The sequence below is a fragment of the Streptosporangium sp. NPDC006930 genome, assembly GCF_040635605.1.
In the GTDB taxonomy this organism is placed as follows: Bacteria; Actinomycetota; Actinomycetes; order Streptosporangiales; family Streptosporangiaceae; genus Streptosporangium.
On record NZ_JBEYID010000032.1, the window covers coordinates 1 to 56,128 of the forward strand.

Annotated in this window: 53 protein-coding genes and 1 pseudogene (1 of these 54 cut by a window edge); 27 read left to right on the forward strand and 27 right to left on the reverse strand. The window is 71.2% G+C overall.

What is annotated here, in order from left to right; genetic code table 11:
• Positions 1-314 precede the first annotated feature (314 nt).
• The 7 genes from ABZ664_RS36275 to ABZ664_RS36305 form a co-directional block, all read right to left on the reverse strand.
• Complete coding sequence (locus ABZ664_RS36275; protein ID WP_362520904.1) at positions 315-461, reverse strand: hypothetical protein; 147 nt, start codon at positions 459-461, stop codon at positions 315-317.
• Positions 446-1,258, reverse strand: coding sequence for an aminoglycoside 3'-phosphotransferase (locus ABZ664_RS36280; RefSeq protein ID WP_362520907.1), 813 nt, complete (start codon positions 1,256-1,258; stop codon positions 446-448). The genes ABZ664_RS36275 and ABZ664_RS36280 overlap by 16 nt, the downstream gene beginning before the upstream one ends.
• Before the next feature lie 149 nt (positions 1,259-1,407).
• Positions 1,408-2,055 (reverse strand): SRPBCC family protein, encoded by a 648-nt coding sequence (locus tag ABZ664_RS36285; RefSeq protein ID WP_362520911.1) that lies wholly within the window; start codon positions 2,053-2,055, stop codon positions 1,408-1,410.
• Positions 2,052-2,435 carry a metalloregulator ArsR/SmtB family transcription factor gene (locus ABZ664_RS36290; RefSeq protein WP_362520914.1) on the reverse strand — a complete coding sequence of 128 codons (384 nt, stop codon included), beginning with the start codon at positions 2,433-2,435 and terminating at the stop codon, positions 2,052-2,054. Before ABZ664_RS36290 ends, ABZ664_RS36285 begins: the two co-directional genes overlap by 4 nt.
• 188 nt (positions 2,436-2,623) lie before the next feature.
• Entirely contained in the window at positions 2,624-3,022 is a 399-nt protein-coding gene (locus ABZ664_RS36295) for a hypothetical protein (RefSeq protein WP_362520918.1), read from the reverse strand.
• Between the two features lie 87 nt (positions 3,023-3,109).
• Complete coding sequence (locus tag ABZ664_RS36300) at positions 3,110-4,432, reverse strand: hypothetical protein (protein WP_362520922.1); 1,323 nt, start codon at positions 4,430-4,432, stop codon at positions 3,110-3,112.
• Between the two features lie 211 nt (positions 4,433-4,643).
• Positions 4,644-5,354, reverse strand: coding sequence for a TetR/AcrR family transcriptional regulator (locus ABZ664_RS36305; RefSeq protein WP_362520926.1), 711 nt, complete (start codon positions 5,352-5,354; stop codon positions 4,644-4,646).
• A 148-nt stretch (positions 5,355-5,502) separates the two neighbouring features.
• On the opposite strand from ABZ664_RS36305, the gene ABZ664_RS36310 reads away from it, so the two are divergent.
• From ABZ664_RS36310 to ABZ664_RS36325, 4 genes are all read left to right on the forward strand, one after another.
• On the forward strand, positions 5,503-7,149 hold the full coding sequence (locus tag ABZ664_RS36310; protein WP_362520929.1) for an ATP-binding cassette domain-containing protein: 1,647 nt from the start codon (positions 5,503-5,505) through the stop codon (positions 7,147-7,149).
• Positions 7,150-7,253: 104 nt separating this feature from the next.
• Positions 7,254-8,129 (forward strand): hypothetical protein, encoded by an 876-nt coding sequence (locus ABZ664_RS36315; RefSeq protein ID WP_362520933.1) that lies wholly within the window; start codon positions 7,254-7,256, stop codon positions 8,127-8,129.
• Positions 8,130-8,427: 298 nt separating this feature from the next.
• On the forward strand, positions 8,428-9,015 hold the full coding sequence (locus ABZ664_RS36320) for a DinB family protein (protein WP_362520936.1): 588 nt from the start codon (positions 8,428-8,430) through the stop codon (positions 9,013-9,015).
• Positions 9,016-9,024: 9 nt separating this feature from the next.
• Positions 9,025-10,023, forward strand: coding sequence for an NAD-dependent epimerase/dehydratase family protein (locus ABZ664_RS36325; RefSeq protein WP_362520939.1), 999 nt, complete (start codon positions 9,025-9,027; stop codon positions 10,021-10,023).
• Positions 10,024-10,129: 106 nt separating this feature from the next.
• On the opposite strand, the gene ABZ664_RS36330 is transcribed toward ABZ664_RS36325, so the two are convergent.
• The gene (locus tag ABZ664_RS36330; protein WP_362520942.1) at positions 10,130-11,518 is read right to left on the reverse strand and encodes a hypothetical protein; all 1,389 of its coding nucleotides are present in this window, start codon (positions 11,516-11,518) and stop codon (positions 10,130-10,132) included.
• Positions 11,519-11,610: 92 nt separating this feature from the next.
• Here ABZ664_RS36330 and ABZ664_RS36335 point away from each other — a divergent pair, with 92 nt between their 5' ends.
• Genes ABZ664_RS36335 through ABZ664_RS36345 form a run of 3 tightly spaced genes read left to right on the forward strand, consistent with a single transcriptional unit; the run spans position 11,611 to position 13,776 of the window.
• Positions 11,611-12,276, forward strand: coding sequence for a glycosyltransferase family 2 protein (locus ABZ664_RS36335; RefSeq protein ID WP_362520945.1), 666 nt, complete (start codon positions 11,611-11,613; stop codon positions 12,274-12,276).
• A complete protein-coding gene (locus tag ABZ664_RS36340) occupies positions 12,273-13,112 on the forward strand; it encodes a TIGR04282 family arsenosugar biosynthesis glycosyltransferase (protein ID WP_362520948.1) in 840 nt (279 codons plus the stop codon). The genes ABZ664_RS36335 and ABZ664_RS36340 overlap by 4 nt, the downstream gene beginning before the upstream one ends.
• 52 nt (positions 13,113-13,164) lie before the next feature.
• Complete coding sequence (locus ABZ664_RS36345) at positions 13,165-13,776, forward strand: class I SAM-dependent methyltransferase (RefSeq protein WP_362520953.1); 612 nt, start codon at positions 13,165-13,167, stop codon at positions 13,774-13,776.
• A 292-nt stretch (positions 13,777-14,068) separates the two neighbouring features.
• Here ABZ664_RS36345 and ABZ664_RS36350 read toward each other — a convergent pair whose 3' ends face one another.
• The gene (locus ABZ664_RS36350) at positions 14,069-14,785 is read right to left on the reverse strand and encodes a polyprenol monophosphomannose synthase (protein ID WP_362520956.1); all 717 of its coding nucleotides are present in this window, start codon (positions 14,783-14,785) and stop codon (positions 14,069-14,071) included.
• A gap of 286 nt (positions 14,786-15,071) precedes the next feature.
• Here ABZ664_RS36350 and ABZ664_RS36355 point away from each other — a divergent pair, with 286 nt between their 5' ends.
• Positions 15,072-15,356, forward strand: a complete 285-nt coding sequence (locus ABZ664_RS36355; protein WP_362520958.1) for a hypothetical protein — start codon at positions 15,072-15,074, stop codon at positions 15,354-15,356.
• Between the two features lie 206 nt (positions 15,357-15,562).
• Entirely contained in the window at positions 15,563-16,108 is a 546-nt protein-coding gene (locus tag ABZ664_RS36360) for a hypothetical protein (protein ID WP_362520962.1), read from the forward strand.
• A gap of 107 nt (positions 16,109-16,215) precedes the next feature.
• Here the strand turns inward: ABZ664_RS36360 and ABZ664_RS36365 are convergent, their stop codons facing one another.
• From ABZ664_RS36365 to ABZ664_RS36375, 3 genes are read right to left on the reverse strand one after another with little or no spacing between them, the layout of a single operon-like run.
• Positions 16,216-17,568, reverse strand: a complete 1,353-nt coding sequence (locus ABZ664_RS36365; protein WP_362520967.1) for an FtsX-like permease family protein — start codon at positions 17,566-17,568, stop codon at positions 16,216-16,218.
• Positions 17,565-18,227, reverse strand: a complete 663-nt coding sequence (locus ABZ664_RS36370) for an ABC transporter ATP-binding protein (RefSeq protein ID WP_362520970.1) — start codon at positions 18,225-18,227, stop codon at positions 17,565-17,567. Before ABZ664_RS36370 ends, ABZ664_RS36365 begins: the two co-directional genes overlap by 4 nt.
• A complete protein-coding gene (locus ABZ664_RS36375) occupies positions 18,220-18,744 on the reverse strand; it encodes a PadR family transcriptional regulator (RefSeq protein WP_362520973.1) in 525 nt (174 codons plus the stop codon). Before ABZ664_RS36375 ends, ABZ664_RS36370 begins: the two co-directional genes overlap by 8 nt.
• Positions 18,745-19,523: 779 nt before the next feature.
• Here ABZ664_RS36375 and ABZ664_RS36380 point away from each other — a divergent pair.
• Entirely contained in the window at positions 19,524-20,351 is an 828-nt protein-coding gene (locus ABZ664_RS36380) for a nitroreductase/quinone reductase family protein (RefSeq protein ID WP_362520976.1), read from the forward strand.
• A gap of 168 nt (positions 20,352-20,519) precedes the next feature.
• Positions 20,520-22,169 (forward strand): bifunctional NAD(P)/FAD-dependent oxidoreductase/class I SAM-dependent methyltransferase, encoded by a 1,650-nt coding sequence (locus ABZ664_RS36385; protein WP_362520979.1) that lies wholly within the window; start codon positions 20,520-20,522, stop codon positions 22,167-22,169.
• A gap of 51 nt (positions 22,170-22,220) precedes the next feature.
• Here the strand turns inward: ABZ664_RS36385 and crcB are convergent, their stop codons facing one another.
• The 4 genes from crcB to ABZ664_RS36405 form a co-directional block, all read right to left on the reverse strand.
• Positions 22,221-22,607: a fluoride efflux transporter CrcB gene (gene crcB, locus ABZ664_RS36390; RefSeq protein WP_362520982.1), complete on the reverse strand. Its 387-nt coding sequence runs from the start codon at positions 22,605-22,607 to the stop codon at positions 22,221-22,223.
• Complete coding sequence (locus ABZ664_RS36395) at positions 22,604-22,945, reverse strand: DUF190 domain-containing protein (protein WP_362520985.1); 342 nt, start codon at positions 22,943-22,945, stop codon at positions 22,604-22,606. Before ABZ664_RS36395 ends, crcB begins: the two co-directional genes overlap by 4 nt.
• Positions 22,942-23,463 (reverse strand): CrcB family protein, encoded by a 522-nt coding sequence (locus ABZ664_RS36400; protein WP_362520988.1) that lies wholly within the window; start codon positions 23,461-23,463, stop codon positions 22,942-22,944. The genes ABZ664_RS36395 and ABZ664_RS36400 overlap by 4 nt, the downstream gene beginning before the upstream one ends.
• A gap of 297 nt (positions 23,464-23,760) precedes the next feature.
• The gene (locus tag ABZ664_RS36405; RefSeq protein ID WP_362520991.1) at positions 23,761-25,407 is read right to left on the reverse strand and encodes an acetyl-CoA acetyltransferase; all 1,647 of its coding nucleotides are present in this window, start codon (positions 25,405-25,407) and stop codon (positions 23,761-23,763) included.
• Between the two features lie 410 nt (positions 25,408-25,817).
• Here ABZ664_RS36405 and ABZ664_RS36410 point away from each other — a divergent pair, with 410 nt between their 5' ends.
• Entirely contained in the window at positions 25,818-27,536 is a 1,719-nt protein-coding gene (locus tag ABZ664_RS36410) for an adenylyl cyclase (RefSeq protein WP_362520994.1), read from the forward strand.
• A 168-nt stretch (positions 27,537-27,704) separates the two neighbouring features.
• On the opposite strand, the gene ABZ664_RS36415 is transcribed toward ABZ664_RS36410, so the two are convergent.
• Positions 27,705-28,457: a helix-turn-helix domain-containing protein gene (locus ABZ664_RS36415; RefSeq protein ID WP_362520997.1), complete on the reverse strand. Its 753-nt coding sequence runs from the start codon at positions 28,455-28,457 to the stop codon at positions 27,705-27,707.
• Positions 28,458-28,719: 262 nt separating this feature from the next.
• On the opposite strand from ABZ664_RS36415, the gene ABZ664_RS36420 reads away from it, so the two are divergent.
• Positions 28,720-29,904, forward strand: a complete 1,185-nt coding sequence (locus ABZ664_RS36420; protein WP_362521000.1) for a globin domain-containing protein — start codon at positions 28,720-28,722, stop codon at positions 29,902-29,904.
• Between the two features lie 149 nt (positions 29,905-30,053).
• On the opposite strand, the gene ABZ664_RS36425 is transcribed toward ABZ664_RS36420, so the two are convergent.
• Positions 30,054-30,401: a PRC-barrel domain-containing protein gene (locus ABZ664_RS36425; protein ID WP_362521003.1), complete on the reverse strand. Its 348-nt coding sequence runs from the start codon at positions 30,399-30,401 to the stop codon at positions 30,054-30,056.
• A 157-nt stretch (positions 30,402-30,558) separates the two neighbouring features.
• A complete protein-coding gene (locus tag ABZ664_RS36430) occupies positions 30,559-31,047 on the reverse strand; it encodes an NUDIX domain-containing protein (protein WP_362521006.1) in 489 nt (162 codons plus the stop codon).
• 178 nt (positions 31,048-31,225) lie between these two features.
• On the opposite strand from ABZ664_RS36430, the gene cobF reads away from it, so the two are divergent.
• The 3 genes from cobF (at position 31,226) to ABZ664_RS36445 (ending at position 34,189) form a co-directional block, all read left to right on the forward strand.
• Positions 31,226-32,011: a precorrin-6A synthase (deacetylating) gene (gene cobF, locus ABZ664_RS36435; RefSeq protein WP_362521009.1), complete on the forward strand. Its 786-nt coding sequence runs from the start codon at positions 31,226-31,228 to the stop codon at positions 32,009-32,011.
• A 303-nt stretch (positions 32,012-32,314) separates the two neighbouring features.
• Complete coding sequence (locus ABZ664_RS36440; RefSeq protein ID WP_362521012.1) at positions 32,315-33,262, forward strand: putative protein N(5)-glutamine methyltransferase; 948 nt, start codon at positions 32,315-32,317, stop codon at positions 33,260-33,262.
• Between the two features lie 84 nt (positions 33,263-33,346).
• Positions 33,347-34,189, forward strand: a complete 843-nt coding sequence (locus ABZ664_RS36445; RefSeq protein WP_362521015.1) for a pentapeptide repeat-containing protein — start codon at positions 33,347-33,349, stop codon at positions 34,187-34,189.
• A gap of 98 nt (positions 34,190-34,287) precedes the next feature.
• On the opposite strand, the gene ABZ664_RS36450 is transcribed toward ABZ664_RS36445, so the two are convergent.
• Positions 34,288-35,478 (reverse strand): MFS transporter, encoded by a 1,191-nt coding sequence (locus tag ABZ664_RS36450; RefSeq protein ID WP_362521018.1) that lies wholly within the window; start codon positions 35,476-35,478, stop codon positions 34,288-34,290.
• A gap of 60 nt (positions 35,479-35,538) precedes the next feature.
• Here ABZ664_RS36450 and ABZ664_RS36455 point away from each other — a divergent pair, with 60 nt between their 5' ends.
• A complete protein-coding gene (locus ABZ664_RS36455) occupies positions 35,539-36,501 on the forward strand; it encodes a winged helix-turn-helix domain-containing protein (protein WP_362521021.1) in 963 nt (320 codons plus the stop codon).
• A gap of 67 nt (positions 36,502-36,568) precedes the next feature.
• Here ABZ664_RS36455 and ABZ664_RS36460 read toward each other — a convergent pair whose 3' ends face one another.
• Positions 36,569-37,858, reverse strand: a complete 1,290-nt coding sequence (locus tag ABZ664_RS36460) for a Gfo/Idh/MocA family oxidoreductase (RefSeq protein WP_362521024.1) — start codon at positions 37,856-37,858, stop codon at positions 36,569-36,571.
• Between the two features lie 106 nt (positions 37,859-37,964).
• Between ABZ664_RS36460 and ABZ664_RS36465 the strand changes: the two genes are divergently transcribed.
• A complete protein-coding gene (locus tag ABZ664_RS36465) occupies positions 37,965-38,558 on the forward strand; it encodes a TetR/AcrR family transcriptional regulator (RefSeq protein WP_362521027.1) in 594 nt (197 codons plus the stop codon).
• 26 nt (positions 38,559-38,584) lie between these two features.
• On the opposite strand, the gene ABZ664_RS36470 is transcribed toward ABZ664_RS36465, so the two are convergent.
• Together ABZ664_RS36470 and ABZ664_RS36475 are read right to left on the reverse strand one after the other, a co-directional pair.
• Positions 38,585-39,010: a nucleoside deaminase gene (locus ABZ664_RS36470; RefSeq protein ID WP_362521030.1), complete on the reverse strand. Its 426-nt coding sequence runs from the start codon at positions 39,008-39,010 to the stop codon at positions 38,585-38,587.
• Positions 39,007-39,876, reverse strand: coding sequence for an LLM class flavin-dependent oxidoreductase (locus tag ABZ664_RS36475; RefSeq protein WP_362521033.1), 870 nt, complete (start codon positions 39,874-39,876; stop codon positions 39,007-39,009). Before ABZ664_RS36475 ends, ABZ664_RS36470 begins: the two co-directional genes overlap by 4 nt.
• A gap of 165 nt (positions 39,877-40,041) precedes the next feature.
• On the opposite strand from ABZ664_RS36475, the gene pyrF reads away from it, so the two are divergent.
• The 3 genes from pyrF to ABZ664_RS36490 are packed head-to-tail and all read left to right on the forward strand — an operon-like array spanning position 40,042 to position 42,730.
• On the forward strand, positions 40,042-40,869 hold the full coding sequence (pyrF, locus tag ABZ664_RS36480; protein WP_362521036.1) for an orotidine-5'-phosphate decarboxylase: 828 nt from the start codon (positions 40,042-40,044) through the stop codon (positions 40,867-40,869).
• Positions 40,863-41,870, forward strand: coding sequence for a 3-deoxy-7-phosphoheptulonate synthase (locus ABZ664_RS36485; RefSeq protein WP_362521039.1), 1,008 nt, complete (start codon positions 40,863-40,865; stop codon positions 41,868-41,870). The genes pyrF and ABZ664_RS36485 overlap by 7 nt, the downstream gene beginning before the upstream one ends.
• Before the next feature lie 44 nt (positions 41,871-41,914).
• Positions 41,915-42,730 (forward strand): alpha/beta fold hydrolase, encoded by an 816-nt coding sequence (locus tag ABZ664_RS36490; protein WP_362521042.1) that lies wholly within the window; start codon positions 41,915-41,917, stop codon positions 42,728-42,730.
• Positions 42,731-42,803: 73 nt separating this feature from the next.
• On the opposite strand, the gene ABZ664_RS36495 is transcribed toward ABZ664_RS36490, so the two are convergent.
• Together ABZ664_RS36495 and ABZ664_RS36500 are read right to left on the reverse strand one after the other, a co-directional pair.
• Positions 42,804-43,961, reverse strand: coding sequence for a winged helix DNA-binding domain-containing protein (locus ABZ664_RS36495; RefSeq protein ID WP_362521044.1), 1,158 nt, complete (start codon positions 43,959-43,961; stop codon positions 42,804-42,806).
• A gap of 11 nt (positions 43,962-43,972) precedes the next feature.
• Positions 43,973-45,184 (reverse strand): cytochrome P450, encoded by a 1,212-nt coding sequence (locus ABZ664_RS36500; protein ID WP_362521047.1) that lies wholly within the window; start codon positions 45,182-45,184, stop codon positions 43,973-43,975.
• A 211-nt stretch (positions 45,185-45,395) separates the two neighbouring features.
• Between ABZ664_RS36500 and ABZ664_RS36505 the strand changes: the two genes are divergently transcribed.
• The 5 genes from ABZ664_RS36505 to ABZ664_RS36525 all read left to right on the forward strand — a co-directional run bounded on the left by ABZ664_RS36505 (position 45,396) and on the right by ABZ664_RS36525 (position 54,270).
• Positions 45,396-47,942: a prolyl oligopeptidase family serine peptidase gene (locus ABZ664_RS36505; RefSeq protein WP_362521050.1), complete on the forward strand. Its 2,547-nt coding sequence runs from the start codon at positions 45,396-45,398 to the stop codon at positions 47,940-47,942.
• Positions 47,939-51,454, forward strand: a complete 3,516-nt coding sequence (locus tag ABZ664_RS36510; RefSeq protein ID WP_362521053.1) for an amino acid adenylation domain-containing protein — start codon at positions 47,939-47,941, stop codon at positions 51,452-51,454. Before ABZ664_RS36505 ends, ABZ664_RS36510 begins: the two co-directional genes overlap by 4 nt.
• A 1,505-nt stretch (positions 51,455-52,959) precedes the next feature.
• Complete coding sequence (locus ABZ664_RS36515; protein WP_362521056.1) at positions 52,960-53,112, forward strand: hypothetical protein; 153 nt, start codon at positions 52,960-52,962, stop codon at positions 53,110-53,112.
• 154 nt (positions 53,113-53,266) lie between these two features.
• Positions 53,267-53,764, forward strand: coding sequence for an SRPBCC family protein (locus tag ABZ664_RS36520; protein WP_362521059.1), 498 nt, complete (start codon positions 53,267-53,269; stop codon positions 53,762-53,764).
• Positions 53,761-54,270 carry a DinB family protein gene (locus tag ABZ664_RS36525; RefSeq protein WP_362521062.1) on the forward strand — a complete coding sequence of 170 codons (510 nt, stop codon included), beginning with the start codon at positions 53,761-53,763 and terminating at the stop codon, positions 54,268-54,270. The genes ABZ664_RS36520 and ABZ664_RS36525 overlap by 4 nt, the downstream gene beginning before the upstream one ends.
• A gap of 31 nt (positions 54,271-54,301) precedes the next feature.
• Here the strand turns inward: ABZ664_RS36525 and ABZ664_RS36530 are convergent.
• Positions 54,302-54,493 (reverse strand): annotated as a pseudogene (locus tag ABZ664_RS36530) (IS630 family transposase); the annotation flags it as partial.
• Positions 54,494-54,578: 85 nt separating this feature from the next.
• Positions 54,579-55,238 carry a TetR/AcrR family transcriptional regulator gene (locus ABZ664_RS36535; RefSeq protein WP_362521065.1) on the reverse strand — a complete coding sequence of 220 codons (660 nt, stop codon included), beginning with the start codon at positions 55,236-55,238 and terminating at the stop codon, positions 54,579-54,581.
• 143 nt (positions 55,239-55,381) lie between these two features.
• On the opposite strand from ABZ664_RS36535, the gene ABZ664_RS36540 reads away from it, so the two are divergent.
• Positions 55,382-56,128, forward strand: the 5' portion of a protein-coding gene (locus ABZ664_RS36540; RefSeq protein ID WP_362521067.1) for a DHA2 family efflux MFS transporter permease subunit. Its footprint extends 669 nt past the window's final position; 747 of the gene's 1,416 nt are visible here — the first part of the coding sequence; the start codon lies at positions 55,382-55,384; its stop codon lies beyond the right edge, outside the window.

Consider the following 56,128-nt stretch of genomic DNA (forward strand, 5'->3'; position numbering starts at 1 on the left):
CGGTGAGGTCTCCACGCGCCATGACCATGGCCTACCAGGGCGGCAAACCACCGCGCAGGCGAATCCCACTGATCTCAACCCCGTACAGGCCCTAGACCCGTTCGTCGCGGGCCGGCGGTTCCGTGGGCCGATCCGGTACGACGGGTGATCACCCCAGGGCGATCGGATCACACGCGGAACACATGGCCGGCATACGGTGGCGGCGCCCGGCCGATCGAGGGCGCCGCGCCTTCCGGGTCATCCGGCGACACGGCCTGACGCCGAAGCCGCCACGCGGGGGTGCCCTGCGTGGCTACTTCGGCGACGGGCCGGCGCTATTCGGCGGCCGGACGGTAGCCCAGGACGATGGCACCGGAGCTGAAGGGCGCCGTGCCGGCCGGCTTCCAGGAGGAGGTGGCGACACCGCCGGGGAACAGGCGCTTGCCGGACAGGCGGCCGCGGCCGGTCAGGCCAGGTCCCACAGCAGGCGGTAGTAGGCGATGCGCTCGGAATCGGGGACGATTCCGTACGCCTCGTACACGACACCGTCGTAGCCGGGGCCGTAGTTCCAGTCCATGCTCCACGCCGCGACCGCGAGGTCCGCCCACCGGTCGGCCACGCCGAGCGAGCCCAGGTCGACGTGCGCGGCGAACGTGCCGTCCTCGTGCAGCAGGGTGTTGGGGACACACGCGTCCCCGTGGCAGACGACGAGGCGATCGACGGCGGGCGGATTCCCGATGCGGGCCCGCGCCTCCGCGAGCCCCAGGTGCCGGTGCTCGGGGAACCAGTCGGCGGGTCCCTCACCGTCGGCGACGCGTTCGTCGGCACGCGCGAGCCGCCGCTCGACACCCCATTCGTACGGGCACCGGTCCGCGGGCAGGGTGTCGTGAAGCAGGCGCAGCCCTCGGCCGATCGCGGCCGCCGCGGTCGCCGGGGCGACGCTCCAACGGGGATCCACCGCAGAAAAGCCCGGGACCGCCGCCGTGAGCAGCCACGCGCCGTCGGCGTCCGTGCCGTGCTCGAGGACCCGCGGGACGGTCACCCATCTCCGCGCCCAGATCAGGCGCTCCGCCTCCCCCTGAAGATCGATCTCCGGGGTGCCGGCGGCGACCCACTTGGCGTATCTGATGCCACCGCGTCCGTCTTCGAGGCGGAACGTCAGCCCGCCGAGCTCGTTGCGCCACACCGGGGTGACGGTGTCACCGGCGGCGAGCGCCGTGACGACGTCGGGAACGGTGACGGGGCCGGTCGGGATCTCGGAGATGACGGGACGGCTCATGAGACCCCCATCCTTCATAGGCGCGGCGCCGACGGCAAACGGTTTTCCCGCCGGAGAGTGCCCGGCCCGTGCTCCGGTGCCCGCGGCCGGCATCGCCTGATCCACCGCGGGCACCCGTCGCGGTGCGCGTGCGGCCGGCCGCCGTTCGATCAGGCGTTCCCCTTCTCCTCCGAGAGGGATCCGGCGTCCGGGGCGAACTGCGCCAGCGAGACCTCGGTGGCGGCGGCGATCTCGGCGGAGTCGGCGGTGCCCGAGGCCTCGACCGCCGCGACCCACGCGTGGACCGACTGCCGGCAGAACTCCTGACCCTCCGGCGAGTTCGCCGCCGCGACCGGGTCGTCACTCACCTCCCCGGCGACGAACAGGCCCAGCGCCATGAGGGCGCCGTCCCATCCTGGCCCGACATAGAGCGCGCCCGCGCCGCTGCCGGCCATCTCCAGGGGGACGGTGTGCTCAAGTTCGAGGGTGGTCGCCTCCTCCCCGTCGGGGGACAGGCGCAACTCGACCAGGCTGCTCTCGCCTCCGAACGTCACCTTCAGCAGGCTGGGAGGCTCGCAGCGCAGGATCCGGCCCCCCGCGTTGCCCTCCAGCTGGAAGTCGCCGCCGACCCGCAGCTCGCCGCTGATCGGCAGGAACCAGCGCTTCATGCGGTCGGGGTCGGTCAGCGCCTCCCACACGTCATGGATCGGCGCCTCGTAGCGGCGGCGCAGCAGGACGCCGACGGCCTCGCCGACGGCGGTCGGCCGGTTGCCGACCTCACGGTTGATGGCATTGATCTGGGCGATGATGTCGATCATGGATTTTTCTTCTCCTTGGCAGGGGGGCGACCGTCGGCCACCGCGCCCGGATCGTCGGTCGGGTGGCGTTCGCCGCGGGTGAGTTCGGTGGCCAGCACGTCCAGATGCCGGCTCCAGAACCGGCGGAAGCGTTCCAGCCACAGGTCGATCTCCCGAAGGGGGGCGGAGTCCATGGCGTACAGGCGGCGGACGCCTTCGGCCCGGACCGTCGCGAACCCGTTCTCCCTCAGCACCCGCAGATGCTGCGAAACCGCCGAGTGGGAGAGCTTGAACTCCTCCCGGATGACCGCGGTGATCGCACCGGAGCTCCGCTCGCCGTCGGCGAGCAGCTCCAGGATCCGGCGCCGGACCGGATCACCGAGAACATCGAAGGCGTGCACAGGACACATTATTTCAGCATTCACTTATATAAGTCAATGCTGTTATATGGGCGACGGGACTCACCCGCCTTCGGCCACAACACCACCGCCCTCAGGGCCCGAACCCCTGCCGGAGGTCGACACCTCCAGGATCACCGAAGGTCCCGCCGCCCATGCCGGGCGCGACAGGACCTCTCGGCGGCCCGGGGTCAGGCGCGGCGCAACCCGACGTACTGGAGTTCGGCGAAGGCGCCGACCAGCAGAGCCTGGGCGACGACGAAGGCGACACCCAGCGGGTTCGGGTCCACCCAGCCCGTGAACAGCAACAGGACACTGTCCACGGCCCACAGCGCGTTGACGACGATCAGCGTCCAGACGCCCGCCCTGGGCGGAACCGGACGGGTGGCTAGATAGGCGACGAACGCCGTGAACGGCAGCAGCCCGATCCCGGCCCAGCGGATCAACGGCTCAGGGAGGGCGAGCAGACCGGCGAGCGGGGTCGCCGCGACGGCCAGCAGGAGCGCGAACCCTCCGGTGAGGACGGCGTCCGTCCTTAGCGCGCGGGTCAGCAGGGAGGTGCGGCGAGCGGTGGGGGCGGTCGTGGTCATCGATGTCTCCTTCGCTGAGGGTGTCGGGTTTCGACACGCCCAGCACACCGCCCCACCCGCTGCCATCTGCAGACATGGCACTGCCATTCACTGCCGATTCTCACGACGAAGATCATCGGCGACGAGTTTGGCCGCCACGTTCTGCCAGTTGTAGAGCGTACGTTCGGGAACCTCGCGGACAAACCAGTCGAACGCCTGCCGCTCGGCGGCGGCGAGCCCACCTCGGTCGGCCCCGCGCCGGTAGGGACGCAACCCTCGAACGTACGGGAAGTACAGCACGTTGTAGAAGCGCCACTCCTCACTGGTGCCGAACTCGCCGTCGCGGGGCTTGAGCCGCTGGATGCTCTCCAGCAGCAGGTGCTTCAACTCGGCCGCCCGCTCCAGGGGGATGTCACCGGTGATCCGCGCGTCGATCACCGGCAGGTTCGCGAGCGGGCTGCTGGCGAGCTTGCCCAGGTCGCCGTAGTTGGCCAGGGCGCGCCGCGTCAGCCGGACGAACTCGGCCTCGTCCGGCGGCGGCGGACCCTGCTCGCGGCGCGGTAGCGCCTCGGACGTCTCGCGCAGCTCGGCCCGCTCGCGGCGGATCCCCGAGTCGCCGGGAAAGGCGATCCGGTCCAGCGCCCGATGCACAGGGCCGGCCAGCGTCTGCGCGGCGACGGCCACCGCGATCACGCCGAACAACAGCGCCGAGAGGGCGGGCGTGGACTCGCCGAGCGCGACGGCCAGGGCGACCTGGCCGCCGGAGGCGACGGCCACGGCCGTCGCCCCCAGCAGGGACCGCAGCATGTCGCGCCAGAGTGCCTCCCCCGCCTGGAACGCGCTGGACATCGCGATGGCCACGCCCAGCAGGACCATGTCCACGTCGATGGCGACGATGGAGAGCAGACCGGGCGGGCCGAACAGCGGGAACACGAGCAGCGCCGCCCCCAGCCAGAAGAACAGCGTGGCGACCACCACCAGCCACCCGGCCCGCGGCGGCCTGGCCCGCACGAGCAGCACCAGCACCCCGGCCAGCGGTCCCAGCAGCAGTACCCCGGCCACCACCCGCGCCGCGAGGCTCACCCCCTCCCCCAGGCCGGCCACCAGCAGCCACGCGAACACCACGAGCGTGAGCGGGACGAGCCCTCTGGACCAGACCCGGTCCAGCCGCTCACCACCGGGAACGAGGGTCAGTACGGCGCCCGTCCAGAGCAGCGCCGGCAGGCAGACCAGCGTGATCTCGACCGCGCCCAGCACCTTCACCGCGTTATCCGGTACGGCGGTGAGCACCTGGGCGATCGCCAGCGCGACGGCGTAGGCCAGCAGCCCCAGTCCGGCCCGCCTCGGCCCGCGCTCGCGAGGGTCCCGGGCGATCACGTAACACCCGAGCCACCAGGTGAGCCCGAACACGGTCGCGACGGCGAAAAGCATCGGCCTCCCTTCCCGCTCCCTTATGGTCCTTTCCGGGCGCGAGCGTATCGGCCGCGCGCCGCGGGTCGATCGTCAGGTGGACCGAGATCGCTAGGGAAGGAAGGTGATCTTGATTTTCGTCTGTTCATGGCCCCGCGCGGGCGCCTTTACATTGTAGATCAACAACCGCCGGCCCTCGCGACGGAGAGTTTCTCGCGTCGAGCCCGCCGACTCACCGGATCCGCGACTCGATGCCGTCCAGCAGGTAGTCCAGCCCGGTGCCGAACACCTGGTCCCAGTCGTTGCCGATCGGGGCCCCGTGCGCGGCGAGAGTCGGATACAGCTCGCCGTCGGCCCGCAACCGCAGCTCGGCGGCCCGCCTCCACCCGACCTCGCCGTACGCGGCCCCGGCGACCTGCATCGTCGCGGAACCGATGACGTAGTTGGCCAGGGCATAGGCGGCGGCGGTGAGGCCGGGACCGGTGAAACCCGCCCCCGCGAGCGCGGCGTGCAGGTATTCGGTGCGGGCCAGGACGTTGGGACCCAGCAGGGGACGGTCGAGCACCGCCACCGACCACGGGTGGCGCAGCATGGTGGCGCGCCACTCGGTGATCAGAGCGGTGACGTCGTCGCGCCACGCGCCTCGCGACGCCGGCGGGACGGGCACCTCGCCGAACACGGCGTCGAGTGCGAGATCCAGCACGTCGTCCTTGGTCTCCACATGCAGGTAGAGCGTGGTGGCGGCGGTCCCCAGCCGCTCGGCGAGGCGGCGCATGGTCAGCCGATCGGCCCCCTCCTCGTCCAGGAGCTCCACGGCCGCCCCCACGATCCGCCCGAGGGTGACGACCGGCTCGGCCCTGCCCGCGCGCGGGGGGCGCAGCCACACCCCAGGCGCCGCCTCACCGCTCCGGCGCCGCGTTCTTCTGCCCGGCGTAGCGCTCACGCCCCTCCGATCTCCGACTCTCCCACCCTGGGGATCCTAATGGGTTGAGAAGCGGCCCGATCAATGTTCATAGTGTATGACCAATGTTCTAACTGCGGTTTCTCCCGCGTGACACGCTGAGGACCGCCACCTTCAAGGAGACTCCACCGTGGGACATGTCGAGGCCGACGAGCTCACCTACGTACTGCCGGACGGACGGCTGCTGCTCAACGAGGTGTCCTTTCGCGTGGGCGACGGCGTCACCGCGGCGCTGGTCGGCCCCAACGGAGCGGGAAAGACCACCCTGATACGACTGATCGCCGGCGACCTCCGTCCCTCTTCCGGGCGGATCATCGCGTCCGGCGGGCTCGGTGTGATGCGCCAGTTCATCGGGGGCATCCGCGGAGGTCAGACGGTACGCGAGCTGCTGCTGTCGGTGGCCCCGCAGCGCGTGCGCGCCGCGACCGCCGAGTTGGAGCGGGCCGAGCGCGCGATGGGCGAGCGCGACCTGGAGGAGACCCAGCTCGCCTACGCCCGCGCCCTCGGCGACTACGCCGACGCCGGTGGCTACGACATCGAGGTCACCTGGAGTGCCTGCACCACCTCGGCGATGGGTGCCGGCTACGAGCACGTGGCAGACCGCGACGTCGGCACGCTGTCGGGCGGGGAGCAGAAAAGGCTCGCGCTGGAGGCTCTCCTGCGCGGCCCCGACCAGGTCCTGCTGCTCGACGAACCGGACAACTACCTGGACGTCTCCGGCAAGCAGTGGCTGGAGGAACAGCTGGGGGCCACCAGGAAGACCGTCCTGCTCGTCTTCCACGACCGCAGGCTGATCGCCAACACGGCGACCCGCGTCATCACCGTGGAGTCACGCGGGGTGTGGACCCACGGCGGAGACTTCGCCACCTACGCCCAGGCCCGTCTCGACCGCAACGAGCGCCTGCACGAGCGCCGCCGCCGCTGGGACGAGGAGCACGCCCGCCTCAGGAAACTGGTCCACACCCTGCGCCAGAAGGCGACCAACAACGACGCCGTCGCCTCCGCCTACCGGGCCGCCCAGACCCGGCTGGGCAGGTTCGAGGAGGCGGGCCCGCCCGAGAGCGCGCCCAAGGAGCAGAACGTCCGGATGCGCCTGAGCGGAGGCCGTACCGGCAAGCGCGCGCTCACCTGCACCCGCCTGGAGCTCACCGGCCTGACGGAGCCGTTCGACGTCGAGATCCACTACGGAGAGCGGGTCGCGATCCTCGGCCCGAACGGCTCCGGCAAGTCCCACTTCCTGCGACTGCTGGCCGAATCGGGGGGCGGCACCCCCTCCCCCGCGTCCATGCCGCCGGACCCGGTACGCCACCGGGGCACCGTGGAACTCGGGGCCAGGGTCGTACCCGGCTACTTCGTCCAGACGCACGCCCGGCCCGACCTGGCCGGAAGGACTCCCGCCGACATCGTCACGGCCGCCGGATCGCTCACGCTCAACGACGCCATGGCCTCCCTCGCCCGCTACGAGCTCGCCCCCGCAGGCCGGCAGCTCTTCGAGACCCTTTCGGGCGGGCAGCAGGCGCGCCTGCAGATCCTGCTGCTCGAACTGTCGGGAGCCACCCTGCTGCTGCTCGACGAGCCGACCGACAACCTCGACCTGGCCAGCGCACAGGCACTCCAGGACGGCCTCGCCTCCTTCTCCGGCACCGTGCTCGCCGTCACCCACGACCGATGGTTCGCCGACGACTTCGACCGCTTCCTGATCTTCGGCGCAGACGGGGAGGTCCGGGAGTCCGGCGAACCCCTCTGGCAGCCGGACCGGGACCGCCGCGCACGATGACGGGCCGGGAAACGACGGTGAACATGTCACCGGCCTCGACCCGGCGGAGCCGCGTCCGATTCGTACAAGACAGCCCCGGCGAGTACCCGCCATCATCGGATGGCATGAGTGACAGCATCCTTGACGCCGCTTCGGCCTTCATCCTCCGCGAGGGACGCCTGCTCGAGCGCCGCCTGTTCGCCACGCTTTTCCAGGCGGCGCCCGTCACCGGAGTGGTGGACGCCCTGCGCGGCTATCGCAACGAGGACGGCGGCTTCGGTCACGGCCTCGAACCCGACAAGCGCTGCCCCGAGAGCCTGCCCATCGACGTGGAGGTCGCGTTCCAGACGTTGTCGACGGCCGGCGCACCCGGGACCGACCCGATGGTGTCGCACGCGTGCGACTGGCTCGCGACGGTCGCCGCACCCGATGGAGCAGTCCCCCTCTCCCTGCCGGTCATGGAGTCCTACCCCAGGGCCGCGCACTGGTCGGACTGGACCTACGCGCCGGGGCTGAACCCCACCGCCGGGCTGGCCGGGCTGCTGCACGGGATGGGCGTGGAGCACCCCTGGCTCACCCGGGCCACCGACTGGTGCTGGTCGGCGCTGGAGAAGGGATTTCCCGACGACGCGCACGCCATGTCCGAGACGCTCGTGTTCCTCGAACACGTCCCGGACCGCGACCGGGCCGAACGCCTCGCCGAACGGGTGGGCGAGTGGCTCCCCAAGCTGAAGTGGTACCGGAGCGACCCCGCTGACCCGGAGTACGGGGTCACCCCCCTGCATCTGGCTCCCCACCCCGACAGCCGCTGGCGCCGGTTGTTCTCCGACGACGTGATCGAAGGCCACCTCGACCGGCTCGCCGCCGACCAGCGGCCCGACGGAGGGTGGGCCATCACCTGGGAGCCTCCCGGCGCGGCCGCCACCCTGGAGTACCGGGGGGTGGAGACCCTGCGTGCCCTCCGAGTGCTCGGCGCCTACGGGAGGGTGCCGTCGAACTGAGGCTCGCCACCGAAATCCGGACCGCCGCGGCGGCACGCGCGGGGTGAGCGGTGCCGCGTCGTCGCCGAAGCGGGCCAGGACCGCGCCCCGGACCCCGTGTAATGACCTGCTCGGCGCCCGCCTCCGCGCAGCCTACCGGCAATCGCCCGGCGGGCAGGGCCCGGTCAGAGGGCGCGACGACCAGTTGGTGACCGCCACAGGGTTCGGCCTCACCGTCCCCGGGAGGGACGGGCGGGCCCTTCCTCGGGCCGGTGAAAACCTGTGGCGGGGCGGCGGGGAGCGATGCCAGGGTTCCCGGATGACCGTACCTCGCGTTGATCTGCTCGTCCGGCAACTCGACATCGCATGGGCGCTGTTCGAGTATCACCTGAAGGACCTCGACGACCCGGCCTGCCTCTGGGAACCCGCGCCCGGCTGCTGGACCGTCCGGCCCGACGGCCGGGGCCGCTGGGTGGCCGACTGGGAGGTGCCCGAGCCCGATCCCGCGCCGGTCGTCTCGATCGGGTGGCTGACCTGGCACATCGGCTTCTGGTGGACGACCACCCTCGGGCACTGTTTCGGATCCGGGGCGCCCGAGCGCGAGGAGATCACCTGGCCGGGCACCGCCACGGCCGCGGCCGACTGGCTGCGCGGGCTGAAGGACGACTGGCGGGCGGCGCTGCTGCCGCTCACCGACGCCGACCTCGACTCGTCCGACAGGACCGCCGGGCTGCCGTGGGGGCAGGATCAGCGGCTGGTCGACATAGCGGGCTGGGTCACCGTCGAGCTGACCAAGAACGTCTCCGAGATCGGCCTCGTCCGCCACCTCCACGGCGCGCTGGGCCCGTCCTTACGAGATGCGAACGTCGTCGTGCCGTCCCCCTTCCACGAGCCGGGGCGGGGATAGCGTCGCCGCATGAGGACACTTGTCACCGGTTCTGCCGGGTTCATCGGAAGTCACGTGGTCGAAACCCTAAAGGAGGCCGGGCACGAGGTCGTCGGTCTCGACTCACGGGCCGGTGGCGGGGATGTGCGCGACGGCGCGGCACTGGACCGCGTGCTGGGCGGTGTCGACGCCGTGGTGCACCAGGCGGCGAAGGTGGGGCTCGGAGTGGATGTGTCCGACCTGCCGGACTACGCCTCGGTGAACGTGCTGGGCACCGCCACGCTGCTGGCCGCGATGGCGCGGCACGGCGTCGAGCGGCTGGTGCTGGCCTCGTCGATGGTGGTGTACGGCGAGGGCGCCTACGACTGCGCGGCCCACGGCCGGGTACGGCCTGGCCCCAGAACCCGCGACGACCTCGCCCGGGGAGAGTTCGAGCCCCGGTGTCCGCACTGCGGACTTTCCGTGACGTCCGCCGTCATCGGTGAGGACGCCCCGGCCGACCCGCGCAACGCCTACGCCACGACCAAGCTCGCCCAGGAGCATCTGGTGGCGAACTGGGCGCGCGAGACGCGCGGTGCCGCCTTCGCGTTGCGCTACCACAACGTGTACGGGCCCCGGATGCCGCGCGACACCCCGTACGCGGGGGTGGCGGCGATCTTCCGGTCGGCGCTGGAGGCGGGCCGGGCCCCTCGCGTGTTCGAGGACGGCCGCCAGCACCGGGACTTCGTGCACGTGCGTGACGTGGCGGCGGCCAACCTCGCGGCGCTCGGCGCGCTCGACACGTCGGCCCGGGGAACGCTCACCGCCTACAACATCGCGAGCGGGGAACCCCACACGGTCGGAGAGATGGCCGCGGCGCTCGCGGACGAGCGCGGCGGCCCGGCGCCCGTGACCACCGGCGAGTACCGGCTGGGCGACGTGCGGCACATCGTCGCCAGCCCGGAACGCGCGCGGGCCGAGCTGGGCTTTCTCGCCACGATTCCGTTCGCGGACGGGATGAAGGAGTTCGCCGGCGCCCCGCTCGGCTGACGGGAGTCACCGGGTCGGCTGATCGGGCGGACTCGACGCCTGGTAGCCGCCGGTGAGTGAGCGCTTTCTTCGGCTGGACCGATGTCGAGCCCCGAAGTCGGACCGGTCACCAGGGGGAGATGACGAGTCCCTGCAGCAGGAGCCCCGTCAGGGCCTGGGCGGCGAGCCAGCGGCGGCTCGGGGACCAGGCCGCCGCCAGGACGATCCAGGTGGCGTAGGGCACCCAGATGCGCTCGACCTCTCCCCTGGTCACCCCGCTGACGTCGAGGGCGAGCACGGCCACGATCGCCGCCGCGACCAGGACACGCGCGTCACCGGACACCGCCCGCAGCAGAGCGGGCACGCCGCGGGGCACCGTCCCCAGCGGGGCACGCGCACCGCCTGGCGCCATCCGCGCCAGGCCCGCGGCGGTCGCCGGGCCGGTCAGCAGGGCGAGCACGGCCAGGTTGGCGATGAGGAAGTAGAGGTAGGGTCGCGCCGCGCCGGGGTCGGCGGTCCACTCCGCGTGGGTGGCGAGCACTCCGGCCGGCCAGAGGAAGCCTCCCGCGGCGAAGGCGGCCGTAACCGCCGCCACCCCCGCCAGGCAGGCGACCGCGCTCGCGCGGGAGATCCGGGCGACGACAGCGGCGACCACCGGGATCAGCAGGTAGGGCACGAGACCGTAGCTGAGGTACGGCAACGCCCCCAGCAGTACTCCGGCCGCCACCCCGGAAAGGACACGCGCCCTGCCCGCGCCCCCGGACACCAGCAGTGCCACCCCCCAGGCGCCCACCCCCGCGAAGAAGGCGTCCATGCTCGTGGCGATCCAGACCGCGGCGGGGCTCAGGGCGAGGTACGGCAGCGCGCGCCTGGCCGCCACCTCCCCCGCGACGCTCCGGACGGTGACCGCGACCGCCACGACCGTCGAGCAGCCGACCAGCACGACCAGTACCGCCGCCCAGAACGGACCGGGCAGTCCCACCCTCGCCAGGACCCAGAGCACCAGCACGGGCAACGGCGGATGTCCCCGCACGTGGGTGGGGTAACCGGGAAGCCGCTCGGTGAAGGAGCCCAGCCAGCCCAGCGGGTCGTCCCCCACGGCGGGCAGCACGGCCGGATACTCGTGGGGACCGGTGAACGGCCTGGCCAGTCCCTCGCCTGAGACCGCGAGCAGCACCGTCCAGGCCAGAGCCGTGCCGTACGCGACGAGCAGGGCCGCGTCGAAGCGCAGCCGCGCGGTCAGGGCGGGCAGCACGGCGACCGCGAGGGCGCCGAGGAGCAGGGGCGGCAGAAGCGAGACCGACGGCGTGCGGAAGTGCCCGTGCAGTGGCGGCAGGTGATCGATGGGCAGCATGCCCAGCGCGTGCAGAACGGCTCCGGCGGCGAACGCCGCGACGACGAGCGAGACCCAGACGGCGAGCGCCCGCCCGCTCCGGCGGCCGCCGGGGTCATCGGGAGCGGAGGGAGCAACGGCCGCACGCGGACCCTCGACCTGCCGACGGGAGAGTTTGATCACCCTCCCACACTAGGTACGGGCCGCTTTCTTTCCCTGACACGTCACTACTCCGTAAGAGTTGACAGGCCTTGTCGACCTTAGCGTTCTCAAACATGAAGATCGATGTTGTGCTCCCGTGCCTGGACGAGGAGACGGCTCTGCCGTGGGTGCTGGAGCGCATGCCCGACGGTTACCGGCCGATCGTGGTGGACAACGGTTCCACGGACGGATCGGCGCGGGTCGCGGCCGAGCTGGGAGCGCTGGTGGTGAGTGAGCCCAGACGCGGGTTCGGTGCCGCCTGTCACGCGGGACTGCTCGCCTCGACCGGCGAGGTGGTGTGCTTCATGGACGCCGACGCGTCGCTGGACCCGGGCCAGCTCCCTCGGGTGACCGAGCCGGTCGTCTCAGGTCGCGCCGACCTGATGCTCGGCAGGCGGGTTCCCGTGCTGGGAGCGGCCTGGCCGCTGCACGCGCGGCTGGGCAACGCCTTTCTCGGCCGGCGGCTGGCCGGGCGTACCGGCACCAGGCTCCGCGACATCGGACCGATGCGCGCCTGCCGCCGCGCGGACCTCCTCGCCCTGAACCTGGCCGACCGGCGTTTCGGCTACCCGTTGGAGATGGTGCTGCGCGCGGCCGACCAGGGCTGGCGGATCGCCGAGACCGGGGTGGACTACCTGCCTCGCGCCGGACGGTCCAAGGTCACCGGCACCGTACGCGGCACGCTGCGCGCGATCGGTGACATGCGCAAGGTCATGAGCGAACCGGGCGGCGCGCGATGACCGGCGACCGGAACGCGCCGCGGCGGGACCCGCACACCCGCGACGCCCGGAACACGACGCGACAAAGCGCGCCCTTCAAGGACGGCGGCCCGAACACGACACGGCGAACCGCGCGCCCCCGGGACGGCGAGCGGCGTGACGTGGTCGGCGCCGGGCAGGGCGGCCGGGCAGGCGGAGGTCAGGCCGTCCAGGCGGGCGACGGCCAGATCGTCGTCATCGCCAAGGAGCCGGTGGCGGGCGAGGTCAAGACCAGGCTCACCCCGCCGTTCAGCCCCGAGGAGGCCGCGACCCTGGCCACCGCCGCACTGGCCGACACCCTGGGCGCGGTGGCCGACGCTCCGGCACGCCACCGGGTGCTGGCGCTGCGCGGCGACATCGGCCCCTGGCTGCCGCCGGGTTTCACCGTCCTGCCGCAGCGGGGTGCCGGGCTGGACGAGCGGCTCGCCGCCGCCTTCGAGGACGCGTACCACTCCCGCCCCCTGCCCGTGGTTCTGATCGGCATGGACACCCCGCAGGTCACCCCGGCGCTCCTGACCGACGCGATGGCCGGGCTCGCCACCCGCGACGCCGTGTTCGGCCCCGCCGCCGACGGCGGCTTCTGGCTGCTCGGCCTGCGTCGGCCCGACCCCGCGCTCCTGCTCGGGGTGCCGATGTCGCGGCCCACGACCGGCGCCGCCCAGCTGCTGCGGCTGCGTGCGGCGGGCCTGTCGGTGGGCATGCTGCCCCTCCTGCGGGACGTGGACACCGCCGACGACGCCGCGGCGGTCGCGGCCCAGGCGCCCTCGTCCTGCTTCGCGACCGTCCTCGCCGCGCTCGGGACGAGGGCGATCCGGTGACCGGGCGACCGTACGACGCGCCGCCCGCCGCCCGGAGGGCACAGGTGATCCGGTGATCGGGCAGCTCTACGAGAAGTCCCTGGCGGGCGCCACCGTCGAGATGGAGTACGCCGACGGCAGGACCGCGCCCCTCGACGCGGCCCGCTGGCTCGCCCCGATCGACGGGGACGAGGCCATGCTGTCGCGGTGCGCGGCCCCCACCCTGGACGTCGGGTCCGGTCCCGGCCGCCTCACCGTCGCACTCGCGCGGCGAGGCGTTCCCGCCCTGGGCGTCGACATCGCCCCCTACGCCGTCCGGCTCACCCGGCGCGCGGGAGGCCGGGCGATCTGCCGCGACGTCTTCGACCACCTGCCCGGTCACGGCCGCTGGGCCACCGTGCTGCTCGCCGACGGCAACATCGGGATCGGCGGCGCCCCGGACGCCCTGCTGCGCAGGGTCCGCGAGCTGGTACGGCCCGGGGGCGAGGTCATCGCCGAGGTTCAGCCACCGAGCGTGTCGGGCCGCGTCGAGCATCTGCGGCTGCGCGGCCGCGAGCTAGCCGGCCCGTGGTTCGGCTGGGCCACCGTGTCCGTCTCCGACCTGGGAACCCTCGCCGGGCGTAATGGTTTCTCCCGGGTGGACTCGTGGAAGGAGGCCGGAAGGTGGTTCGCGAGCCTGCGCTGACGGGGAAGGTCCACCGGAACGCCACGCTCGGAGGGCGTCGTTCTTTTCCTCGGCGTTGTGCCGCTCGAACGCGTCGGGAGGTGACGCACCGCGCCTTCCGGCATCACAGGTCGGCGACGACGCTCGCCATATGACATGCCGATGGACAGCGGTGGATCGAATTCGTCGATTATCGACAAAGGCTCACCGGAGGTGAGCCGACGGCGAACGGGGCATCCCGTCTCCCGGAGCGCTGCCCTGCGGAGGAGAATCGATCCCCTTGTCCGGGGAACTCTCGTGTCGTGCGGATCCCTTAGCGCCTGAAGACAAGCCGCCACGGCATCAGGGCCGATTCCCACTGCACCCGGAGGCTCATCTTCGAGTCACCCGCCCGGCGGTCGGAGAAATGGATGGGGATCTCGACGATCGTCATTCCGGCCCTGATCGCCCGATAGTGCATCTCCACCTGGAAGCTGTAACCCCCCGAGGAGATCGTGCCGAGGTCCAGGGCGGTGAGGCTTTCCGCCCGCCAGATCTTGAACCCGGCGGTCACGTCCCGCAGCCCGAGGCGCAGGATGGTGCGGACGTAGAAGTTCGCCCACCTCGACAGGGCCCGCCGCCACAGGCTCCACTCGGCGGCCAGCGTCCCGCCCGGCACGTACCGGCTGCCGATCACGCACGCCGCCCCCGTCGCCCGCACGGTCTCCAGCAGACGCGGAACGGCGTCGACGGGGTGCGAGAAGTCGGAGTCCATCTGCACCACGAACTCCGCCCCCGCCGAGAGCGCGGTCTCCATGCCGTCGACGTAGGCGCGCCCGAGCCCCTCCCTGACCTGCCGGTGCACCACGTCGACCCGGCCGGGGTGCGCGGCGGCCAGTCGGTCGGCCACCTGGCCCGTACCGTCCGGGGAGTCGTCGTCGACCACCAGGATTCGCAGGCCGTCGAGCGGCAACGCGAGCAGGGCCTCCGCGATCGACGGAAGGTTGTCCGCCTCGTTGAACGTCGGGATCACGACGGTGACGGTGGCCATGGTCGGGGTCAGGGCCTTCCGGGATCGATGGTCGGATGTTCTTCGTCGCGAACGACGTGGCGCCGCCTTCCGGTGATGTCCGACACCGGAAGGGACGAAGATCAACCCAATGCTAGCGGCCGGCGGCCCGGCCGCGCCGTTCCCCTCCCGACCGAAGGTCACCGCACGTCGTGTCGCCATGAGTATGAGCAGTAAAAACCCATTGCGCTCACATCAGGTCGACGTATTCTAAAGGATCATCCATTCATAATGGAACCGGGCGGCGACCGATTATCGCGGGGACATTATGCGGGCCGAATCCATGTCGGCCGGCCAACCCCTGGAAATCGCCTGTGACGAGTCCGGTTCGGAGGGTGAGAATCTCATCGGGGGGAACGCCGATGTCTTCACGCACGCCGGCCTGTGCCTGGACGTCGAGTCGGCGGCCGGCCGCATTCGGGAGATACAAAAAATGGCGCCCTCTCCAGCGGTGGAATACAAGGCCGATCTTCTGCTCCGCGAGAAGAACAGGCCGGCGAGGTACCGGAACGGCGCGGAAGACAGCGTCGGACGAGCTCAACGGCCGGGGTGACGCGGAGCTCACCGTCCTGCTGCGACCGTACGTGGATCCGTTCTCGGCCTGAGGAGACGACCGGAGCCGGCCCCTGCTGGAGCCCGCCCCCGGCACCCGTTCGCAAGGCCCGGGCGACTCCCCCCGGCGTGCGACCAGGTTGCATTACTGGATAGCGATAGTATCTAATACTGGATAGTTCAACTATCCGAGTAAGAGGTGCGTCGATGTCCGCATTCGTGGTTGAAATCGTTCTCGTGGCCGCCACCCTGGGCTTCCGAGCGCTGGGCGCGCTCGGCGCCCGCCGCTTCGCCACCTGGCCGGTGAGCGCGGCACACGGGATGGCCGCCATGCTCGTCGTCACCGCCACCGCGCACTTCGTCCCGGCCGAGGTGACCTTCATGCCCAACCACGCCGACCTGGTGCGCATGGTGCCGCCCGTCGTGCCGTTCCCCGGCGCCGTGGTCTACGCGACCGGCGTGCTGGAACTCCTCGGCGCCGCGGGACTCGTGGTCGCCGCGACACGCCGGGCCGCCGGGATCGGCCTGGCCGCTCTCTACGTGCTGCTGCTTCCCGCCAACGTCTATGCGGCCGTCGCCGACGTCCCCTTCAACGGCGACGAGGCGACGCCCCTGTGGCTCAGGGTCCCGCAGCAGATCCTGTACATCGCCATCGCGCTCTGGGCGGCCAGGTCGGCCGACACCACCCTGACCCGCCCCGGCTGGACCACGCGATCTCTCCGCGCCGAGAGCTCGGAGTCCGCGGCCCGCTGAGCAGCGGACGTCTCGCGGGACGGACCGCCGTCCGGCGCCAAGACCGTGCCGCGAGAAAGAAAGAGAGCGGCCCGGCCTTGGCGACGAGTCCGGGACGGCGGCCCTTCTCATTCCTCCCGCAGCCCCTCCGGCCGCAGCGTCCGGCGCAGGATCGGCCGGGCGGCCCGCGCCACCAGCACCGCGGCCAGCACGCCGATCCCCACCATGAGCATCGCCCGGGCGGCGGCGACGGAGAGCGCCGCCGGCAGGTAGATGTCCGCCAGCGGCAGGACGACCACTCCCACCCCCGCGACGGCGGCCACGACGCACACCGGCAGCGCCGCGATGAGCGCCTGCCGGGTGAGGACCCGGCCCAGCGCGACGCCGGGCACGCCCGAGGCGGCCAGGGCCGCGAACGAGCGCCGGTGATCCAGCAGGTCCTCCGCCTGGTGCACCACGAGGGCGGCGGCCGAGGTGACCAGCGCGATCAGCAGGGCGAGGTCGACGAGCAGATAGGCCACACCCCAGGAGTGATCGATGCCGCCCCGGAGAAGGATCTGCCCCTGCTGAGCACCGACCGCGGAGCCGAAGAACACGGTCAGCCCCACCACCGCCAGCGCGCGGGCCCACCCCCGGGGGTCGGCCCCGACCATCCGGGCGGCCAGCAGGGTCTCCGCCGCCCCGGTGCGGTCGCCGATCCGCCGGGCGGCGGCCCTGATCAACCACGAGGCGGCGAGGACCAGACCGAACAGCAGGAGCACCATGCCGGCGGCCATGGACAGCGCCGCCCCGTACGGCACGACGGGGATTTTGTTCTTGAGTCCGGCGACGAACATCACGGCACCCGCCGCGGCCAGCGCCAGGTCGGACGCCCTGGGACCGGCCGGGGGTGTCCGCCGGACCACGCCCAGCGGTGAGGTCACCACGTGCCGTCCCGCCCTCAGCCCGGATATCGTCCCGACGAGCAGCACCACCGCGAGGATCGCCAGGATCTGCGCCGGCGGGACACGGGGTACCGCGCCTTCCAGTGACCACGCCGGCACCAGGTGCGCCACCAGGTACAGCGCGACGCCGGACACCCCGCCCAGCAGGGTCCGCCACCCGCTCTCGTACGCCCCGAGCAGGCGCACCTCGCGCGGCGTGGCCCCGGCCAGCCGGAGCGCGGCGAGCCTGCGCTCCCTCGTCGCGGCGGCCAGACGGCTCACCTGATGGACGAAGGCCATGGTGGGCACGACCAGCAGGGCCAGCGCCAGCGCGGTGACGAGCCGTGCGTCCCTGCCGGAGAAGAAGCCGAGATACTCGATCCGCCTCTCGACGAGAAAACCCTCGGGGTGGCGCGAGACGCCGAGTCCGAACGCCAGCAGGTTCGCCGCCACGCACAGCAGGAAGGTCGCGAGCGCCGCCCCCACGGCCATGAGACGCCCCCGTACCCGCTCGCGCCGCGACCCACCCCTGGCGAGCATCCGCATCACGGTGATCACACGGTCACCCCGGCCATCCTGCCGTCGCGCAGCACGATCTCCCGGTCGGCGTAGGCGGCCACCCGGTTGTCATGGGTGACGATCACCAGGGTGGTGCCGTCCGCGCGCGCCGTGCCGACGAGCTCGTCCATCACCCGCTCACCGGCCAGCGAGTCGAGCGCGCCGGTCGGCTCGTCGGCGAAGACCACCCGCGGACCGGTGACCAGGGCGCGGGCCACGGCGACCCGCTGCAGCTGTCCGCCGGACAGCTCGCCGGGGCGCCGGGCCGCGCAGTCGGCCACCTCCAGCCGCTCCAGCCGGGACCGGGCGGCCAGCAGCGACTCCTGGCGTCCGTGCCGGTTGAACAGCTGCGGCAGCGCCACGTTCTCCTCGGCGGTCAGTTCGGGGACGAGCCCGCCGGACTGGAAGACGACACCGAAGCTCTCCCTGCGCAGCTTCGTCCGGTCGGCGTCGTCGAGGGTGTCGACGCGCCGCCCGTCGAAGTGGACCTCCCCCGACTCGGGACGGATGATCCCGGCCAGGCAGTGCAGCAGGGTCGACTTGCCGGAGCCACTCGGGCCGGTGATCGCGACGATCTCCCCGTCACCGATCTCCAGGGACACGCCGTCCAGTGCGACGGTTCTGCCGAAGGTCTTGCGTAACGCACGTGCCTCAAGCATCGATCTCCTCCTTGAGATCCGCGAGTCGTTCCATGGCCGTCTCGATCCAGCGCAGGTCGGCGTCGAGGTGCTGGAGGGCGTAGTCGGCGGCGAGCGCCTGCGCGGGGGACCCCGAGGCCCGCTCCGCGGTGAGCTCGCGCATCCGCGCCAGGTGGGCCGCGCGCTGCCTGACCAGGTAGCCGTCGGCGGCACCTCCGGCCACGATCGCCACCACCACGCGCGAGACGAGCGTGCTGGAAACGTGCGGCGCGGGTGTCTCCACCTGTTCCAGCCACCGGGTCAGCTCGGCCAGACCTTCCTCGGTGAGCGCGTACACCGTGCGCTCGGGGCCGCTCTCCTGCACGGTCTCCGCCACCTCGGCGAAGCCGTCCCTCTGCAGGCGCTGCAATGTCGCGTAGACCTGCCCGTACGCGAGCGGCCTGGCGCCCGGGAGGCGCTGGTCGTGCTCGCGTTTGAGTTCGTACCCGTGCTTGGGCCGCTCCGCGAGCAGCCCGAGCATCACGTGTCCTGTCGACATGATCGGAACTATACATTCAATACATACACTGAGCGAATAGAGGGATGCCGATCACCTTGCGCCAGGGGAGGCGAGCGCCGGTGTCGTCAGAAGAGGCCCCGGCAAAAGGTGCACCCGTGAGGCCGGTCGTCACATCGGCGGGCCCGGCTGCGTCACGCGGAAGGCCTGCACGTGCTCGGCCACCCAGTCGCGGAAGGTGCACCCGGTCGCGGAAGGTGCGCGCCGCGTTCCCGGTGACCTTCCGTACCCGCACGGAGTCCTCGCACGGAGTTCTCGCACGCGGCGACCGGAAAACGTGGCGTTGCTCCGATGCGTTTGTGGCACTACGGTTAACTTTGTGACTGCCGGGTCGGCCTTGGGCCAACAGCGAGTAGGGCACCCGGCCGAGGCGTGAGCCCCGGGCGGGCCAGAGGCCCTCCCCTCTTTTTCCTTTCGCGCTTTCAGCGCGATGCTTCCCCGTGGACGCGACCCGGATCTCTCCTCCGTGCTCTCCACGTCTCATGTGGCCACGCGCGCGGTTCCCGTCGGCTTTCCACGTTCCGCATGACGCCACATGCTCTCGCGGTGCCGGTCGTCGCCGGTCACCGCGGGTTTCGCGCCCTTCGTGAACCGGCCCCGGCGGTGAATCGCCGGCCGGGCCGGTCGCCCGGCGCGCCTTCCTGATTTCCCGCACCACGGTCGCGGTCGCCTCGTGGTGATTTCGTCCTGCCCATCGGACGTTCCTTCGTCATGCCCGCGAACAATCGCGGGACCATCGATCCCGGAGAAGAAAACAGAGAATGCCCAACGAATTCAACCAGCAGATCATCGAGGAGTTCCGCGCCAACGGCGGGCGGGTCGGCGGCCCCTTCGAAGGGGCCCGGCTGCTCCTGCTCACCACCGTCGGGGCACGGTCCGGCGCCCGGCACACGACCCCGCTCGGCTATCTTCCCGACGGTGGTGACCGGGTTCTGGTCATCGCCTCGGCAGGGGGTTCGCCGAACCACCCCGCCTGGTTCCACAACCTGGTTGCCAACCCTCTCGTCACGGTCGAGGACGGCATTTTCACCTACGAGGCGCGGGCCGCCGTCCTGGAGGGCGCCGAACGCGACCGCGTCTTCGCCCGCGCGGCCGAGGCCGACCCCGGGTGGGCCGAGTACCAGGCCAAGACGGCGCGTGTCATCCCGGTGGTCGCCCTCCAGCAGGTCGGCGGCGGGCCGCCGAACGCGTCGTCGGCGGGCGCGGCCCTCAGAATGGTCCACGAGGCGTTCCGGCGAGAGCTCGCCCTGATCCGCAAGGAGGTCACCGATTCGGGTCCCGGACTGGGCGCCCAGCTGCGGGTGAACTGCCTCACCCTCTGTCAGGGGCTGCACAACCATCACACCGGTGAGGACATCGCGCTGTTCCCCTTCCTCACCGGGCGCTATCCCGAACTCGCCCCGACCCTGGAGCGGCTGAGCCGGGAACACGAGAAGATCGCGGCTCTCATCGAGGAGTTGCGGGAGGTCATCTCCACCGAGGGTGCGGATCGGCTGCTGGTACTCCCCGAGGTCGAGCGGCTCACGGACGAGCTGGAAAGGCACCTGAGCTACGAGGAGGAGCAGTTGCTCCCGATCCTCGACGCGTAGAACCCCGCCGCCCGCGTACCGGTGACGTTCGCCGTCGGCCGGTACGCGGGTCACGCGCCCCGCGTCCGCTCCTCAGGCCCGCCACTCCCCTGTTTGCCGATTCGGCAACTAAGTTTGCCGGACTCGGAGGAGTGGGCGCAGTATTCACGGCGAACGGAGGTTTCACACATGACCGTACAAGCGGAACAGACCGTGACCGCCACCCCTGCGGGTGAGGAGCGGCGCTACGACGTCGTGGTCGTCGGCGGTGGCGCGGCCGGGCTGAGCGGGGCGCTGACCCTGGCCCGTGCGCGGCGCTCGGTGCTGGTGATCGACGCGGGCCGGCCGCGCAACGCTCCGGCGTCACACGTGCACTCCTACCTGACGCGCGACGGCACGCCCCCCTCGGAGCTGGTGGCCGCGGGGCGCGCGGAGGTGACCCGCTACGGCGGCGAGATCATGCGGGGTGACGTCGTGGCGGCCGAGCGCCTGGACACCGGAGGTTTCCGCGTCGCCGTCGACGGCGGGATCTCGGTCGTGGCGGACCGGCTGCTCGTGACCACCGGTCTGGTCGACGAGCTGCCCGAGGTGCCGGGCCTGAGGGAACGCTGGGGGCGCGAGGTCCTGCACTGCCCGTACTGCCACGGCTGGGAGGTGCGTGATCAGGCGATCGGCGTCCTCGCCACCGGGCCGCTCGCGGTTCACCAGGCCCTGCTGTGGCGGCAGTGGAGCAGGGACGTGACCTTCTTCTCGCACACCGCGCCCGAGTTCGGCGCCGAGGAGTACGAGCAGCTCGCCGCCCGCGACATCGCCGTGGTCGACGGGCCGGTGACGGCGCTGGAGGTGGCGGACGACCGGCTCAGCGGCCTGCGTCTGGCCGACGGCCGGGTGATCCCCCTTCAGGCTCTCGTGGTGACCCCGCGCTTCACCGCCCGCTCCGGCCTCCTCACCGGCCTGGGCCTGGAGACGACCGACCAGGAGATGGGCGGGCACGTGGTCGGCAGCTACGTCGCCGCCGACCCGTCCGGGGCGACGGCGCTGCCCGGGGTGTGGGTGGCAGGGAACGTCACCGCACTGACCGATCAGGTGATCGGTGCCGCCGCGGCGGGCGGGCGTGCGGGCGCCGCGATCAACGCCGACCTGGTCGCCGAGGAGACCCGCCGGGCCGTCACCGCCCGCCGCGACTCCGACCGGCACGAGCACGCGCGGGAGGGTGTCGTCCCCGAGGAGGAGTTCTGGGACCTCCGCTACGGTGAGAGCGACCGGATCTGGAGCGGGAACCCCAACGTCGTCCTGGTCCGCGAGATCACCGGTGTGGAGCCGGGCAGTGCCCTGGACCTGGGATGCGGCGAGGGCGCCGACGCGATCTGGCTCGCGCGGCAGGGGTGGCGCGTCACCGCCACGGACATCTCCGGTGTCGCGCTGGAACGCGCCGCCCGGCACGCCGCGTCGGCGGACGTCACCGACCTTGTCGACTGGCAGCGGCACGACCTGGGAGTCTCCTTCCCCGAGGGCGTCTTCGATCTCGTCTCCGCCCACTTCCTGCACTCCCCCGGCGACATGCCACGAGAGAAGATCCTGCGGACCGCCGCCTCGGCGGTCGCGCCCGGCGGGACGCTCCTCATCGTCGGGCACGCGGGATTCCCCGCCTGGGAGCACAACCCCCATCCCGACGTGCACCTCCCCACGCCGCAGGAGGTGCTGGAAAGCCTGGAGCTCACAGAAGGGGAGTGGGAGGTGCTGCTCTGCGAGGAACACGAGCGGATCCAGAACGACCCCGAAGGACAGCCCACCACCCGCACCGACAACGTCCTCAAGGTCCGGCGCCTGAAGGGCTGAACGGCGGCCCCTTCCCGGGGCCGGGTGTCTCCCGTGTCTCGTGGAACGAGGTCACGCGACGATCGCCTGGGCGAGGGCGAGGCCGAGGAACACCGCGCCGAGACCGGCAACGACCGAGGCGACGACGTTGACCACGACGAAGAGGACCGCGCCGGTCTCGGCGAGCCGCAGCGTCTCGTAGGAGAACGTCGAGTACGTGGTCAGCGCCCCGCAGAAACCGGTGCCGAGCAGCAGTTGCACGCCGGGGCCCACCGCGCCGGACAGCGCCGTCCCGGTCAGGGCTCCCAGGATCAGCGAGCCGACCACGTTGACGGTGAAGGTGCCCCAGGGGAAGAGCGTGTCGTGGCGGGCCTGCACGGCCCGGTCCGTCAGATAGCGCAGCGGCGCCCCGACGGCACCGCCGAGCAGCACCGCGAGCCAGTTCTGCGGCCCGCTCACGTCGCCGCCCCGGTCCCGGGGCGGACGACCTCGACCTCGTCCAGGGTGGCCAGCCCTTCGGTGAGGAGGTCGTCCAGCCTCGGCAGGAAGGCACGGATCCGTTCCTCGGTGTCGATGATCGTGACGATCACCGGCAGGTGGTCGGCCATCGACAGCAGTCGGGTGGTGTGCACCATCGAGGTGGCGCCGAAGCCTTCGATGCCGCGGAAGACGGACGCCCCTGCCAGCCCGGCGGCGTGGGCTCGGTGCACGATCTCGGTGTACAGGGGCCGGTGGCGCCAGGTGTCCGTGTCGTCGACGAAGATCGTCAACCTCAGTGCCCGTCCGGCTGGAATCATCGTGTTCCCCTCTCCACCCTCGCTGCCCCCGCCAGGAGCCTGCGGGTGGTCCATGCGCCGGCCGTCACCGCGACCAGGGCCGCGGTGACCGTCACCGCCAGGTAGCCGAGTGCCGGGCCGATCCGGCCGGCGGAGACCAGGCGCTCGATGTCCAGGCAGTAGGTGGAGAAGGTGGTGAAGCCGCCCAGCACCCCGGTGGCCAGGAACGGCCGCGCCCAGGTGGGCGCCGTCCACGCCTCGGTGAGCACGACCATGAGAACACCGACCAGCAGGCAACCGGCCGCGTTCACCGTCAGCGTCGTCCATGGGAAGGAATCGGCCGCGGTCGGCCACAGCAGGGCGGCTCCGTAGCGGGCACCCGCGCCGATCGCGCCACCGGTGGCGATCACCGCCAGGACGGCGCGATGGGAGCGACGCGACTCGCCGCCCCCGCGCGCACCGGGTGGATCGAGGTCGGGGTCGATGTCGGGGTCGACGGGCTCGGTCGCCACCGTGAACCTCACCTGGTCCGGACGCATGCCTCTCCCTACACGCGGGGAATGCCCGGCACGACCGCGCGGGCACCACCTGTCACGGTAGGGACCGTTGGCGGCGGGTGCCGCGGTTGGGAGCGGCGGGCCCCACCGCCGCGAGGCCCGACGGATATCGGCGGACTCCTCGTTCCCAGCCTAGCGCGACCGCTTCACGATCATCCGTACGGCCACTCCCCGAGGCCCGTGTCGCGGAAAATCACGGAAAGGGAGCCGCGGACCGCCATTCGGGTGAGACAGGATCTCGTCGCTCGGAGAGCCCTCTGTCCTACGGTGCCGCGCTCCTCACGTCCGTTCTGCGGTCGCGCCACCGAGGCCGGCGCGCGGAGCCGTGACGCCCCCGGCGGAGTCCCCACCGGTCATGAGCCGGTCCAGCACGGTGGCATCCGTGCTCACCCGGTTACCGGCGTCGAAGGAGCGGACGTGGACACGCCTCCCGACGGGCTCGCCGTCGCCGAGCAGGGCGAGCGTCTCCTCGTCGCCGTCGGCGGTCTTCGCCAGGAAGCGGCGGCCATCGGCCTCGAGCCTCCCGATCACGATGCCGACGCGGGTGCCGTCACGCCGGTGCCTCACGGTGTAGGTCTCGATCGTGCTCCGCCCGTCGGCCCGGACGGCCTGCGGAACGGCGGGCCAGGCGTCGATCTCGGCCTGAAGCTCGGCGCTGCGATCCTGGCGCCACCCGGCGGGGGCGGTCGAGTAGACGCCGACCGAGTACTTGCTCAGCATGCCGCCGTTCGCCCCCACCATGCCGTACGAGCCGGGCCTGGCGCGGAGCCTCTGAACGATCTCGGCTATCGCGTGCGTCGAGTAGTTGTTGCCCGCTCCGCCGAAGAAGGGAAGTCCTCCGGTGACCGTCAGCCCGCGCGGGTCGTCGGCGGCCAGGCCGAGGCCGTCGCAGATGTTGGAGACGGCGATGGGAAAACAGCTGTACAGATCGATGGCGTGCAGGTCGTCCACCCCGATGCCCGCCAGGTCCAGGGCGTGCCGGGCGGCCATCACGGAGGCCGGTCCCGCAGCGAGGTCGGCCCGGTCCAGCAGGTCGCGCTCGCGCAGGTCGGCATGGCCGTGCAGGAAGACCCACCTCTGCGCGGGGACGCCGAGACGCCCGGCGTCGGCCACGGACATCAGCAGGACGGCCGCCCCCTGGTTGACCTTCTCGCGCGCGACGAGGTAGCGGGTGTAGGGATCGGCGATGAGCCGGTTGCCCTCGGTCGGGGTGACCAGTTCCCCAGCATCGCGTTCGACGGGCACGGCGGCGTGCGGGTTGGCGGCGGCGACCCTGGTGAACGGGGCGAACAGCGCCCCCATCCCGGCCGCGTACTCCCGCCTCGTCTGCCCGAGTCGGGCCCGGCGCGCGTTGTCGAACAGCGCGTACTGGCTCGGCGCGCCCGCCAGCCCGTGCGCGGCCAGGAACCGGGAGACGAGCCCCTTGAGCCCATAGCCGCGATCCTCTAGATCACCTTCGACGGTCTCGCTGAAATCGGGTCTGTCCTCGGCCCCTGCCAGGTGCAGGGCCGTCGAGATCGCCTCGGATCCGAAGATGAGGGCCACCCGCGAGGAGCCCGCCGCGATCGTCGCGGCGAGCTCGTTGACCAGGTGCTGGGGCGCCTGCCCGCCGGCCACCTCCAGGATCGCCCTGCCGGGGTTCGCACCCACTCGGTTCGCGACGGAGCGAGGGTAGTTGGTGGACCTGCCCAGCGGTGCGAGGGCGCCGGGCGCGGAGATCTCGAACTGGCGCACCCCCGCCACGGTGTCGACGGCGGCGGCGACGTCCGCGGGGTCCGCGCCGGTGTCGGCGAGGGCCTCGTGGACGGCGGCCGCCGCGAGCTCGACGGGTGACAGGCGCCGGTAGTCGCGCTCGCCGATCCGCTCGGACGACTGCCCGACGCCCACGAGCACCGGCGTGCGGGGGTCGAGGTCCTCGAAGGTCATCTTCACGCTCCAGCGGATCCGGCGCCGGGGGGCGTCGCCACCCCGACGTGATGGTCACCCTGGTCACCCGTGATTTACAGCTAAATACCGCCCTTAAAGGATGGAGCGTATCTCCTTCCCCACGCGATCGCCGAGAGGTCGGACCGGCGGAGGTTCCGGGGTCGAAGAGCCGCGCTCAGATCCTCACCGCAGCGTCCATGCAACTACTATTTGGAAACTTTCCTATTGACAAGCTTTCTGATCACATGTTTGATCCGAGGTAATTTTAAGGGGTGAAGTTACCAGGGCGTTCCTTCCAGCCGATGGGAGGGGGTTTCGGGGCCGTTCACCCCACCGGAAGCACCCCGTGGTCCGTGGCTTCAGGAGCGCGTGCCGCGGCCCGCGAAGACCTCCCAGAGAGAAGAGCCACCGTGACTCCGCAGCACCCCCCACCGCCACTCCCGGGCGCGGTCGCCCAGTCCTTCAGCCTGGGCACCCCTCCACCGAGCGGGAACAACCCCGACCTCGGCCCGAACGTGAGCATCTTCGACCCGTCGACGCCCACCGCGACCATCCAGGCCAGGCTCAACGCGGTCTTCAGCCAGCAGCAGACCAACCAGTTCGGTGGCAACCGCTTCGCCCTGCTGTTCAAGCCCGGCTCATACTCGGTGGACGCCAACATCGGCTTCTACACGCAGATCGCCGGTCTCGGCCTGTCACCCGACAACGTCACCATCAACGGCGCCGTGCACGCCGAGGCCGACTGGTTCCAGGGCAACGCGACCCACAACTTCTGGCGCGGAGCCGAGAACCTGTCGGTCACCCCGCCCTCCGGCACCGACCGCTGGGCGGTCTCGCAGGCCGCCTCGTACCGGCGGATGCACCTGCGCGGCAACCTGCAACTCGACGACGGCGGCTGGTCGAGCGGCGGCTTCATCGCCGACTCGAAGATCGACGGCCAGGTCAGGTCGGGGACGCAGCAGCAGTGGCTGTCGCGCAACGCCGAGTGGGGCGGCTGGACCGGTTCCAACTGGAACATGGTGTTCGTGGGCGTGAACAACCCGCCCGCGGGCAACTTCCCGAACCCGCCCTACACCAGGGTCACGACCACGCCAGTCGTGCGCGAGAAGCCGTTCCTGTACGTCGACCAGGCCGGCGCCTACCAGGTGTTCGTGCCGGCGCTGCGGACGAACTCCTCCGGCACGACGTGGACCGGCGGCAACCCTGCGGGCACCTCGATCCCGATCGGCCAGTTCTTCGTCGTCAAGCCCGGCCACACCGCGGCGGACATCAACGCGGCGCTCGCACAAGGCCTGAACCTGCTGTTCACCCCCGCCGTCTACCACCTCAACGACACGATCAGGGTGACCCGGGCCAACACCGTCGTGCTCGGCCTGGGCCTGGCCACGCTGATTCCCGACAACGGTGTGACCGCGATGACCGTCGCCGACGTGGACGGCGTCAAGGTCGCCGGGCTGCTGATCGACGCGGGTACCACCAACTCGGCCATGCTGATGCAGGTCGGTCCCACGGGATCGTCGGCGAGCCACGCCGCCAACCCGACGTCGCTACACGACGTGTACTTCCGAGTCGGTGGCGCGGCCGTCGGCAAGGCCACCCAGAGCCTCGTCGTCAACAGCGACAACGTGATCGGAGACCACCTGTGGATCTGGCGTGGTGACCACGGCAGCGGCATCGGGTGGAGCACCAACACCGCCGCCAACGGACTCACCGTCAACGGCGACGACGTCACGATGTACGGCCTGTTCGTCGAGCACTACCAGCAACACCAGACCGTCTGGAACGGCAACGGCGGCCGGACGTACTTCTACCAGAACGAGATGCCCTATGACCCACCCAACCAGGCCGCCTGGATGAACGGGAGCACGCAGGGCTACGCCGCGTACAAGGTGGCCGACTCGGTCACCACGCACGAGGCCTGGGGTCTGGGCAGCTACTGCTACTTCAATGTCAACCCGGGGGTCGTGGCGGCCCGCGCGTTCGAGGTGCCGAACAAGCCGGGAGTCCGCCTCCACAACATGGTGACGGTCTCACTCGGTGGCGTCGGCACGATCCGCAACATCGTCAACACGACGGGCGGCCCGTCCAACTCCATTACCAACGTGGCCAACCTGGTCAATTACCCCTGATCGAATCTCCACCGCGGTCCGGAACCGCCCCAAGGCTCTGGCGAGGTCTCGGGGAGGTCCCGGAACGCGGCGTTCGCCCCCGCGACCGGAGGTCCGCCGCGGGGCCCGGTGGGAGGTCACGCGGTGGCGGACGGTCAGCAGGCCGGGGCGATCACAGTTGAGATCCGGTCACGGAGCGTCACGGGCCGTCGCGAGGTGCGCGAGGCACAGGTCGGGCTCGGCGAACGGTTCGAGCCGGTCCACGGTCACCGGGGAGCCGATTGCCGTCATCGCCCCCTGCATGAGCCCGAGGTGCAGCGGGCAGATCACCTTGGCTTGGGTCTTGACGAGTTCGAGGAACGGGCAGTGCCGCAGCCCGATCCGCCCGCCGTCGACCGCGGCTCGTTCCTCTGACCGCTCCTCCGCTTGTTCCTCGGGGGCGAACCCGAGGTCGTCGAGGAGGTGTACCAGCTCGCCCACCGCCTGCTCCCGCGTGGGGACGGCCGGCGAAGCCGACCGCCCGGCCAGGATGCCTCCCCACGTCCGCCCGGCCTCAGTCGCCCTGGCCGCGGGTTCCGGGCCGGCGGCCAGGTTGCCGGCCAGGATCTCGGCCAGCAGGCGATAGTTGCGCGGGCCGGCGTGATCCATCCCCGGCCGTGCACGGAACACCAACGGCGGCCGGCCGGGACCGGCAGGTGCGGCATGAACCCGCTCGATCTGACCGCTGTCGACCAAGGCGTCGAGATGGAAGCGCACCGTGTTGGGATGGACGTCGAGCCGCTCGGCGATCTCGACCACGCCGAGCGGCGCCCCGGACTCGCGAAGCATCGTCAGGATGAGCCGTCGGCGACCGGTCGGCGGCGCGAGCTGTCCGGCGGCCCGTACGGACGTCACGCCACCCATGGCGTCATCGGTCCCGTGCGGTCTCCTCGGCTCGGCCATGACCGGCTCACCTCCCTCTCCCCCGCGGCGGTGCCGCGACACGCTCGTCCGGCCGGACGCGAAGTCTCCGGCCGCCATCGTAGACGCGGCGGGCCGGACGCCCCTCCGCGAACGCCCGTTCCCGTCCGGCCCGGTGGGCCACGACTTGAGTTTATACAAAAAATACTTGTATAAATAGGGCCGACGGAAGGAAGCCACGTCTGAACAGGCTCGACGTGTGTCTCCACCTGAGCATGAAGATCATTTATTGGTTGGAGGACCTGTGCTTTCCCCAGATTCGGCCGCGATCGTCCGTGCCACCCTGCCGGTGGTCGGTGGCTCCATCCAGGACATCTCGGCGCGCTTCTACGAGATGATGTTCGCCGACCACCCCGACCTGCTGCGCGAACTTTTCAATCGCGGCAACCAGGCCAACGGCGAACAGCGCAGCGCGCTCGCCGGGTCGATCACCGCCTTCGCCACCCTCCTGGTGCGGTGTCCCGACGACCGGCCGGACGCGATCCTCACCAGGATCGCCAACAAGCACGCCTCCCTCGGCATCACCCCCGAGCAGTACGACATGGTGCACAAATACCTCTTCGCAGCCATCGCCGAGGTGCTCGGCGATGGCGCCACCCCCGAGGTGGTGGCGGCCTGGGACGAGGTCTACTGGCTGATGGCGAACGCGCTCATCGCCCTGGAGGCGGATCTCTACCGCCACTCCACCGGCGAGGGCTGGCTGCGGGCCACGGTGCTCGGACGGCGGCGCGAGACCCCGGACGCGGTCTCCTTCACCCTGCGACCGCAGGTCCCCCTGTCCTTCAAGCCCGGCCAGTACGTCAGCGTCGCGGTCGCCCTGCCCGGCGGCGCACGGCAGATCCGGCAGTACAGCCTCTCCTGCGCCCCCGAGCGGGACGACTGGCGGATCACCGTCAAACGGGTGCGCGGCGGCGACACCCCGGACGGAGAGGTTTCCAGCTGGCTGCACGCCAACGTCCGGGCCGGGGACGAGCTGACGATCTCCGCGCCGTTCGGCGACCTGACCCTGCCCGCCGACGGCCCCCCGCTGCTCCTGGCCTCGGCGGGAATCGGCGCCACCCCCATCCTGTCGATGGTCGAGCACCTCGCGGCGACCGGTTCCACCCGCCGGATCACCGTCGTCCACGCCGACCGCAGCCCCGCCGACCACGCCCACCGGGACGAGCTCAAGCGGCTGGTCGCCACCCTGCCCGGCGCCACCCTGCACCGGTGGTACGAGGAGGTGGGCGACTGCTCATGCCGACCGGCACCCAACCTCGGCCACGTCGACCTGACCCGGATCGACCTCCCCGACCCCCTGGTCGCCTATCTCTGCGGGCCGCTGCCGTTCATGCGCGGTGTGCGCACCGAACTGCTCCAGCGCGGGGTGCCCGCCTCCGACATCCACTACGAGGTGTTCGGGCCCGACCTCTGGCTCGGCCAGAACTGATCGGAGATCCCGGCTCACCCGGTGCGAGCCGCACCCCGCCGAAGGCACCGACACGGATGGCGGCGCGGAAAGCGGAATAACGCGAAATGAGGTGAAGACGGAGAACGAGCCCCTCCCCTGGTGGGGAAGGGCTCGTTGACGGTCAATGACTACAGCGTGCCGGGGCCGTAGTAGCCGCCCAGCTTGTCGCGGTAGTCGGGCTCCCGGTAGGTCGCCTCGTCGAACTCCGGCGCGTCCTTGATCTCCTGCTTGGTGCGCGAGACGTAGATCTTGCGCTCCTGCGGATCGATCTGGTGAACGGTACCGGCCGGCAGCAACACCTTCTTGCCGAAAATCCAGAACCCGGTGTCGACGACGATGTAGCTGTTGCCTACCGTGTTGCTCTCCTCGTCCACCGAACCGATCTTGCCGTCGGTGGCCTCCACGTCGAACCCCACGAGATCCAGCGCCTGCTCGCCGCTGTAGGTGTCGGGGCGGTAGCTCCACACGTCCGTCATGGTGTTTCTCCTCGTCGGTGAAGGTGGGACAACCGCCCCCTACCCGCCGCGCCCGCGCTAAACAGGCCGTCGGAGATCCGGGACCGGACCCCGGCGGTCGCGCCGTCCCTCCCTCCGAGGTCGAGGACCGAATCCACCGGTGCCGACGACCGCGCAATCATTTCGCGGCGAAGTACTCCGCCACGATCCGGGTGTGCAGCGGGAACGCGAGCTCTCGCGGTCCGTCGATCAGCAGCCACTCCGTCGTCTCGTCCGTCGGCGCGACCGGCGGAAGGTCGGCCGCGCTCGTCCGAGGCCCCAGGGCGAAGACCAGCACGGTCCCGTCGGGGGCGCTGAGCACGTCGAGGAGGCGCACGCCGTCCGGATCGACGACGACCCCCGTCTCCTCGTGGAGCTCCCGGACGGCCGCCTGCTGCCAGGACTCACCCATGTCCACGAAGCCACCGGGCAGCGCGAGAGCGCCTCGGTGCGGTTCGACGCCACGACGGACCACCAGCAGGCCCTCGTCCACCGGCAACACCATCACCGCGACCGGCAGCGGGTTGAGGTAGGAGGTGTTCACGCAGCCGGAGCAGGTGCGCGGCCACGCCTGGTCGGGGGCGAAGGCTCCGCCACAGAAGGAGCAGTGCGAGTTCCTGATCGTCACGATCGCGAGACTAGACCAGAACGATGTCTTGATCCGACTTCTCCCCCCGAACGGGGACCCGCGACGAGATCCCGCGTCGCACCGCCCGGCCGCAGTCTGCCGGGACGGATGTCGAGCCGTCCTGCCCGGATGCCGCCCGGCGCGACGTCCTCTTCGCACAGGGGGCAGACTTGCCCGCGTGAAGCGAATCCTCATCATCGGCATCGGCGCGGGAAACCCCGACCACCTCACCCTTCAGGCGGTCAAGGCCATCGCGACGGCCGACGTGTTCTTCATCCTCGACAAGGGAGAGGCCAAGCACGACCTCGTCCAACTCCGGCAGGACCTCGTCGACGCGCACGCCCGCGCCCCGTACCGGCTGGTCGAGGCCCGCGACCCCGACCGCGACCGGACCACCCCCGCCTACGCGGGCGCGGTGGAGGACTGGCGGTCGCGCCGCGCCGACATCTACGAGCGGCTCGTCCGCGACGAACTCGGCGACGACGAGACCGGCGCGTTCCTCGTCTGGGGCGACCCCTCCCTCTACGACAGCACGCTGGCCATCGTCGAGGAGGTCCTCGACCGGGGCACGGTGCAGTTCGAGTACGACGTCATCGCCGGCATCAGCAGCGTGTCCGCGCTGGCCGCCCGGCACCGCACCAGCCTGACCCGGGTCGCACGGCCCCTGCACATCACCACTGGCCGCCGCCTGTCCGAGGAGGGGCCCGGCGAATCCGACGACATCGACGACATCGTCGTGATGCTCGACGCCCGCAACGCCTTCGCCTCCCTGCCCGACCCCGCCGACTTCGAGATCTACTGGGGCGCCTACCTCGGTACCCCCGACGAGATCCTGGTGGCGGGGCCGGTCGAGGAGGTCGCCGACCGGATCCGCGACGTCCGCGCCGAGGCGAGGGAACGCAAGGGCTGGATCATGGACACGTACCTGCTGAGGCGGGTTCCTCGCGGGAGCTCTCCCTCCTGACGGGGAGGTCGCGACGAGTGGCGCGCGAGGTCCTGGCGTCGGATCGGCCGCGCCGAGGAGCGGCGTCGGCGTTCCGCTTCGGCAGGGGCACGGGGAGTTCAGCAGGACCGAGGTGAGCCGCCTCGCCGTAATGTGTTCGTACGGAGGGCGGCTCGGGGGTAGTGTTGCCCTCCAGCAATGGACGTGATCGAGGAGGTGAGACCCATTACCGCTGTGTCAGGTCGGGTGCTCCCGTCTCACGGTCGCGCGGTCCTTCCGGCGTAGGTGACCGAGGGAGCCCCATCGGCATCCCGAAAGGCTCCAATGTCGGCTTTACCGCCGTTTCTCCCCCAATCTGTCATCGTCACCAGGCTCCGGGCCGCCGGTTGCGTCTTCGCCGAGGACGAGGCACGGTTGCTCCTCTCCACGGCGCGGACGTCGTCCGGACTCGCCGCCATGCTGGACCGGCGGATCTCCGGTCTGCCCCTCGAACACGTCCTCGGCTGGGCGGAGTTCTGCGGGCTGCGGATAGCCGTGGACACCGGGGTCTTCGTCCCCCGGCGCCGCACCGAGTTGCTCGTCCACCAGGCCGTCGCCCTCGCCCACCGAACCGCCGGATCGGCAGATCGGTCCGCCCCCCTCCCCCGCCCCGCCTCCGGCCCCCCTGTCTCCTCCGGCTCCGAAGACCTCACCGCTCCCGGCGACCAGGCCTCTCGGCCACGGATCGTCGTCGATCTGTGCTGCGGCTCCGGAGCGGTGGGGGCCGCACTGGTCGCGGCCCTGGACCGGGTCGAGCTGCACGCCGTCGACATCGACCCCGCCGCGGTGCGCTGTGCCCGGCGCAACGTCGCCCCCGACGGCCGGGTGTACGAGGGTGATCTCTACGAGCCGCTGCCCGCCACGCTGCGGGGCCGCGTCGACATCCTGACCGCCAACGCCCCCTACGTGCCCACGGAGGCGATCGGTCTGCTGCCCCCGGAGGCCCGCGTACACGAACCACGGGTGGCACTCGACGGCGGCGCGGACGGGTTGGAGATCCAGCGGCGGGTGACCGCGTCCGCGGCGCTGTGGCTCGCACCGGGCGGCCACCTGCTGATCGAGACGAGCCAACGCCAGGCGCCACAGACCGCCGAGGCCTTCGCCCGCAACGGACTGGTTCCGAGGGTGGTCGAATCCGGGGAGCTGGACGCCACCGTCGTCGTCGGGACCATGCCCTCCCTCCAACCACCGCGCGGTCCCGCCCGTGATCGGGAGATGGACGGGGTCGGATAGGGTTAATCGGTGAAATCGCTGTTCGCGGCCCTTTTCCAAGGACCGCGAACAGCGCGAACGCCCCGCATGAGGAGATCCCGCGCATTGTCCGAGAGCCGTGAGCACGCGGCCCCCTCCACAGGGGGAGATCGTGCCGATCTGCGAGCCGACTGTGAGAGCTGCTTCGCGCTGTGCTGCGTCGTGCCCGCCTTCTCGGCCTCGTCGGACTTCGCGATCGACAAGAAGGCCGGACAGGCCTGCCCCAACCTCCTGACGGACTTCCGCTGCGGCATCCACACACGCCTCAGGGACAAAGGTTTTCGTGGCTGCACCGTCTACGACTGCTTCGGCGCCGGGCAGAAGGTCTCCCAGGTCACCTTCGGCGGCCAGGACTGGCGGCGGGCGCCACAGACCGCGAAGCGGATGGCCGAGGTGTTCCCGGTCATGCGCGACCTCCACGAGCTGCTCTGGTATCTGACCGAGGCGCTGACCCTGCGACCGGCCCTTTCCATCCACAGTGAGATCGGCCTCGCCCTGGAGAGGACAGAACGCCTCACCCGCGACACCCCCGACGTTCTCGCACGGCTGGACGTGGCGGCACACCGGCGGGAGGTCAACGCCCTGCTGCTGCGCACGAGCGAGCTCGTACGCGCCGAGGCCGGGCGCGGGAAGAAGAAGGACCGCAGGGGCGCCGACCTCATCGGAGCCAAGCTGAAGGGTGCCGACCTGCGGGGCGCCAACCTGCGGGGGGCCTATCTCATCGGAGCCGATCTGAGGGGCGCCGACCTCAGGACGGCCGACCTCATCGGAGCCGACCTCAGGGGCGCGGACCTCTCGGGCGCCGACCTCACCGGGAGCATCTTCCTCATCCAGTCCCAGCTGGACGCGGCCAAGGGGGATGCCCGGACCGCGCTGCCGCCGTCACTCACCCGACCGGCCCACTGGTAGCCCAGCCCTCCCACCCGGCCCAGGCTCAGCGGAGGCCCTGGCCGCTCACCTCCGGATGGCTCCACGGCCGACCGGCCTCCCGGGGAAAGCCGGATGCTTCACCACCGGGGCGTCCGCTCCTCCGTACGACGGGTCAGGGTGGGATACAGGCACGCGGTCGCCACCAGTGACGCGACCCCCGCCAACGCCATCGCCGCGGAGACCGGTACGAACTCGGCCAGCGTTCCCGTCCCCGAGGCCGCCAGCGCCTGTCCGGCCATCATGCCGCTGCCCGCCAGTCCGAGTGCCTGTCCCCTGACCCGCGTGGGCACCGCCGCCACGTAACGCTCCTGCGTGCCCAGGTGCCCGGCGAACCCGAGGGAGGCGACCGCCACCAGCGCCGTCGCCACCCACATGCCCGGTGACAGCGCGAAGAAGAGGTACGGCACCCCCAGCAGCGTGAACAGCGGCACCGCGAGCCGGATCCGCTGCTCGGGAGTGGTCCATCGGCCGACCAGGAGGTCACCCACGAGCATGCCACCGGCCGCCGCGACGAACAGGGCTCCCGCCGCTCCCGACGAGCCGTCCGCGTATGGCACGTAGAGCGCCTCCGCCCCGACGATCAGCCCGTTCGGCACCCACTGCACCAGCAGCAGCCCGCGAATCCGTCGGTCACCCAGCAACTCGGCGTTCACCGCCCATGACTGTCGCCAGACAGCCCGCCCCGACACCCTCGGCGGCCTGGCCCGCAGCCCCAGCCGCTGCGTGAGCGCCACCAGCACGCCGAGCGCCGCGCCCGCCCACAGTGCCGCGTACGGCCCGGCCACGGCGAGCAGCGTCCCGGCGAGGGCGAATCCGGTGATCTGCATGGCGCCGACCGCGATGTTCAGGGCCGAGCGGCCCAGCACGTAGCCGTTACCCGGCAGCAGGTCGGCCAGCAGCCCCTGGCGCGCACCACCCGCGACGGCGTCGAACAGCCCGCACGCCATGACCAGCGCCAACATCCCCCACACCGGCAGCACTCCGAGGGCGAGCATCGCGACCGCGACCGCCCTCGTCAGATCCCACGAGACCAGCAGCGCTCGGGGTGGCAGTCCGTCGGCCAGCCCTCCGAGTGTCAGCGCGCCGACGGCCTGCGGCAGGAAACCCGCGAGGTAGGCGAGCGCGGCCAGGAACGGTGACCCGGTGTGGGCGTAGACGAGCGTGGACAACGCCAGGCTTTCCATGATCTTGCCCATGACGCTCGCGGCCTGCGCGGCGAACAGCGTCCTGAACTGGCCGACGGCGAAGAGCTCCCGATAGGTGTTCACGCACCGGAGCATGCGGGCCGATCCGGGCGGCGGGCTACTGTTTCGTCAGGAGGCGAAACCTTGGCCTATCTGGAGTGCACCCCCGAGGATCTGGCGCGTACCCGCTTCGTGATGTCGCCGATGGCACAGGTGGTCACCGCCCTGCCCCTGCTCGCCGGTGTCCGGTCCCCGCCGGGGATGTCGCGGTGGACGGCCAGGGTGCGGGACCGCTACGAGGCGCTCGTCGCCGCCGACCCCGTCCTGCGTGCCCTGGTCGACCTGCTGGTGGTCACCGACTACGTGCCCGACTTCTTCTGCGTGCCGCCACCCCGCGCGGACACCACGTTCGCCCAGGAGGCGCTGGCCGTGCGGCACACTCCGTACCATAAGGCCCGCGCCGACCTGGAGCTGAGCTACCGGGGCCGTCCGACTGCCGCGGCACTGGACGTGCCCGACGTCGCCGAGCGGGTCGCCGAGAGCCTGATCGCCGTGTGGAGCGCGCTGATCGAACCCGACTGGCCGAGGACGCGCGCGCTGCTGGAGCGTGACATCGTGCGGTGGGCGGGACGGCTGGCGGTGTACGGGTGGACAGAGGTGTTCGAAGGGCTGGACGTGCAGATGTCGCTGCAGGGCGAGCGGATCCTGCTCGGCCGGATCAGCGGCGCCTCGCACCGGCTGGGCGGTGTCGGCCTGGTCCTGATGCCCAACGCGTTCGGCGGGAGGATCGTCTACCTCGACCCGCCGCGCGCTTTCGGGCTCACCTATCCCGCGCGGGGTGTGGCCGCGCTGTGGGAGAGCCGAGTACCCGCACCCGACAGCCTGGCCGCGCTGCTCGGCAGGGGCAGGGCCGCGGTGCTGCTGGAGCTGGCGACGCCCGCGAGCACCAGCCAGCTCGTCGCCAGGCTGGACATGACGCTCGGCGGCGTCGGCGACCACCTCGCGGTGCTCAGACGATCGGGGCTGGTCTCGCGCGGCAGGAGCGGGCGGTCGGTGCTCTACACGCGCACCCCGATGGGCGACGCCCTGGCGGAGTGGAACGCGTGAACATCGAGGTAGCGCGCGGTGCCCCGAGAAAAACACACGTGCCCGCTCCGGTCCCGCGGGCCTCAGGTCAGCTCGCCGAGATCTTCCCTGCCTGGCCGGGCGAACACCATGAGGCGAATGTCTGGCGGACGCCGGTCCGCGAGGCGTTCTCGATGGCGGCGAGCACGCGGTGCTGGCGCACGGCGGTGTGGAAGGAGGGGTATGCCTCGCGTTCCTCGGTGATCGCGCGGGCGACCTCCAGATAGAGGGCGGCGACGTTCGCGGGCGGGCCAGGGGGGACGTTGGCGAGTGAGGTCTCGGAGGCGTAGACGGGGGCTTTGACGGCGGACTTGGGCGCAGGCATGGGGGCGTTGGTGTGCATGGCGACCGGCATGCGTACGGGTGGACTCGCGTGGGTGTGGCCGGGAGCGTCCCGGCGCGTGAGGCGGCCCGCGATCACCGGCTCGGCGCGGGTGCCGTCCGCGGCCGAACGAGTGACCGTCCAGTCGGCCCAGTGCGGGTACATTCCGGGCTCCGTGGGGGTGATGGTCAGCGCGCCCTCGCTCCCGGTGATCCTGAGGTGGAAGCCGTCGGGCCCCGGCGCGTTGCCCCCGGATATGCCCACCACGGCCGCGGCCCCGCTCTCCAGGCGTCCGTGAACGGTTACGTGACCCGGCACCCCGCTGGGTATCGACCGGTCCGTCCCGGCCACGACGACCTCACGATAGGGGTGGGCGAGCGAGGCGGATATCTCCGTCAGCGGGCCCGCCAGATGCTCGACCGTCGCCAGGACGTGCCCGGCCATCACCGTCAGGAGGTTCATCCCCGCGGCGGGGTCGGCGCTCCAGGCGAGGTCGCGCGGGATACGGCTCCCGCCGAGCGGGGCGCCGTCGGCCACGATGGTGATCGACTCCATCCGCCCGATCCGGCCCTGGGCGATCAGGTTCCTGACGAAGCCGGCCGCCGGGGAGTGGAATCCCTGGAGGACGACCGCGTGGACGACCCCCGCGCTGGTCGCCGCCTCGGCCAGTTCGACGGCCTCGGCCAGGTTCACCCCCAGCGGCCACTCGGACACGACGTGTTTGCCGTGGTCGAGCGCGGCCCGTATCGCCTCGGCGTGGTCGGGCGCCTTGACCGTCACGGCGACCACGTCCACGTCCGGGTGGGCGGCCAGCTCGGCGGCGCCGGCGAAGGCGTGCGGGACTCCGAACGCGGCGGCGGTGCGGCGGGCGCTGTCCTGCCTGGTGGTCGCGACCGCGGTGACGGCGTACTCCCCCAGGTTGAGCAGGGCCGGTAGGTGCGCGGCCGTTCCCCAGCCCCGGCCGAGGGTGGCACCGACGACGCCGATACGGATCGGACCGGCGGGTGATCTGCTCATGGTCCCCCTTCACGAGTTAAGTATCGATCGGTAAAAAACTAGCCCGGAGCGAATCGGCTCGTCAACGGGGTAACGTATCGATCGGTAAGAAACCAGGGAGGTGCGCATGCCAGGAGGGCGCCCGCGCGCGTTCGACCCCGAGAAAGCCCTGGACCGGGCACTCGAGGTCTTCTGGAGCCAGGGTTATGAGGGAACGGCGATATCGGATCTCACCGCGGCGATGGGCATCAACCGTCCCAGCCTCTACGGCACCTTCGGCAACAAGGAGGAGCTGTTTCGCAGGGTGTTCGACCGCTACGTCAACGGTCCGGGGGCGTTCACCGTCCACGCCCTGGAGGCGCCACGGGCACGAGAGGTCGCCGAACGCCTGGTGTACGGCGTGATCGAACTGACCACCGGCCCCGACACCCCCCTCGGATGCCTCAGCATCCGCTGCGTGCAGGCGTGCGCGCCGGAGGCCGAGCAGATCAGGAGCGAGGTGGTGGCGCACAGGCAGGCCGGGGAGGCGGCGCTGCGAGCGCGCCTGTCACGGGCGAGGGACGAGGGCGACCTGCCCGACGACTGCGACCCGGCCGACCTGGCCCGCTTCGTCACCACCCTCGCCGACGGCCTCGCGGTCCAGGCGGCCGCAGGCTGCGCCAGGGAGGATCTGCTACGGGTCGCCGAGACGGCACTGCGCGCCTGGCCCACCGAGAGGTGAGCCGGGCCGCGCGCGGATCCCCGCCTTCAGTTGTAGTAACCCTCGACCGGGACGCGCGCCTCGGCGAACAGCGCGGGGCCCTCCTGGGACACGTGCGGCCAGCCGCCTCCCGGCTTGAGGCTCGCGAGCTGCTCGTTGGAGAGCGCGAACACGACACGGCCGAGCCCGGATCGTTCGATGGCGCCCGCGCACATGGGGCAGGGCTGGCAACTGGTGTACATGGTCGTGGCCGCCGCGACGTCGGGGGTGAGCTCACGGGCCGCCCACCTGGCCAGCTTCAGCTCGGGGTGGGCGCTGATGTCGCGGTCGCTGAGAACCGTGTTGTGCTCCTCGGCGAGGATCGTGCCGTCCGGGCCCACCAGCAGCGATCCGAAAGGTGCGTCTCCGGTCGCCCGCGCCCCGGCGGCGAGTTCGATCGCCCTGCGGAGATGCTTCTCGTCGTCGTGCGTCATGATCGTCCTGTTCGTGGTCGATGGGTGTCCAGGTCCCAGTGGGCCGCCACGGTCGCGAGCGCCTGCCAGGCCACCTCCGGGTGGCGCGTCTCCTGCGGGTCGCCGTTGAACGGATCGAGCACGACACTGTCGGCGCCGAGCAGGCGCAACTGTTCGAGGTCGTCGATGACCTGGTCGATCGTGCCCTCGCCGGCGAGACGCCCCGGAGCGGTGATCGGGGCCTGCGTGAGCCGCAGGACGATGCGGGGTGCGAAGCCCGGCACCGGCCGCCGTTCCTCGTCCGCGATGACCTTCAGCCGGTCCACCCCTTCGCGCAACCGGTCGAGGGGGAGGCGAAGCGGGTGCCACGCCTCTCCGAGGCGTACCGCCCGGCGCAGTCCCACGTCGCCGTTGCCGCCGACCCAGATCGGTATCCGCCCGGCCTGGTAGTCCTCGTCGTTCTCCCAGGCGGCGCGTATCACCCGGAGGTGATCGTCGGTCAGCGCCCCGCGCCGCTCGAAAGGAACCCCGAGCGCCTCGAACTCCTGACGCGCCCAGCCGACGCCCACGCCGAGGACGAGCCGCCCGCCGCTGAGCCGGTTGAGGTTGGCCGCCATGCGGGCGACGAGCAGCGGGTGGCGGTACGGCACGATGAGCACCGTGGTGCCGAGCCTGATCCCGTCGGTCACCCCGGCCAGCCAGGACAGGGTGGTGAAGGGCTCGTAGAACGGCGACGGATACTGCTCGGCGACGTCCGGGGTGATCACGACGTGGTCCGAGACCATGAGCAGGTGAAAGCCCAGGCCCTCCACCGTTCGCGCCCAGCCGCGCAACACACCGGGGTCGGTGCCCGGTCCGAAGTTCAGTACGTTGACGCCTACTCTCACCATCTCAGGTTATCGAGTGATCGTTCACAACGGAACGCCTTTACGATGTAGATCAATATATGTCCGCAACGCCGGCGAAAGAGCGGGGCGGGGATTCTAGCCGACGACGCCTCACCGGCGGACGGGCGCGATGCGGTTCCCGGCGCGAGTGTGTGCAATGGGTCCATGGCTGCCGTACCGATATGGACCGACCTGCTCAAGACCCGATCCGCCCTCTGCCTGGGAATCGCCCCCTCCCCCAAGTGGCTGGAGGCATGGAGGATGGACGACGACGTGGACGGGGCCCGGCGGATGTGCGGGGTGGTGCTGGAGGCCGCGGGCGAGCGGGTGTCCGTCTACCGGATCCAGGTCCCGTTCTTCACCCGCTTCGGCACCCCGGGCATGGACCTGCTGCGCGAGGTCGTCGACGGCGTGCACGAGCGGGGCTCACTCGCCGTGCTGGACGCGAAGGTGTGCGACGCCGACGACACGATGGACTCCTACGCCGGCCTCTACCTCGGTCCCGGCAGCGTGCTGGGCGGGGACGCGGTGACGGCGAACCCGTTCATGGGCTTCGCCGCCCTCGATCCCCTGCTGCGCCGGGCCCGTGACAGCGGGACCCTGGTCATGGTGCTCGTCCGCACCTCCAACCACGCGGCCGGCGGGGTCCAGGGCGCCGTGACCGGGTCGCGCACCGTCGCGCAACGCACCGCCGACGAGGTGCGGGAGTGGAACGACGAGCACGGCGTGGCCGCCGCGGCCGTGGTCGGGGCCGGCCGCGAGGAGGCGACCGACCTGGTGGCCCGCATGCCGTCGGCGGTCGTGGAACTGCCGGGCCTGGGCAGGGCCGGACGCGAGACCCGCGACCTTCTCGCCGTCGCCGCCGAGGCTCCGGGACGGGCCGTCCTGCCGGTCACGACCGGGGTGCTTCGGCACGGGCCCGGCGTCGCCGCGCTGAGCGCGAGCATCGCGGCCTGGCGAAAGGAGATCGACGCCGGGGTCCCGGCGTGCTGATCGAGCTTCGGCCCGGCACCTCCGCCGAGGTCGCCGAGGAGGTGGCGGCGCTGGCCGGGGCGCACGAGGACGTCGCCGCCTGGCCGGTCAGGCTGGCCGGGCGGGTCTTCGTCGTGGTGAGCGGCGACGAGTCCCTCGCCCGCGTACCCGCCTCGCCCGCCGTGCTGGCCCGTCGCCCGACCCCTGAGGGCCACTGGCTGGTACGGCGGGAAAGCGGGGTGGCACCGAGCGAGGTGGCGATCGGCGACGGGGTGGTGGGGGGAGATCGGCTGTGGTGGGCGGCGGGGCCGTGCGCGCTGGAGTCGGCCGAGGACGCGGTCGAGACGGCCCTGGCGGTCAAGGCGCAGGGGGCGCACGCCCTGCGGGCCGGGCTTTCCAAGACGCGCAGCAGCCCCTACCACTTCCCCGGCAAGGGCAGGCGTGGCCTGGAGGCGCTCGCGGAGGTCCGGCGGACTGCGGCCATCCCCGTGATCACCGAGGTGTGCGACCCGCGCGAGGTGGAGGCGGTCGCCGAGGTGGCCGACTGCCTGCAGGTGGACGGGCGACAGCTGGACAACCGCCCGCTCCTCGCCGAACTGGGCGCCCAGCCCAGGCCGGTACTGCTGATGCGGGGGCCTCGGGCGAGCCTGGACGACTGGCTGCGGGCCGCGGAGTTCGTCCTCACCCGGGGCAACGATGCCGTGGTGCTCTGCGCGGGCGCCTCGGGAACCCCGCCGCAGCCCGGGTTCGGGGCGATCGCCGCGCTGCGCGCCCGCACCGACCTGCCGGTGGTCTTCGACCCCAGTCACAGCACCGGCTCGGCCTCGCTGGTCGCCCCGGCCTCACTGGCGGCCGCGGCGTACGGCACGGACGGGCTGCTCATCGAGTCGTGTCCGAGGCCGGAAAGGATGTACCGGCCTGGCGACGCGGCGCACATGTTCCCACCCGAGTCCCTCGCGGACCTGGTCGCCGCCTGCGAGCGGGCCCGGGACTCCGCACGATCCCTGGCGGTTCCGCGATGACCGTTTCCTCGACCTCTGCGAGCTCTGCGACTTCCATGACCTCAGTGACCTCGACAACCCCGACTGTGACCTCGGCGACCTCGGCGCGTGCCGCGTCTCCCCCGTCCCCCGCGGTCCATCCCGCGAGCTGGCTGGTGCCGCTGCACCGGCCGGAACGACCCCGCGCGAGGCTGGTCTGCGTACCCAACGCCGGAGGCGGCGCCACGACGTTCCGCGGCTGGGCCGACCTGCTCCCCGGTGACGTGGAACTGTGGGCGGTGCGCTCGCCGGGCAGGGAGACCCGCATCTCGGAGAAACCTCGGCACAGGCTGTCGATGATCGTCGACCCGGTGATCGACGGGCTGTCGCGCCTGGAGACGCTGCCGTTCGCGCTGTTCGGGCACAGCATGGGCGCGCTGGTGTCGTTCACGGTGACGCGGCGGCTGCGCTCGCGCGGGTTGCCGGGCCCCGGACGGCTGTTCGTGTCGGGCTGGAACGCCCCTCAGGTCCGCGACGGCATGCCGCGGCTCGGGCAACTCGGTGACGAGGACCTGATGCGGGTGCTGCACCGGCTGGACGGCATCCCCCCGGAGGTGATCGGCAACGCGGAGCTGATGAGCCTCATCATGCCGGTGCTGCGGGCGGACCTGAACGCCGCCGAGTCCTACGTCCACGAGGACGAGCCACCGCTCGCCTGCCCGATCTCGGTGTTCGGCGGGAACGGGGACCCGACCACGACGGCGGCCGGGTTGAGCGCGTGGAGCGCGCAGACAGGGGCGGCGTTCCGGCTGCGACTGCTGCCAGGTGGGCACTTCTTCATCCACACCCAGCGCCGCACCATGCTGCGCGCGATACGGGAGGATCTCGGCACCTGCCGCTGAGCCCGCCGAGGGCGTACCAGAAGGAGCTCGGCACCTGCCGGCTGTGCCCGCCCTGCGGTGTCCGAGGAGGAGCTCAGCGCTTCTTGCCGACGAGTTTTCCCATGGACAGGGTGGCCTCGGCGCCGTAGAAGCGGCCGACGCGCTCGACCTCCTTCTCCAGCTCCTCGCTCTGGCCGGAGTCGAGCTTGACGAACGACTCCAGCTTGATCTCGACCTTGCCGCCCTTCTCCCTGCGCTCCCACATCCCGGCCACGACCCCGTCGACGAGCATGATCTGGTGGGCGACCGCGCCCTCGTACCTGCCCCTGCCGTGCTCGAAGACGCGAGCGGCGGTGTCCTTGGGCACGACGACCTCCTTGGGGCCGCTGCCGAGGACGTACGCCTCGTACTGCGGCAGCAGCCGCACGCAGCTGGGGTCGGACGGCCAGCGGCCCTCGTCGGCGGCGAGGACGTACGCCTTGCGTCCCTCGACCTCGACCTGGGCGACCTCCTCGCCGAGCGACTCCAGCGCCTCGCGCGCCTCGGGCGGCCTGAGCGCGAACCAGCGGGCCAGGTCCTGGTGGGTGGCGGGACCGTACGCGCGCAGGTAGCGGCGCACGATCTCCATCGCCGACTCCTCTGGGTCCGGCTGGTCCTTCACCTCGGTCTTCAGCCCCGCCCACCGGTCGGGCCTGACATAGGTGACCTTGGCTCCGCGTACCGGCCCGAAACAGAGCACGCCGAGGTAGGCGACGGGACGCAGCAGCTCGCCCCAGTTGGAGGCGAGCTTGTCCTTCGCCCACGCTCCGACGCGGCCGGAGACCTCCCCGGCGAGCTCCTCGCGGGTGAGGCACTCGCCGTCCAGCGCGTCGCGAACCGCGTCGACGAACGCCTCGCCCTGCTTGGCGGTGAGCCCGTGGTGGGCGTGCCAGCTGTCCTTGGCGCGCCAGTAGGGCTTCCAGCGCATCGCGGCCATCCACAGGGCCAGCTCGTCGGCGGCGTGCACGTGCAGGGTGCCGCGCAGGCTGTACGTCTTGACCAGGCGCTTCTTGTCGTACAGCTCCGCGCGCACCTGCTCCTGCGTGGCGTCCTTCACCCGTGCCCCGATGGCCAGCTCGGCCGCGGCGGCGACCTGCGACTGCACCCCGCACACGTCGCGCACGGGTTTGCGCAGGTCGCCGGAGACGGGTTTCACGAGGTGATGGCGGGCCAGCCGCCGCGCGTGGACCTGATCCCAGGTGAGTGAGTTCATGGTCGACGCTTCTACCCCATGGGATGGAGCCGAACCTGGACGTGCTTGACACCGTTGATGACGGGAGAGCGCAGATAGTCGGGCGGCCCGAGCAGTTCCGCCCCTGAGACCGAGTTCGCGAGCTCGTCCAGGAAGACGGTGAGTTCCAGCTCGGCGAGGGCGGCTCCCAGGCAGAAGTGCGGGCCGGAGCCGAACGCGACGTGCCCGCTGCGGGAGCTGCGCGGACGCCCGACGTCGAACACCTCGGGAGAGTCGAACACCCGCTCGTCACGGTTGGCCGAGGTGTGCCAGATGACGACGTCCTGGCCCTCGTGAATGGTCTTGCCGTGCAGCTCGGTCTCGCGGGCCGCACGGCGCAGCACGTGGCGGCTGGGTGAGGTCCAGCGCAGCAGCTCGCCCACCGCGTTGGGCACCAGCTCGGGTTCCTTGCGCAGCCGGTCCCACTGGTCGGGGTGCTCCATGAAGGCGAGCAGTCCCCCGACCGCGGCGTGCCGGGTGGTCTCGTTGCCGCCGAGCATCAACACGTCGAAGAAGAGCAGGCACTCCTCCTCGCTCAGCACCCCCGCGTCCTGGGAGCGGGCGAGCAGGCTGACGATGTCGTCGCCGGGCGACCTGCGGCGTTTTTCCACCAGGCCCTGGCAGTACAGCAGGAGCTGGCCGTGCGCCTGGGCGGCGTTGGCGCGCACGTCGGAGGTCATCTGGTACTCGCTGTCGTGCGAGCCGAACGCCGTGGAGGTGAGCCTGAGCATCAGGTCCCAGTCCTGGCGCGGCACGTCGAGCAGCGCGGAGATGCCCGCGACGGGCAGCGCCGCCACGACGGTGGCGAAGTCGCACTCCCGGCGTTCCAGCGCGTCGGCGAACACGTCCTTGACGACCGAGCGCAGGTACGGCTCCAGGGCGGCGATCGCCCGGGGGGTGAAGCACTTGTTGACCAGCTTGCGCAGCTCGGTGTGGCGGGGCGGGTCCGTCGTGTTGATCATCTTCCCGGATCCCTGGTCACCGGTGTTGCGGTGCGGGCCGAGGGTGTTGGTCTGGTTGGAACTGAAGGTCTGGGGGTCCTTCTGGACGTTCACACAGTCCTCGTAGCGGGTGACCGACCAGAAGCCGGGCTCCCTGCCGTCGGGGTTCCAGTAGAGCGGGTCGTTGTCTCGCAGGTGGCGGAAGACCTCATGGGGTCTGTCGCCGACATGCAGATCGGCATCGGCCAGATCGACATCAGTCATTTAGGAACTTCCCATTCCTCGGAGAATTTTCCGGCAGAAGTCATCTCGCCGGCGGGATGGCTCGATTACCGGCGGGCCCGATTACCTGCGGGGCGGCCTCGATTAACCCGCGTACCGCCCCGATTAAGGCGAGTGCGGGATTATAGGCCGCCTTCCGGAGACCTGTCCGAGCGTTTTTTCCTGTTTCCGGTGACATGGTTATCGTCCTCCCATGGTTCTACGTGTCAAGCTCGCCCTGTCATTGCTCACGGCCGCCGCCCTGGTGGGAGGTGCTTCACCACCGGCTTCCCCGGTGGCGGAACGACCCGTCGCCGAGGAGGCCGCGCGGCCGTTCGCGATGCAGGACTTCATGACCACGAAGAAACTCGGTCAGGTCGTGCCGTCCCCCGACGGTAAATCGGTGGCGGTGGTCGTGAAACGCGGCCCGAGCGAGTCGAGTAGATATGGGGCATCATTTGTCGATGGAAACGAGCGCGCGGACATCTGGATAGTGGACGGCCAGGGTCCGGCGCGCGACGTGACGCACGGCGCGAAGGACGGCACCGGCCACTACAACCCGGTGTGGTCGCCCGACGGGCGCATGCTCGCCTTCGCCTCCACCCGGGGCGGCGACGACGTGTTCCTGCACGTGTGGGACCGCGAGACGGGCGAGACCCGCAAACTGACCCCGCGCGGGGTGCAGACGATGACGAACGCCTCGGGCTACCTGATCCAGTGGCTGGACGAGCGGCGGGTGATCGCCCCGATGGTGAACGCCGGCCGCTGGGCGCTGGAGTACGGCCAATGGCTGGAGGCCCAGCGCGTCGCCCCGAAGCAGTGGGCGAAGGTCGAGCAGGGCAAGGAGGCCACCGCCTCGGTGCTCGACAGCTCCACCGCCCAGGGCCAGGACAAGCTGGACGAGGAGATCGCCGTCATCGACGCCGTCACCGGAAAGCTCACCTCGGCGGGGCCCGCCCGTACCTACACGGCGGGCAACCTGGTGGCCGATCCGACCGGACGCCTCATCGCCCGGGTGGACGACCTCGGCCCCACCCCGGCGGTCGCCGGGCAGCTCAAGCGTGTCCTGGAACGGCGCACCCAGCTCGCGATCGCCTCCGCCTCCGGCGGGCAGCCGCGCGTGGTGACCGAGGTGCCGAACCCCTCGGTCACCGTGCAGCCCCGCTGGGCCGCCGACGGCTCCCGGCTGCTGGTCGTCGGCAAGACCACCCCCGAGACACCTGACCCGTTCACCGCCTACCTCGTACCCGCCGCCGACGGGAAGGCCACGCCGCTCGCCGCCGACCGGCTCGTCGCGACGGGCCTGCTGTGGGGCGCCGGGACCCCGCTGGTGCGCGGATCAAAGGTCGTCGATGCTGTGAACCCGATGGCCCGCCAGGACTGGTGGGCGTTCGATCCCGCCGACCCGGCCGCCGCGCCGCGCGACCTCACCTCGCGGTTCAAGGTCCCGCCGCTGGAGCTGGTACCGGTGCCCGGCGGCGTGCTGGGCGTGGCCGACGGGCGCGCCTGGCTGATCGACCCGCGTACCGGAAAGACGCGCGACCTGAACGCGGGCGGTGCCGCTCCACTGGCGGAGCTGGCCTGGCCGCTGGACGACAACGTCAAGCGCAACGGTGTGCGGCCCACCGACCGGGGAGGGGCCGAGCCGGCCAACCCCCGCCTCGACCACGACTTCCCCGTGGTGCTCGCCCGGGACGCCAAGGGCGGCCTGTACGAGCTGGCGCCCGGCGCCTCACCCGTGCTGGCCCCGCTCCCGCTGCCCCACCCCGAGGCGGGCGTCGCCGGGTACTCCCCCGCGAGCCGCACCGCGGTCTTCGGCGCGGGCGGCGACCAGGGCACCGCGCTGTGGACCTCCCAGGCGGGCCGCCACACCCAGCGGCTCTCGCTGAACGGCCACCTCGCCCAGGTGACCCCTCCAAAACGGGAGCTCATCACCTACAAGGGGGCGAACGGGGAGAAGCTCACCGGCGCGCTGCTGCTGCCGCCGGACCACCGCGACGGGCAGCGCCACCCGCTCGTGGTCAACGTGTACGGCACCAGGATCGTCTCCACCTTGGCGGACGTGCCGGAGTTCCAGGTGAACAACCCGAGTTACCTCACCCTGCAGTTCCTCGCGGCCGAGGGTTACGCCGTGCTCGTCCCCTCCATCCCCCGCCCCCAGGGCAAGGCCGCGGCCGAGCCGATGACCTGGCCCACCAAGCCGATCATGAACGCGGTGGACGCCGCGATCGACGAGGGCGTGGCCGACCCGAAGCGGCTCGCGGTGCTGGGACACTCCTTCGGCTCCTACAACGTGCACAGCCTGGTGACGCAGACCGACCGCTTCAAGGCGGCGATCGCGATCTCCGGCTTCTCCAACGTGATCAGCAGCTACGGCGTGTTCGACTCCCGCTTCCGCTACACGCCCCGCGCGCAGGAGTGGTTCGCGCCCGCCTACATCGAGGACCCCGCGTTCGAGTTCGGGCTGGGCAAGCCGCCGTGGGAGGACCCGCAGAGGTACGTGCGCAACAGCCCGCTCCTGCACGCGGGCAAGATCAAGACGCCGGTGCTCATGCTGCACGGCGAGCGTGACTACCTGACCCACACCGGCTCGGAGGAGATGTACACCGCGCTGGCCAGGCAGGCCAAGAAGGTACGGCTGGTCAGCTACTGGGGCGAGGCGCACATGCCGTACTCGATGATCTCCCCCGCGAACTTCCAGAGCATGATCGAGCAGGAGCTGGAGTGGCTCCGCCTGAACCTGCCCGGAGGCACCCCGTGAGACTCTTCTCGCCCGCCCAGGAACGGGCCTGGCTGGAACACCGGATTCGCGGCGACGCCGTACCCGACGGGATCTCCCTGCGGCTGCGGCTGACCGGCCCCCTCGACGAGAAGGCGCTGGGCTCGGCGCTCGGCGACCTGGCCGCGCGGCACGAGGTGCTGCGCTGGACCCTGCCCACCCGTGGCGACGGGCCTCGCCCGGTGGTGTCGGCCGGGGCTCTGCCCGCGCCCCGCGTGGTGCCGGTCGCACCGGAGAGGCTCGGCGCGGCGCTGGCCGAGGTGGAGTCCCGGCCGTTCGACCCGGTGACCGGGCCGCTGGCGCGCGTCTCCCTGCTCGCGCTCGGCCCCGAGAAGCACGTGCTGGTGGTGCGCATGCACCCGTGCGTCGCGGACGAGGGCTCGGTCGCGGTGCTCGCCGCCGACCTGGCCGAGCTGTATCGGGCAGGGGCCGAGGGCGACTCCCCGCGACTGCCCGGCACGCCCCGCGTACCCGGCAGGGACGACTTCCCCCGTCCGGACGCGAAGGACCTCGACACGAACGACCTCGACACGAAGGCTCCCGGCGCGTCGGCGTCGCTCCCCGGCGTCCGAGACTCGGCGCCGGTTCGCGGCCGAGACGCCGCACCCGCCGACCTCCTGGCGGCCCGGCCGCGAACCGGCAGCGGCTCCGCAGTGATCGGCGACGACAGGCGGGAGTTCTGGCGCGAGGCGCTGCGAGACGTGCCGCCGCTGGAGGTGGCCACCGACCGGCCACGCCCCGGGCACCGCTCCGGCGCGGGCGGGGCGCACCGCTTCGAGGTGGTCGTACCGTCCGAGCTGGGCTACCCCTCCCTCGCGGTGCTCGCGGCGTTCGCCGTCCTGCTGTCGCGTTGCTCGGGCCAGGAGCGGTTCACGATCGGCGCGCACGCCCCGGGGCGTGTCTCGGGGCTGCTCGGCGGGGAGCCGAACGAGTTCGCGGGCACGGCCGGGCCGCTGGACGACCTCGCCCCCCTGCCGGTGGACCTGTCGGGCGACCCGGACCTCGCCACCCTCTCCGCCCGGCTGGGGCGGGCCGTGGACGACGCCTGGCGGCACCGGCTGCCCCTGCAGGACCTGGTCTCCGCCGTCGCGCCGCCCCGTGACCCCAGCCGGGGCGCGCTGTTCGACGTGGCGTACGGCGTCGTGTCCCCTCCCGCCTCGTACGAGGCGGCGGGCCTGCGCCTCGAACCGCTCGGCGACGAGGAGCCCGCCGCCCGGCGTACGGCCTGCGACCTGGACCTGCGTCTCACCGCGGAAACACCGGACAGGACCGGAACCAAGAACGGCGAAGGCCGGAGAAACGGGGCCGGAGAAGGAACAGGGATCGGGAACGGAGAAGGCACCGAGGACGGCCACCTGTTCCAGGCGACGCTGACGTACGCCACCGACGTCTTCGACCACGCCACGATCGAACTGATGGCCGCCCGCCTGACCCGGCTACTCGGTGAGATGGCCCGCTCCCCCGCGCGGCCGGTGCTCGACCTGCCACTCGACGACCGCTCAGGACCGATCGCGGGCCCGCCCGCGGCGGTGGACCTGGACTCTTCGGACTCCACCCTGGCCGCGCTGATCGCCGCCCAGGCCCGGCGCACCCCTGAGGCGACGGCCGTGGACGGGGACGACGAGCGGCTCACCTACCGCGAGCTCGACGAACGCGCCCGTGAGCTGGCCGGATGGCTCGCGGCCGAGGGGGTGGGCCCCGGCACCGTGGCCGCGATCTGCCTGCCGCGCTCGGCCCGCCTGGTCACGGTCGTGACCGGGGTGCTGTACGCGGGCGGCGCGTTCCTCGCTCTCGACCCGTCCCAACCGGCCCCCAGGCTGGAGTACCTGCTGTCCGACGCGGCGGCGGCCGTCCTGGTGAGCACCGGGGAAATCCTCGGCGGCCTGCCCGAGGGCGGGGGGCGCCGCCTCGACCTCGACCGGCGCGACCCCGCTCCCCTTCCCCTCGACCGTCTCGCCCCCGGCCCGCCCGGCCCTGCCGGACCCCACGACCTCGCGTACATGATCTACACCTCGGGCTCGACCGGCCTGCCCAAGGGGGTGCTGCTTGAGCACTCCGGCGCGTGCAACCTGGTCATGGCCCTCGCCCCCGAGCTGGGGATCGGTCCTGGGGTGCGGCTGCTGCAGTTCGCACCGCCGACCTTCGACGCCTGGGTGTGGGAGGTGTTCACCACGCTGGTCTCCGGGGGCACCCTGTGCGTGCCGGAGGCGGGGAACATCCTCGTCGGCCGGGCGCTGAGCAGGTGCCTGTCGGAGCGCGAGGTGAACGCCGTGCTGCTGCCCCCCTCGGTGATCGCGACGCTGCCCGGCGACGACCCGCTGCCCGGCCTGCGGGTGCTGGTCACCGGCGGCGAGGCATGCATTCCCGACCTGGTGGAGCGCTGGGGCACCGGCCGGCGCATGGTCAACGCCTACGGGCCGACCGAGGCGACCGTCATCGCGACCCTGGCCGACTGCTCACCCGGTGAGGGCGTACCGCCGATCGGGCTGCCCATGGCTGGAGCGTACGCGCTGGTGCTGGACGCCGCCGGACGCGTCGCACCGTGGGGGGTGCCCGGGGAGCTGCACGTCGGCGGCGCGGGCGTGGCACGCGGCTACCACCGGCGGCCCGCGCTGACCGCCGAACGGTTCGTCCCTCTCGCCGGACGACCACCCACGGCACCGGACACATCCTCACCTTCGGCCCTGGATGGACCCCCACCCTCGGCGCCGGACGGGCCTTTCCCTTCGACGTCAGACGGGTCGTCCCTCTCGGGTTCGAATGTTCCCTCCCCCTCGATGTCGACCGGCCCCTCCCCCTCGGTGCCGGGCGGGCCGCCTCCGGTGTACGGCGGGCGGCTCTATCGGACCGGTGACCTGGTACGGCAGCGCTCCGACGGCCGCCTCGACTTCATCGGCCGGGTGGACCACCAGGTCAAGCATCGCGGTTACCGGATCGAGCTGGGCGAGATCGAGCAGACGCTGCGGGCCTGTCCCGGCGTGGACGACGCGGCGGTGACCCTGGAAGACGAGCAACTGGTGGCCTACGTGGCCGCCTCCACCTCGGACTCCACCGCCGCGTCCGGCGCGGGATCCACCGCGACCGCCACCTCCGCGATGACGATGACGGCGAAGGACGTCAGGGCGTGGACGACCGGGCGGCTGCCCGGCTACATGGTGCCGGGGACCGTGCACGTGCTGGACGAGTTGCCGCTGACCACCGCGGGCAAGATAGACCGCCGCAGGCTCGCCGCCTCGGCCGCCCGCGCCGGGAGCCGGTCCGACGAGCCGCGCGACCGGCTGGAGCTGGAGGTGCTTGAGGCTTTCCGGCGGGTGCTGGGCGAGCCGGGTATCGGCCCGCACGACGCCTTCTTCGAGTCGGGCGGCGACTCCCGGCTCGCGGTGACGTTGCTCGGCCACCTGCGCGGCGGTCTGCGCAGGCCGATGGCCGCCCGCCTGCTCTGGGAGCGTCCCACGGCCGCGGGCCTGGCCTCGGCACTACGCGAACTCGGATAGACCGGCACCGTTGTCGGACAGGATCCACACAGGATTTCCTTGATGGCCGCTTTCACGAAACGGCGGTCAGCTCCCAAACGGCAGCACCTGTTTTTCTCCTGATCACCTCTCGTTGGCGATGGGTCTATTGGGCGAGCTTCGCCGTGTACGGCTCGCTCCTGTTCGTCCATGGGTTCGAAGTGATCTGGATTGAATTCCAGTTGGGGAGTTTGATCGTCGCGGGGCTCTCACTCGTAGTGGTCGGCTATCTGGCATCCCCGGCGTCGCACCGATGGTTCAACCGCTAGATCAGTGCCTGTTATTGATGACGAACCAGACGTGTGCACTCCATCTCGGCGCCCTGGGCCTGGGACGGCTGCGCACGGACGGTCGGAGCGGCCCTGGCAGGCGGATGGCGCACGGCCAGGGAACCACTTAATTAATAAAATTAATTCGACGACTCGGCATGTCTTCGCGTGGACCTTTTCGGCCACGATATGACCTGGATCACATCAGCGATGACCTATTGGCGTGGCTTTAAGATGACCGCTGGTGAGGGCGCTACCTGGCGGTGCGGGTGACCCGTGGACTGGTAACAAGAATTACCGAAGGGATTTTGGCTGTCCGTAACGGGCGCACGGCGGGCGCTTGCCTGCTGTGAGCGGAACGAGGAATAGAAGTTCTCCGTTGGTCAATTCACAAGTACCGTCGAGCAGGGGAGTGTGAATTGACACTACGGGGAGGATCTATCCCCGTACGACTCGAAGATCTTTTCCCGCACGACTGTTTGACGTCGGAGAAAGTTCTGATTAGCCGATGAAAAGATCGCACTAAACCGATAGATATGAGCGCACGTAATTTCGGCGGGAAGGTAGCGGGTGAGTTTCGACTTCGACGGGTTCATAGCGGAAATCCGCAGAGTGATATGTAGGAATGGCTGGTGAACTGGCCGCAATTGAAGGAGTGGGGAACGAAAGCCTCGGCGGCACCGGGGATCCGGGCCATGGCGGTGCATGAGGATCAGGGGGCGCGGATCAGCACGGTGTGGACGTGGGAGAACGGACGGTCGGAGAGCAAGGTCGGTCATCGCGGGTCGTGGCAGTCAGCGGTGCGGGCTTATGCCATCTAGGAATGGCAACGGCCAGGAAAACCCCTGAGAGAAAGGGATCTTTTCGTGCGTCTTGTTGCGGGTGCCCAGGTCACCGATACGCATGTGCTGGTGGCCTTCGTTGCGGCGGTCGTGTTCGTACTCTTCTACATGTGGTGGCGGGACGAGAAAGACGACAGCTGGCTGGCGAAGCGCTCGGAGCGGCACAACACTCGCAAGCCCCGATATGTCGAGCATGCTCCGGGTCACCGTGTCCTCGCTGAAAAGTCCCCGAGTCATCATGTCCTGGGTGCACGGTCAGAGGTCGTGCGCGCCAGGTAGGCGCCGGTGGAGGAACCGCGTCTCTGGGAGCAGGCTCCCAGACTGGGATCCTTCGACAGGCCGAGGAAAGCCGAAGTACGGGATGAGACTTGGAGACATGGTCATTAAAGCTGTGGAAGCCGCACTGCCCCTCCACATCGCGGCTCTGGCAGCTGGCATACCGACCACTCCGGCCGGCCCGCACGAGTGCGCGAGTGCGAGCACCCGCTGCGACGGCGGCATCGACTCCTCGCCCGGCACCTTCGGCTAGTGCTGTGACCTCATAGGTTCGCCGGGTGGCTGGGTCAGGCCTTGATCGCCAACCGACGGCATGTGGAACGTCCTCGGCGAGGCGTTGTCGTACCCCCGGTGTAGCGTCCGGGCCGGAGTCAGGTTCATGCTCTGCGGTTAACGGAGGCACGCGGATGACGAGTACGACAGGCGAGCCCGTGGTGGTGGTGTCCCGGCGCATCGGGGCCCCGGCGGAGGAGATCTTCCGGGTCCTGGCCGACCCCGGACGGCACCCGGACCTCGACGGCTCGGGGATGCTGCGCGGTGGCGTCTGCGACGCCGTGGTCTCGGGCGTCGGGGACGTCTTCGTGATGCGGATGCATTACGAGCGATACGGCGACTATGAGATGAACAACCACGTCGTCGAGTACGAGCCGGACCGTCGCCTCGGCTGGGAGCCGAGGCCCGGTCGCGGGCACCCGGACGCCACCGCGCCCGGGGCCGCGTGGGGCCACCGGTGGATCTTCGATCTGCTCCCGGACGGAGCCGGGGTGACGGTCGTGACCGAGACCTTCGACGGTTCGCGCATGCCGGAGGACAAACGCGCGGAAGTGGACAGCGGGCGCGCCTGGTGGCAGACGCAGATGGCGAGCACCCTGGAACGCCTCGCCGAACTGTGCGCCGCCCGGTGAACGCCGAACTCGACGCCCTCAAGGGAGCCCTGGACCGTCAGCGCGAGCATGTCCTCAGGGTCCTGGAAGGGCTCTCGGAGGAGGATCTGCGGCGGCCGGTGCTGCCCAGCGGCTGGAGCTGCCTGGCATTGCTGCGCCACCTCACCCTGGATGTCGAACGCTTCTGGTTCCCCGGGGTGATCGCGGGCGAACAGGATGTGGCCGGACAGCTCGCGGCAGGCGCGGAGGCGCACTGGTACGTACCCGAGGGGATGACCGTCGACGAGGTCTTCGCCGACTACCGGGCGGCCATCGCGCGTGCAGACGCCGTGCTCGCCCCCGCCGCGCCCGAACAGGAGCCCGCCGCCTGGCCCGTGGAGATCTGGCCGACCTGGCAGCTGCCTGACGTGCGGCACATCCTGATCCACGTGCTCACCGAAGTCGCCTGCCACAGCGGCCACTTGGACGCGGTGCGCGAACTGATCGACGGCACCACTTGGCTCGGCGGCAACCCCTACGCCGGATAGTTCTGTGACCGGGTGAGGTGCGTCGGGTTCTTCAGGCCGCGGTGGCGAGAGGGCGTCCGCCCCAGCGGATGCCTTTCTCGCTGCGGATGCGGGCGCGTTCTTTGCGTTCGGCGGCCAGGACATCGCGGTGGCGGGCATTGGCGTTGCGCCAGCGCAGGTAGGCGTGCAGGGCCCGGGTCTGCACGGTGTGATTTGGGTGGTTGGAGTTGGCGATGGTGAACTGTGGTGGCCGTCTGGATTCGGATCGGACGTCACCGCACATCCAACCGCCACGACCACCAACCCGGCGAACCTATGCGGTCACAGCACTAGACGGCGTCCGGGCCGAAGGCTCGCAGGAACGTGTGGACGGCGGCGGCGGCCACGCTCCGCAGCTCGGCGTCGGCGACCTCGCGGGTGCCGAGCCGGGACCGCGCCTCCATCGGGCCGGTGAGCAGGGCGCTGAACTGTTCGGCGGCCCGGGCCGGGTCGGTCGCGCGCAGGCGGCCGGCGAGCGTGAGCCTGGCCAGCCGGTCGGCCAGGGCCTGGGCGACGCGCTCGGCCGCGCGCCCCTGGACGATGTCGAGCAGGTCGGGAAACTGGTTGAGCTCGGCCGCGAGGAGTCGCCGCAGCGCCCAGGATCGGTCGTCGCAGTAACAGCGGAGCAGGCTGTGACCGACCTCCTCCAGCATCGCGCGCGGCTCGCCGTCGTCGCCGGTGAGCCGCTCCAGCGCGGCCATGTTCTTGGCCAGCGCCCTGTCGGCCTGAGCGGTGATCGCCTGACGGAGCAGGGTCTCCTTGTCGCCGAAGTGGTTGTACACGGTGGCCTTGGCGACGCCCGCCTCGGCGGCGATCACATCCACTCCGGCCTGGGCGTATCCCTGGCGGGCGAACACGGTGAACGCGGCGTCCAGGATCGCCTGCCGCTTGTCGATGCGTCCGCGTGCGGGGGCGAGATCCCGCCCGGCCGAGGTTCCCGCTCCGTTCATGGGCCGCATCCTAGCGCGTCGATCACCCAACCATACTCATGAGTCTAGCTATCTGGACTCAATTGACTAAGACTTCTCGGTCTTCTAATTTGTACTCGCTGGTCTAGTTCGCCGTGCCCCAACCACCGAACCGGAGACACCACGTGACACGACCGCGAGACGACAGGCTCGATCCGGCGCTGCTGCGGCTGATCGGCGTGATCCTGCTCGGCGGGCTGCTGGGCATCCTCAACAGCACGATGGCCGCCGTCGCCACCGACACCCTGGCCAGGGCCTTCGACACCTCGCTGAGCACGGTCGGCTGGGCCTCCACCGGCTTCCTGCTCGCCGTCACGGCGACCATCCCCTTCACCACCTGGGCCGTGGACCGGTTCGGGGGCAGGCGGCTGTGGCTGTGGGGCCTGGCCCTGTTCCTGGCCGGATCCCTCGCCTCCGGGCTGGCCTGGAACGTCGGCAGCCTGATCGTCTTCCGTGTCGTCCAGGGCGTCGGTGCGGGCGTCCTCGATCCGCTCGTCCTGATCCTGCTGGCCCGCGCCGCCGGCCCCCACCGCGCCGGGCGCGTGATGGGCCTGATGGGCGTGGTCCTCTCCCTCGGTCCCGTCCTCGGTCCCGTCATGGGCGGGATCATCCTCCAGGGTCTGCCGTGGCGGTGGATGTTCCTGCTCAGCGTGCCCGTCGGCCTCGTCGCCCTGCTTCTCGCCCTGCGCGTGCTGCCCGCGGATCCACCGCTCGGACGGCAGCGGCCGCGGGTACGGCTCGACGTCCTTGGCCTGGCCCTGCTCGGCCCGGGGTTCGCCGCTCTCGTCCTGGCCCTCTCGCAGACGGCCGAGCAGGGCGCCTTCACCGCCTGGCAGGCGCTCACCCCTCTGGCCGCCGGCGTCGTCCTGCTC

What these genes read in the sequence shown, in the direction of transcription:
- ABZ664_RS36460 (WP_362521024.1), bottom strand. Translation starts at nt 37,858, where the DNA reads ATGAGCAGATCACCCGCCGGTCCGATCCGTATCGGCGTCGTCGGTGCC.
- ABZ664_RS36285 (WP_362520911.1), bottom strand. Translation starts at nt 2,055, where the DNA reads ATGATCGACATCATCGCCCAGATCAATGCCATCAACCGTGAGGTCGGC.
- ABZ664_RS36335 (WP_362520945.1), top strand. Translation starts at nt 11,611, where the DNA reads ATGAAGATCGATGTTGTGCTCCCGTGCCTGGACGAGGAGACGGCTCTG.
- ABZ664_RS36300 (WP_362520922.1), bottom strand. Translation starts at nt 4,432, where the DNA reads ATGCTTTTCGCCGTCGCGACCGTGTTCGGGCTCACCTGGTGGCTCGGG.
- ABZ664_RS36370 (WP_362520970.1), bottom strand. Translation starts at nt 18,227, where the DNA reads ATGCTTGAGGCACGTGCGTTACGCAAGACCTTCGGCAGAACCGTCGCA.
- pyrF (WP_362521036.1), top strand. Translation starts at nt 40,042, where the DNA reads ATGGCTGCCGTACCGATATGGACCGACCTGCTCAAGACCCGATCCGCC.
- ABZ664_RS36520 (WP_362521059.1), top strand. Translation starts at nt 53,267, where the DNA reads ATGACGAGTACGACAGGCGAGCCCGTGGTGGTGGTGTCCCGGCGCATC.
- ABZ664_RS36465 (WP_362521027.1), top strand. Translation starts at nt 37,965, where the DNA reads ATGCCAGGAGGGCGCCCGCGCGCGTTCGACCCCGAGAAAGCCCTGGAC.
- ABZ664_RS36415 (WP_362520997.1), bottom strand. Translation starts at nt 28,457, where the DNA reads ATGGCCGAGCCGAGGAGACCGCACGGGACCGATGACGCCATGGGTGGC.
- ABZ664_RS36295 (WP_362520918.1), bottom strand. Translation starts at nt 3,022, where the DNA reads ATGACCACGACCGCCCCCACCGCTCGCCGCACCTCCCTGCTGACCCGC.
- ABZ664_RS36325 (WP_362520939.1), top strand. Translation starts at nt 9,025, where the DNA reads ATGAGGACACTTGTCACCGGTTCTGCCGGGTTCATCGGAAGTCACGTG.
- ABZ664_RS36280 (WP_362520907.1), bottom strand. Translation starts at nt 1,258, where the DNA reads ATGAGCCGTCCCGTCATCTCCGAGATCCCGACCGGCCCCGTCACCGTT.
- ABZ664_RS36355 (WP_362520958.1), top strand. Translation starts at nt 15,072, where the DNA reads ATGCGGGCCGAATCCATGTCGGCCGGCCAACCCCTGGAAATCGCCTGT.
- ABZ664_RS36405 (WP_362520991.1), bottom strand. Translation starts at nt 25,407, where the DNA reads ATGACCTTCGAGGACCTCGACCCCCGCACGCCGGTGCTCGTGGGCGTC.
- ABZ664_RS36315 (WP_362520933.1), top strand. Translation starts at nt 7,254, where the DNA reads ATGAGTGACAGCATCCTTGACGCCGCTTCGGCCTTCATCCTCCGCGAG.
- ABZ664_RS36505 (WP_362521050.1), top strand. Translation starts at nt 45,396, where the DNA reads ATGGTTCTACGTGTCAAGCTCGCCCTGTCATTGCTCACGGCCGCCGCC.
- ABZ664_RS36470 (WP_362521030.1), bottom strand. Translation starts at nt 39,010, where the DNA reads ATGACGCACGACGACGAGAAGCATCTCCGCAGGGCGATCGAACTCGCC.
- ABZ664_RS36515 (WP_362521056.1), top strand. Translation starts at nt 52,960, where the DNA reads ATGGTCATTAAAGCTGTGGAAGCCGCACTGCCCCTCCACATCGCGGCT.
- ABZ664_RS36340 (WP_362520948.1), top strand. Translation starts at nt 12,273, where the DNA reads ATGACCGGCGACCGGAACGCGCCGCGGCGGGACCCGCACACCCGCGAC.
- ABZ664_RS36385 (WP_362520979.1), top strand. Translation starts at nt 20,520, where the DNA reads ATGACCGTACAAGCGGAACAGACCGTGACCGCCACCCCTGCGGGTGAG.
- ABZ664_RS36440 (WP_362521012.1), top strand. Translation starts at nt 32,315, where the DNA reads ATGTCGGCTTTACCGCCGTTTCTCCCCCAATCTGTCATCGTCACCAGG.
- ABZ664_RS36535 (WP_362521065.1), bottom strand. Translation starts at nt 55,238, where the DNA reads ATGAACGGAGCGGGAACCTCGGCCGGGCGGGATCTCGCCCCCGCACGC.
- ABZ664_RS36395 (WP_362520985.1), bottom strand. Translation starts at nt 22,945, where the DNA reads ATGATTCCAGCCGGACGGGCACTGAGGTTGACGATCTTCGTCGACGAC.
- ABZ664_RS36500 (WP_362521047.1), bottom strand. Translation starts at nt 45,184, where the DNA reads ATGACTGATGTCGATCTGGCCGATGCCGATCTGCATGTCGGCGACAGA.
- ABZ664_RS36320 (WP_362520936.1), top strand. Translation starts at nt 8,428, where the DNA reads ATGACCGTACCTCGCGTTGATCTGCTCGTCCGGCAACTCGACATCGCA.
- ABZ664_RS36495 (WP_362521044.1), bottom strand. Translation starts at nt 43,961, where the DNA reads ATGAACTCACTCACCTGGGATCAGGTCCACGCGCGGCGGCTGGCCCGC.
- ABZ664_RS36425 (WP_362521003.1), bottom strand. Translation starts at nt 30,401, where the DNA reads ATGACGGACGTGTGGAGCTACCGCCCCGACACCTACAGCGGCGAGCAG.
- ABZ664_RS36380 (WP_362520976.1), top strand. Translation starts at nt 19,524, where the DNA reads ATGCCCAACGAATTCAACCAGCAGATCATCGAGGAGTTCCGCGCCAAC.
- ABZ664_RS36360 (WP_362520962.1), top strand. Translation starts at nt 15,563, where the DNA reads ATGTCCGCATTCGTGGTTGAAATCGTTCTCGTGGCCGCCACCCTGGGC.
- ABZ664_RS36375 (WP_362520973.1), bottom strand. Translation starts at nt 18,744, where the DNA reads ATGTCGACAGGACACGTGATGCTCGGGCTGCTCGCGGAGCGGCCCAAG.
- ABZ664_RS36350 (WP_362520956.1), bottom strand. Translation starts at nt 14,785, where the DNA reads ATGGCCACCGTCACCGTCGTGATCCCGACGTTCAACGAGGCGGACAAC.
- ABZ664_RS36400 (WP_362520988.1), bottom strand. Translation starts at nt 23,463, where the DNA reads ATGCGTCCGGACCAGGTGAGGTTCACGGTGGCGACCGAGCCCGTCGAC.